We start from the raw sequence: 57,671 nt of genomic DNA, 5'->3' as shown, positions 1-57,671 counted from the left end.
AATTTCCATGTAGGCACTATCGAAGGTTATCCTACTTTCAAAACCATGCTCGCACAGCTAAAGGCCGCCAAAGCCAAACGGGTAACCCTCGTTCCCTTCATGTTCGTAGCCGGCGACCACGCTAAAAACGACATAGCCGGAGAATGGAAAGAAGCACTTGAGAAAGAAGGATATACCGTCAGTGCACATCTCGAAGGCTTGGGACAAGCTCCCGAAATACAAGAAATCTTCATCAACCACATTCGTTTCGGGCTGAAACACCGCATGCCGGACATCATGACCAAGAAAGCAGCCTATGCCGCCGGCAAAGATGCAGAATAAAAGAAGCAACAATGAATATCATTACCAAATCCATGTACTCCATCCATAGGATACTGGGCACTTTGCTCTGCATCCTATTTCTCATGTGGTTCCTCTCCGCATTCGTGATGATGTACCACCACTTTCCCCGTGTCAACGCAAATGAAAAGCTACAGAAGCAGGAAACACTCTCCACACCGGATGATTCGCTGCCGGACATTGCTTCCGTCATGGCCCGCCTTCCCCACAAGGAAAAAGTCAGGAATCTGACCCTCGGCCGCAACTTAGGACAAACGGTTTTCCATATCCGTACAAACAAAGGGGAATACGATCTTCCTCTGAATCCATCCGACTCAATGCCACAGGTGGACAATGAACGTATCCGCCGGACAGCCGCCCTGTGGTGTTCCGCCCCCATAGCCCGCATAGATACGATACACTCCTTAGACCAATGGATTCCATTCGGCAAGTTGAAAAAAGAAATGCCCATCTACAAGATACATTTCGCCGATGATGCCCAAACCCAACTCTACCTAAGCTCGCAAAAGGGCGAAGCCATACAATTCTCCAACCGGAACGAACGTTTTTGGGCATGGATGGGCGCCATTCCCCACTGGGTATATTTCACCCGGCTGAGACAAGACGCTGCACTATGGAACAAAACAGTCATCTGGCTGTCCGGCCTGGGATGTATCATGGTCATTGCAGGCATCTGGATAACCATAGATATATGGTGCAAGACACGCCGCAGCCGTCACCACCGCTTTTCGCCCTATCGCAAGAAATGGTATCACTGGCACTACATGACCGGAATAATCTTCGGGATCTTTGTACTGACCTTTACCTTCAGCGGCATGATGTCCTTGGCAGATATTCCCGAATGGATTCATAAGCCGGCCTTGAAGAACAACCCCGTACGCACACTACACGCCCATGCCCCCCAACCGGACCAATACACACTGGACTATCGCAGCGTCATAGCAGCCCATCCCCAAGCCCTACAGATAGAATGGAGCAACTTCCGTGAACATCCCTACTATACCGTAAAAGACGGGAAGACAGAATTCTACATAGACGCGGCCGACAGCCTGCCCCGCCCTTTACAGCTCTCCGAAGACGAAATCCGCAGAGGCATCGAAAGCATATACGCCTCCGACAGTGCGACAGCCCATCACCCCGTGCCGATTCGGATGTCACTGCTCAGCCACTTTGAAACATACTATCGTGACATGAGCAGCATGTATCGCGGGCGTCCCCAACTCCCCGTCTGGAAAGTAACGGTAGAAGATGCTGACCGGAGCGTCTATTACATCCATCCGGAAACGGGCAATATCCGCCATGTCGATACCTCCTCCCGATGGAAGTACTGGTCATACACCGCCTTGCACCGTATGCGCCTGCCCGGACTGAACTCCAACACCACCCTGCGCAAAACCGTCCTTTGGGCATTGCTGCTCGGCGGAACCGTTGTTTCCGTCACCGGCCTTGCGTTGAGCATCAGTTATCTGCGGAGGATATGCCGCAGGAAACGAAGATAAGAAACGCATAGCAGAAGATGAATGATTGCTGCTTGGCGGAACCGTTGTATCTGTCAGTAAACTTACGTTAAATCTGTCAGTAACCTTGCGTTAAGCATCAATTATCTGCGGAGGATATGCCGCAGGAAACGAAGATAAGAAACGTATAGCAGAAGATGAATGATTGCTGCTTGGCGGAACCGTTGTTTCTGTCAGTAAACTTGCGTTGTTTCCGTCACAGGCCTTGCGTTAAGCATCAGTTATCTGCGGAGGATATGCCGCAGGAAACGAAGATAAGAAAGGTATAGCAGAAGATGAATGATTGCTGCTTGGCGGAACCGTTGTTTCTGTCACAGGCCTTGCGTTAAGCATCAATTATCTGCGGAGGATATGCCGCAGGAAATGAAGATAAGAAAGGTATAGCAGAAGATGAATGATTGCTGCTTGGCGGAACCGTTGTTTCTGTCAGTAAACTTACGTTAAATCTGTTAGCAATTTTACGTTGTTTCCGTCACCTACCTTACGTTAAACCCGTCACAGGCCTTACGTTAAGCATCAATTATATGCGGAGGATATGCCGCAGGAAACGAAGATAAGAAAGGCATAGCAGAAGATGAATGATTGCTGCTCGGCGGAACCGTTGTTTCTGTCAGTAAACTTACGTTAAATCTGTCAGTAACCTTACGTTAAGCATCAATTATCTGCGGAGGATATGCCGCAGGAAACGAAGATAAGAAAGGTATAGCAGAAGATGAAAGTCCACCGCTTGCTCCGCCCCACCTGCGGAGCTTGCGATGGACTTTCTCGTTGATCATTCCCCTACGTAAGCGCTGTGGCACGAAGGGGAGATTTCCGAAAGGATTATCCCAAGGGATTGTCGTTCTCGTTGCCGGAACCACCGGTGGAGCCTCCGCCGGAAGTGATGCCCTTGGCCAACTTGTAGTCGGCAAGGGAAGCATAGCTGACGCCTGCTTCGAGCACACCGCCGTTCTGGAACTGGAGCTTCTTGACAACACCCTCGCGAAGCGTCTTCGAGGGGGTGAAGAGGATGCGTGGCTCTTTAATCATCTGCCCCGCATTGAAGGTGGTGATGTCCTCCACGCCTTCGCTTTTGAAGGTGATGCGCAGAGTGCCCAGGTCGCCCACTTTTACGATGTGTCCTTGCAGGAGCTGCTGCATGGCGTAGTTACCCAAGAGTTCCAGCGAGGCCTCCATTTCGATGGGGGCCGTAGTGGTGTTCTCGGTGGCGGCACGGGTCATGGCCTTGACGTCCTGCGCATCGTTGCCGATAGCGGTGGCGTACCATTTCTTCTTGGCCGTCTTGTCTTGGGGATTGATTTTCTGAACTAACTTATACTTGTACATAGCATTTTAAGTTTTAGTAGATTTGTTCAATGATATTACTTCATAATTCTGTCAAGTGTCGGTGTCTTTCGGCAACCGGCAGGAGGCATTCGTCAGAGTCCGCATAAGGCGGAAAAGGGCATCGGCAAGTCGGCGGTTTTGAGACACGTATATCATCGGTGGTGAGATACGTATCTCATGGGGTATGACATACGGTATGTCATGGGTGGAGAGATACGTATCTCATGAGTGGTGACATACGTATCTCATTACCGCCTCCCCGCCTACCCCCTCCACAGATACTTCTGGGCAAGGATGGCAGGCGGTTCTTGCACGCAAAAGGCTCCGGTGCAGACAGATGGGTTCTGCCTTGTACCGGAGCCTTTCATCTACTGTCCGTTGCGGTTTCGTCCATCCTACGGGTGGGTAGCGGACGGCTTTGCAACGTCAGGACAAATGTAATACTTTATTTCCGTCCGACAAAGGATATAGGGATGTTTCTGCAGGGAAAAGACGGAGATTATGAGTTGTTGAGTTCTCCACTCAGATACAATCCAAAGGATTACGTTTCATAATCAGCGGATAGCGTTCGGGGTGCTTGAGGCTCTCTATCTCCAAATCAACGCCCAAAGTTTCCCATTCAATAGCCGAACGTCCCGACATGCGCACATTCAGCACGTCGGAGATGCGAGCGTCTCTGAGCCAAGGCATACGATTGTACGAAATGAAAAAGTCATTTCCCTGCACCGAAAGCATGATGCCTTGGGCGTTAATCATCAATACGCTTACCGATGTGTTCTGTAAACCGGCGTTTAAATTCGTCTCCATATCGCTCTAAGATTTGAGTTATTTTCTTTAAGTCCTTATTAGTAAAGCCGTAATTCTCGGCAAGTTCCACGGACGGTTCCAACCAGAACTTCGCTTCACAGTCCGCTTTCACCACATGAATATGCCGCCGTTCTTCCTCATTTGAGAAGATTTTGAAGCAATAACCGTCTTTACGTCTAAATATCAGATTCATATTACTTTATATCGAGCCAAAGATATTTATTTTATACTGAATAACAATGTCCGGCAAGAGATTTTGTTCAGCATACGGAAGAGATTTCTTCGCTTACATCAAATTATGTCTTATCTTTGCATCTCTAATAGAAAATACGGATATGAAACAACCCCGAATAATTGTTGCCGGTATCGGACCGGGCAACGAACTAGACATTACTCCCGCCGTTATTTCCGCTTTACAAGAATCTGATGTAGTGGTGGGATATAAATATTACTTCCAGTTTGTCACTCCCCATCTTCGTCCCGAAACAGAATGCATAGACACCGGCATGAAGCGTGAACGCACTCGTGCCGAACAAGCTTTCGAACTGGCCGAACAAGGAAAAACAGTTTGCGTCATCAGCTCCGGAGATGCCGGTATTTACGGCATGACACCGCTTATTTATGAAATGAAGCGCGAACGGAACAGTTCTGTAGAGATCATCTCATTGCCCGGTATCAGCGCTTTCCAAAAAGCAGCTTCCCTGCTTGGTGCTCCTGTAGGACATGACTTCTGTGTGATTTCCCTTTCAGACTTGATGACTCCCTGGGAACGCATTGAGAAAAGAATCATTGCCGCCGCTTCCGCCGATTTTGTGACCGCTGTCTATAATCCCAAAAGCGAAGGCCGTTACTGGCAACTCCATCGCCTGAAGGAACTCTTTCTACAAGAAGGACGTTCACCGGAGACTCCCGTAGGTTATGTACGCCAGGCAGGGCGACCGGAACAAGAAGTACACATCACCACACTAGGCGATTTTAATCCCGAAGAGGTGGACATGTTCACCGTTGTCCTGATAGGCAATTCGCAATCTTACGAATGGAATGGCGCCTTTATAACACCCCGTGGTTATTATCGTGAAACGGATACTCAAGCGAAAAGCATCGGTCAAGACATCATGATCCGCAGTTTCCGTACCATCGAGAAGGAATTGAAGAACAGAGACATTCCCCTCGACCATAAATGGGCCCTGCTACACGCCATACATACCACAGCCGATTTCGAGATGGAAAACCTCTTGCTTACCGATGAAGGAGCAGTAGCATCACTCTATCAGAACATCGAAAATGGAAAGATCAAAACGATCATTACCGACGTGACCATGGCAGCCAGTGGCATCCGCAAAGGCGCCCTACAACGCCTCGGCGTAGAAGTGAAATGTTACCTCGGAGATGCCCGCACCGCAACAATGGCTACCGAAAAAGGAATCACCCGCACACAAGCCGGTATCCGTCTGGCAGTAGAAGAACATCCCGATGCCCTTTTTGTATTCGGCAATGCCCCTACCGCACTCATGGAACTTTGCGACCTGATACGTAAAGATAAAGCCAACCCCGCAGGCATCATTGCAGCCCCCGTAGGCTTTGTACATGTGCAAGAATCCAAGCACATGGTCAAACCTTTTACCCGCATCCCCAAGATCATAGTAGAAGGACGCAAAGGCGGTAGCAATCTGGCAGCAACATTGATGAATGCAGTATTATGCTTTAATGATGCTGAGCAACTGAGACCGGGAAGAGACGTGTAATAATGTGAGTTCGATGAATATGAAGAGTAACTTAATTCCCCTCCTCCCGGGAGGAGGGGAATTGAGTTACTCTATGAATTCGTCTAACTCACGTGTAAATAATAATTAGTGATTTGTTTGTAATGGAACGGAAGTTTATAATCATAGGAATGAATGATAACCGGGAACCTTTCTTCCCGCCGGAAGTGTTATCACATATACGGCAAGGGAAAGTATTCTCAGGTGGCATACGGCATAAGGATATAGTAAAAGACTTATTGCCTGAACAGGCGGAATGGATATCCATTACCGTACCATTAGATAACGTATTTGCCTGTTATGAGAAGGTCTTTACAGAAAAAGAAGAGACAATCATTGTTTTTGCTTCCGGTGACCCGCTGTTTTTCGGCTTTGCCAATACAGTAAAGCGGAAACTGCCTGATGCGAAAATTCGTCTTTATCCCACTTTCAATTCCTTGCAGACATTGGCACACCGACTCATGATGCCCTATGACGATATGCGCACCGTTTCACTGACCGGTCGCCCATGGCAGGAATTCGACCGTGCCCTCATAGAACGAGTACCCAAAATCGGCATTCTTACCGACCGCGAACATACTCCTGCCGCCATTGCCGAACGTATGCTGCAATACGGTTATACCTATTATGTAATGTATATAGGCGAACATCTCGGCAATCCCGAAAAAGAACGCATACGCCGCATGACTCCCGAAGAAGCGACACAAAGCACCTTCGAGCACCCCAATAACCTGATACTCCATACGGAATCGTTCTTCCACTTTACCGAAACGGATACAACAAGCGAGCGCCCCCGCCTCTCCCGTCCCTTCGGCATTCCCGACGAGCAATTTGCCCATCTGGACGGACGTGCCCGTATGATAACGAAATCCCCCATCCGTCTGCTTACCTTGCAGACCTTGGAACTGAACCGCCACCGAGTTTTTTGGGACATCGGTTTCTGTACCGGTTCAGTCTCCATCGAAGCGCGACTGCAATTTCCACATCTTACTATCGTTGCCTTTGAAATACGTCCCGAAGGCAAGGAACTGATGGATATAAACACCCGTCGTTTCGGAGCTCCGGGCATCACAGCAGTTATAGGCGATTTCCAGCAAACGGAAATCAGCTCCTATCCCCGCCCCGATGCCATCTTTATAGGCGGACATGGCGGACATCTGAAAGAGATATTGGCAAAAGCGAAAGAAGTACTGCAACCCGGTGGCTGTATTGTCTTCAACTCCGTTTCAGAAGAGAGCAAAGCCGCATTCAGCGAAGGCGTCGAAGATCTTGAAATGATGCTGCATCCTTCTCTCTGCATAGCCCTGAATGATTATAACCCAATTGAAATTATGAAAGCAACGCTTTCTTAAATATATATCTAAATGAAAACAGCTATTATCCTTATTTCCGAAGCCGGACTGGACGCCGCGAAACTACTACGTGGCGAACTCTCCGAATCAGAGATATTTACGACACTACAAGAGGAAGGATGCACCCATATAGAGTCAGCCGGCAGTTTTGTGGCAGAAAACTTCAACCGATACGATGCATTAATCTTTATCAGTGCTATGGGAATCTGCGTACGTGCCATTGCCCCTTGCATAAAAAATAAGTATACTGATCCTGCGGTGATTTGTGTGGATAGCACAGGCAAATATGCCGTTTCCGTACTTTCCGGACACATTGGCGGCGCCAATGAACTGACCAATCGGATAGCGAGTATTCTTGGAGCCGAACCGGTAGTCACTACCCAAAGCGATCGTACCGGTTTGTGGGCACTCGATACTTTCCCGAAACGGTTTGACTGGTTCCCAGTTATCAATGCCGATGCATCTGCTCTCCTGATGACCGTACTTGCTAAAACCCAGGAAGAGAAAATGAAAGCATGCATGAACGAACCTATCAGCATCTTTGTAGCCCGGAAACCTACCGCCTTGTTGATTACCGTACGCGATAAAGGTACTGAGTGGTTAGAAAGCAATCTTCCCTCTCACGTTGAAGTCTTTTATCGATTGCAAGACATCAAAGTGTCCCGCTTCAAGTTAATACTGTGTGTATCTCCACAAGTTCCTGATTCTCCGGAAATACCCATGATATGCTATATACCGCGCACCATACACATCGGCATAGGTCTTGCCCGTCAGGCAGGTCCCACCCGGAAGGTGCAAGAAGCCATTTGGAATACTTTAAAAGAACATGGCATCTTTCCTGCCGCTATTGCTTCCATCTCCACTATTGATGCCAAGAAGGGTGAACCGGTAGTAAAGGCACTTAAGAAGAAGTTTCCCATCCACTTCTATACAGTTGATGATTTAGGGAAAATAGAAGTTCCCCACCCCAGCAAAACGGTTATGAAACACATGGGCACTCCCAGTGTCAGTGAAGCAGCAGCATTGCTTTCTTCCGGAAATAACAAGTTGTTAGTAAGCAAAAAGAAAGGTGAAAACTATACCGTAGCCGCTGCGCTTGAAATCAATGCAGAACGCCGCGGACATATCGAAATAGTAGGCGCCGGTCCGGGCGACCCGGATTTGATTTCCGTACGTGGACGCCAAATGCTCGAAAAAGCGGATCTTATACTTTATGCCGGCAGCCTTGTTCCTAAAGAGTTAACCCTCTGTGCCAAGCCGGGAGCTACTGTACGCAGTTCTGCATCTATGGACCTGGAAGAACAGTTCACCTTAATGAAGGAATTCTATGATAGAGGCAAATTCGTTGTACGCCTCCATACCGGAGACCCTTGCATCTATGGAGCCATTCAGGAACAAATGAACTACTTCGACCAATATAATATGAGCTACCATATCACCCCCGGCATCTCCTCATTCCAAGCCGCTGCCGCCGCCCTGAAGTCGCAATTCACCATCCCTGAGAAAGTACAAAGCATCATCCTCACCCGAGGTGAAGGACGTACCCCGATGCCCGAACGTGAGCAACTGCACCTTATGGCACGCTCGCAAAGCACCATGTGCATCTTCCTCAGCGCAGGCATTGCCCAGCAAGTGCAAGAGGAGCTTTTACAGGAATATCCCGAGAACACCCCTGTTGCCGTATGCTACCACCTGACCTGGAAAGATGAACGTATCTTCCGTGGCGAATTGAAAGATCTCGCCAAAATCATCAAAGAGAACAAACTCACCTTAACCACCATGATTGTTGTAGGCGAAGCCATCGGCAACCGTGAAGGATTATCACGTCTCTATGCTCATGAATTTAAACATTTATTCAGAAAATAAATTATCTAATTATGATCCTGATATTAGGTGGAACTACCGAAGGACGCATAGCCGTCAAAACCCTTGAAGAAGCTGGAAAACCTTTCTACTACTCTACCAAAGGAGATGAGCAGGAAGTGCTTCTGCACAACGGTATCCGTCTGAATGGAACAATGGGAACAGAAAAGATAAAAGAATTCTGCGTCCGGCATAATATCAAACTCTTGATAGATGCTGCGCATCCATTTGCCGAACAACTCCATAAAACACTGGAACAGGTATCCCGTGAATCGGATATTCCCGTCATACGTTTCGAGCGCATTTTCCCCGAACGCGATGAAAAACATATCAATTGGTGTAAAGACTACGACGATGCCATCAGCCAAATAAAAACAAATAGAATCTCCACCCTCTTAGCACTTACTGGTGTGCAAAGTATCAGCAAACTAACATTACTTTGGAAGGGAAACACTCGCTGTTATTTCCGTATACTTGATCGTGATAGTTCGCGTGAATTGGCAAACAAACAGGGGTATCCCGAAGAGTATCTTCATTATTACCACTATGGAGAAGACGAACGCAAACTAATGCAACAGATTCATCCCGAAGCCATTCTCATCAAAGAAAGTGGAATATCCGGAGGATTCTGCGAAAAAGTGAAAGCTGCGCAAGAATTAGGCATACGTATTTTTGCGATTTGTCGCCCCAAAACATCTGACAACTTTCATTACGTCAATGGCGAACATGGACTGCGCCGCATGGTTGAGAAATCTTTACCTGATTTTTTCACACTTCACAGCGGTCTGACTACCGGTACTTGTGCAGCAGCTGCCGCCGTAGCTGCTACTTGGGATATTTTCAATACAGCACTCAAAAAAAGACCATCGGAATTTTCGATTGTTTTACCTAACGGTGAAACAATTCCCGTACCCGTTGAGCCGCAAAGAAATACTCTCCATTCCAACATATCTAAAAATGGTGACAGTATATTTGAAATAAGTGCCACTGTTATTAAAGATGCCGGTGATGATCCCGATATCACCAATGGCATGAAAGTGGTGGCCAATGTGGCTATCCCTTTCCACCCAAATGCTCCTCTTCCACCAAAACTACCTTCACAACAGCGATATGACATCACGGTTTGTGGCGGTGAAGGCATAGGTATCATTACCATGCCCGGCTTGGGACTCGACCTTGGAGCACCTGCCATCAATGCCACTCCTCGCAAAATGATTGAGGACAATGTAAAACGGTATCTGAAACAGATGGGCATCCCCCAACATCCCAATCCAATAGTTATAACCATATCCGTTCCTGGTGGGGAAGAAATCGCCAAACGCACCTTCAATCCACGCCTGGGAATAATAGGTGGAATTTCCATTATTGGTACATCAGGTATTGTAAAGCCTTTCTCTTCCGAAGCATTCGTCAGCTCTATACACAAATCCATGGAAGTGGCATGTGCCGCGAACAGTCCACATATAGTCATCAGTTCCGGTGCTAAGAGTGAAAAATATATCAAAGCATATTATCCCGATTTACCGGCACAAGCATTTGTACATTATGGTAACTTTATCGGTGAAACCCTAAATATTGCCAATGAATTAAAATTACCCCAGCTCACTCTCGGGTTGATGATAGGTAAAGCTGTAAAACTGGCAGAAGGAAGTCTGGATACCCACAGCAAAAAAGTGGTGATGAACAAGGATTTTATACAGGATATAGCCCGCCAAGCAGGATGTAATGAAATAACACTCACCCTCATCAGACAAATGAATATGGCTCGAGAACTTTGGGACATTATTCCACCCGATAAACTGAGCGCTTTCTCTAATTTACTGATAGAGCACTGTCAACGACATTGCACTCCGTTGCTACCTAAAGGCAAACTGACTATATTATTAATAACTGAAAACGGGAATATTTACACATGAAAATAATAATAATTTCTATATGTTTTGCAATGGGTGTATTGACAAGTGTAGCACAATGTCCCGTTTCTTTCCATGCAGAAGGAGGAATAGGCACTTCATATTTCTGGGGAAAGAATTCGAGTAGCGAAACCAAGATTGCATATAAAGCAGGTATCAGTGCAGGATTTGCACTCAGCAAGACTTGGGAAATGCAATCTGCTTTAGAGTTTGTGTCCATAGGTGGCAAAGACGAAATAGAATATGTAGGAAAAGCCAATATGAATGAACTATATTTACAGATACCTGTCATGATAGCCGCCCACCTCAAATTGAGCAAAAACTATCACATTTCATTAAGTGCAGGCCCCTATATCGCAATTGGCATCGGTGGAAAAACATCTGGTGAAAAATATGATTATACCAGCAGTAGTCTTTCTGGAAATTACCGTTTCAGACTGAATACCTTTGGAAAGATGCAAGAAAACAACATAGGAAACAACCGTTTTGATACAGGCATCACTATGAAACTTATATTTGAATATCACCGATTCATTATCGGAGCAGAAACACAAGTGGGATTGATAACCGTAAACAAACAATTAAACCAAATTATAAATTCTAACGAAAACAGTAGATATTTACCCAAAAACTTTGCTTCGTTTTTCACATTCGGTTATCGGTTTCGATAAAAGAGCTCCCCAAAAGGGGATGTGCCAAGAACTAAATAAGCCGGGATGAAACTTGTTGCACTTTCAACACATATTTCATAGAGCGTGTAGCCTACAAACGATTTTTCTCGCTCATGGAAGCAAGTTCCTCCACCTTAGTCAATTCTATATGAAGCCTCACCGATATGCGTGTTACGTAATCTTTGTCCGCCAAATAACAATGTATCGCATGACGATATCTCACACTTTATCTGTCACCGACATGATATCTGCTACCGTATTGCTGATGAGAAGCTATTGCTTGTCTTCTGTCATTAAACGGTAGAAGTTTCCCGACTGATAAAAATAATCATCCGTTTTATCTTCATAAGGACTGTAATGGTTCATCAACAGGAAGTGCCAGATCACGATATTCGGGCTGTTGCTCCCATTCACCAAAGCCATTGGGAGCGTAGCCTTAAGTAGCATCGTAATTGCCATCCACCCTCATAAATCCCTCACAATGATAACTGTATACCGGACATTGTGCCCGATTGACAAGATATGATCATAATTCACTCTCAAACGGTAATGTTGTGCGTCTCCATAAGTAAATGAATAAACAATGAAATAGGAGTTTAAAGATATTTAACCTGCTCCAGAAGCTCCTCAATAGTATTCACTTTTATATTTTGACCATCAGATAAATGCAGCAAGAAAGTACCGTCACCTTTCAGATCACCGGTTTCTATGTAAATATCCGATCTCACATTCCGGTTCGCCAAAATACTATTTCTTTGCAAAGCTTTACGGACCATTGCATATTTCTGCCCATGTCCCACTAAACGTATCTGAGAAGTGTATTCATTGTCAACGCGAAATAAGCCTGTTTCAAGATCGAATACAATACCTTTGCGAGCAAAGAAATTACTCAAATTACCATTTAAGGAGAGATCTTCAGGAGTACCAATGGTCACACCATTTGCTTTATCCATCAACCAGATTTTATCGGCTATCTGCAAAGCAAGTTCCAAATCGTGGGTGGAAAGGAAAATTGTTTTATCTGTCTGGCGACTCAGTTGATGTAAAAGCTGCATCGTTTCTACCTTACTGGGAAAATCAAGAAAAGCTGTAGGCTCATCCAGATAAATAACAGGGGTTTCTTGTGCAAGCGCCTTGGCAATCATCACTTTCTGACGCTCACCATCGCTCAAGGTATGTACCATGCGGTATGTCAGATGCGAGATACCAACCAAAGCGATGGAATTTTCTATCACTTTTTTGTCTTCTTTGGACAAAGTTCCCCAAAAACCTGTATAAGGGCTACGTCCAAGACCTATCAGTTCTGTTACGGTCATATTGCGGATATCACATCGCTCTGTCAATACCACACTGATGACACGTGAAAGTTGCTTATCCGTGTACTCCCCAATTTCTTTACCCAGAATACGTATCTCCCCTCCCAATTTGGGTTGAAAAGCAGATAATGTACGAAGTAAGGTTGATTTCCCTACTCCGTTGGCCCCCAACAAACAAGTTAGTTCACCACCATTGATATCAGCACAAATACCACTTACCACCACTTTCACTGTTTCCTTACTGGGATAGCCGATGGAAAGGTTGTCTATATGTATGGTTCCTTTATTCATTCAATTCTCCTTTTCTTTTTCTAAAAAGTACGGAAGCTACCACCGGTGCACCTACCAGTGCAGTCACTGAATTAACGGGCAAAGCTCCCTCGAAACCCGGCATACGGGCTATCAAATTACAAACTAATGCTAAAGCAGCACCTACCAGTAAAGTGGCGGGCATTAAAATGCGGTGATCGGAAGTCTGGAAAATAGCACGGCATAAATGAGGAACAGCTAAACCGATAAACATAATCGGACCGCAATACGCTGTTACAATGGCTACCAGCACACCGGAACAGGAAATAACAAGTAAGCGCGCCCGTTTGATATTCAACCCTAAATTGCGCGCATAACTATCTCCCAACAGCAATAGGTTCATTGTCTTTATCAATAGAAAAGAAAGAGGCAGCAACACTGCCATGATGCACACAAACAGTATCATCTGATCTCCGGAAACACGGGCAAAACTACCTAATCCCCAAATGACATACGCACGTATATCCTCTTCTACGCTGAAATATTTCAATACACCGATAATAGCACTTGCCACATAGCCTATCATTACCCCGATAATGAGCAAAGTCACGTTTCCTTTCACTTTCTGAGAAACATACACGATAAGTGCCATGACTGCCAATGCTCCGATAATAGCAGCGATGGATAAAGCGACTTCTCCCATATATCCCAAACGGCTTAACACTATCCCTCCCATTGCTCCAGACAATAACACCACACAAGCTACTCCCAAACTGGCCCCCGAACTGATACCAAGCACAGAAGGACCTGCCAAGGGATTACGAAAAACCGTCTGCATCTGTAACCCGCTTACCGAAAGTCCAGCTCCTGCCACCAAAGCTGTCAGAGCTTGTGGCACACGGGATTTCCAGATAATATTGCTCCAAATAACCTCCTGATTACTCATCATGTCAGGCTTGGTTATCGCACCTGTTCCCCATAAAAAATTCCACACTTTACTCAAAGGTATATGGACGGATCCCAACAACAAATTCAGCAGGAAGAACAGGGCAATAGACACCAACAATAAAAGCATCAACGGTAGCACAGGTCTTTTCATTATTTCAAACGCTCGTAATAAGTCGGTTTATAATCAGGTAACAAATCAGGATGAAAAGCGTGAATCAAATCTTCCAGAACAATTTCAGGTTCCATAGGCATGCTCTCATAAAAAGGTTTCTCACACATATTACAATAAACAACCCCTTTCTCACGAAATGCTCGAAAATCAGCATAACGGGGATCAAGCGATTTCAATGCATCGTATGAGAAAGATCCGTCATAGCTGTTTACAATACGCCAGAAATCCGCATTTTCCGCCTGGCTATATACTGTTTCAAAATCCAGTGTAACACCACCCGAACGAGGGTCATCTTTCAAAAAATAATCTGCACCGGCATCACGGAACAATTGAGCAAGGAAACTCTTGCCACCTACTGCATACCAATTGCCACCGCGTATCTCACCACTGAAAACCACCGGACGCTTCTTCACATTTGCAGCCAATTCCTTTAATTCATTATATCTCTTTTCAATAGTGGCAAACTTAGCATTTGCTTCTGCTTCTTTTCCTATAAACATGCCGATAAATTTAATCCATTCTGCTTGTCCCAAAGGCGTCATCTCTTTATATCCCAAATGAGGAACTAAAGGGATGCCTATTTCACGCATGGCATCATAACCTCCACGTTTGAAAGGAGAGATAAAGATAACATCCGGATTCATGCTCATTATCACTTCGTTATCAAAGTTACCTTCAATACCTATCTTCGCAGTCTCACCTGACTTCAAGCGTTCGTTCATTTCCCTGTTAAAGAGATGACGGATACTGGTAATACCCACTACATAATCACAAGCATTCAAACAGATAAAATTGGAAAGTTGCAGAGAAGTCATACACATGACCCGCCTTACCGGAGTTTCAACTACCGTATAATTATCGGGAATACCGAAGGGATTTGCTCCTTTCGACACCAAAGCATAATGAAATATATTACTACTCTCCTTTTGAGGATCACATATATCCACCAGACGTACATTTCCGGAAAAATATCTCACCGAATATCCTTTTGCATATACGGGTTTAAGAGTGATAGCCGTATCAACAACTAAAACTGTGTCAGAAGCTACAGAAGAAAATTCTACTGATGTCTGTTTTGACTTTGATCCACAAGCCGTTATGCATAAAGTACAAAAAAAGATCGTGGCAATAAACGGAGTTCGAGTCATGATTATCTGAGTTATATAAAATTAGAGCACAATATTCGGTAATTTTAAGGAGATACGCAAACTCTCTCCCTATAAATTACCATATATCATACTACAAATTTATAAGTTCATCAACTCATTCAGTGCCTCACTCATGCTTGGATGAGTAAAAATAAAGTCCCGCAGGAAAGTGTATTCTTGTCCCGTCTTCATAACCATGGCAACCAAATTAATGATTTCACTCGAATCCGGACCAAAAAGAGTACAACCCAAAATTTTATCTGTATTTGCATCCACAATGACTTTGAACAAACCATCAATATCACCCAAAGTTTTAGCACGTGGAATAGCAACTACCGGTAACGTATTTACCTTTATATCCAAACCTTTATTACGAGCCTCTTTCTCACTCATACCTATCCGGGAAAGAGGTGGATCAATGAATACCGAATAACTTACCGGTTCGCGATCTGTCATTTTGCGGTCACCTGCTCCAAATAAATCTTCACGTATAATCCTATAATCATCAAGAGAAATATATGTAAATTGCAAACCTCCTTTCACATCACCAATAGCACGAATATGCAAATTAGTAGTTTGCAGATGTTCGTTAACAATAATTGCACCCCTCTCATCCACTTCCACACCTGCTGCTTTCAGATTCAGTTCTTTCGTAGCAGGACATCTCCCCGTAGCAAACAATATTGCATCAGCCTCCAAATAATATTTTCCATCTGTTGCCGCATCTTGATAAACAACTACTGAATCATGTACAGACAATACACGTGCATTCAGACAGAAAACAATACCTTTTCGTCCTAAGACTTCCTGAACACTAGCTGCTATATCTCTGTCTTCTTTTGGAATCAATTCCGAATAACCTTCAAGTATCGTCACCTGTGAACCGAAAGAAGCATACATAGAAGCAAACTCCAGGCCTATATAGCCACCGCCCACAATAACAAGACGAGCTGGCAATTCCGTCATTTCCATAATGGTGGTGCTGGTATATACTTTCAGATTATCTCTTATTCCTTCTATAGGAGGAATAACTGTTTCTGCACCTGTATTAATATAAATTTGCGATGCTTGTAACAGGATAACATCCTCTGCCATGTGTACTTCCACAACATCCGACCCGACAAAAGAGCCTACACCTGTATATATTGTTATATAAGGATTATCTGCCAGATTATGGAAATTCTTTTGGCGTAGCAAAGAAGTTACTTCTTCCTTCTGCGTAATAGACTGGCGATAATATGCCTGCTTCGCGATCCAAGAAGCATTTTTATCTGCCAACTTCGCAGCATGTGCCAAAGTTTTTGTCGGGATACAACCAATATTGATGCAAGTGCCTCCATACATTTTATTCGAACGTTCTACTACAGCAACAGAGTAGTTACGCTTTGCCAACTCTAAAGCAAGCGTTTTACCACCTTTGCCGAACCCGATAATAATGGCATCATACTTTTTCATAACCTATTTCTTTAATTGATTCAATACTTTTTTCGCACTGTCCGACAGTATAACAATAGCTCCTGCAAGAATGGCTGTATCCTTTATCACCAAACGGCCTGCACCCGTCAATAATGGAAATCCATGTTCTCCACTTCCCAAATCAGGAACCCATACCTCAGGAGTAGTTACAAGAAAAGAAAGCGTACCAATAGTCATAATAACAGCTAATACGGCTCCTGCTAATCCGATCTTCGGAAAGAAAATCCCCATAAATGTAAGAATACCTATCATCATAATAAGAATGCCCAAACCATGGGAAAAGACATATGTATTATTCTCCACATGCCACCGATGTTTCACTTCATTGAACTCACCTTCCTTTAATTTATATTCCTTATATTCCGGTACATTCTTTGTATAAAAGAAACTCATAAAAGGACTGTTTGCCACAAAAGGAACAATCCCCTCCGCCTCATAATTCCAGAATTTCAAGCCACCAATCCACACAAAAATAACCAAAATGGCAACACGGATTAGATTAATACCAAGTTTTTGAACAGAAGCAGCAAGTGTCAACGCAGTCACGAACAGATTTTGCAATTTTGTTTTCATTTTCATTCTATTTTAATCAATTATTCAAAATAACTTTTTTGTTTTTGCAAAGTTCTCTGTTTTAGTACATATATGGAATAGCAATTATTCCTCAATTATTGGCAATTCTTCCCGTTGCACCCTTTTTCTATAATCCGAAACACCCTCTCCAGTCATCTTTTTGAAGAATCGGCTGAACGAAGCCAAATCTTCAAATCCTAGAATCAAGCCGATTTCCTTAGCACTTTTCCCTGTATATAATAACAGCCTTTTTGCCTCTGCCTCTATGCGTTCATGAATAACCTTCAATGGAGATGGAAGACTGCAAGCAGAAAACAAATTGGACAAGGTCTTAGGAGAACGGCAGAGAATATCGGCATAATCTTTTACTTGCTTTTTCTCTCTAAAATTCTGATCTACCAATACATAGAATTGACGAATAATATCAAAAGCTTTCTCGTCATCCTTTTTTACATCAAATTTCAGGCGAGCAATGCGCGTACAGGTTATGATGAAACGCTTCAGTACAATACGCAACATCTCTTCCTGAAGATTATCCTGTACGGAGGACTCCTGACGAAAAATACGAACGATATCATACAGGTTGAAGGACTGTTCGGTAGATAATGACAAACGCATAATCCTTGATGAACCATAGAAAAGAAAACCATTGCAAGATACTTCATTGTCATGCCCATAGATGCAATAAAAATTGCTATTGAACACAAAGGTCAGATATTCACCTTTTACTTCTTTCACCTCCAAATGATGCAATGGCGTCAAAGTAATAATCTCATTTTCAGACAGGCGCATTGGAATATGATCCACTTCTATTGACAATACCCCCTTCTGTACCCAAATAAACTTATATAATGTCTTGTCACATTTCAATGACATATTCTCATGAAAATGATATGTCATGGCTATATTGCCATTTAAACGTGTGTTAAACTGGTAATCCATAATAGATTCATTTAATAAATATAACAAAGATAGGGCATATCTTGTTTAGTACCGATTATTTCCTCAATTTTGTATCCTCATAATCTCAATTAAATAATCACATGCATCCAATCATCTTCGTATCTCTCGGTCCGGGTGAACCGGAATTAATTACCGTCAAAGGACTTAAAGCCTTACAAAAAGCCGACTGCATTTTTTGTCCTGAAACCCGTATGCAAGACGGACAGACTACCTCACGTGCGGCAAACATCATGCACCAACTGAATATTCCCGAAAATAGCATCCATCGTTTTCCACTTTCCATGAGCAAACAGCGAGAAAAAGCCATAAAAGCCTATGAGCATGTTTACATGGAAGCACTTTTATTGTATAAGAAAGATAAAAGAATCTGTATCGTAGCTGAAGGAGACGCAGGGTTCTACTCTTCCGTACATTATATTTTTGAGAAGATGCATGCCAATGGGATTTCGGTAATGCACATAGCCGGTATTCCCGCCTTCATTGCTGCCGGTGCATGGAGCGGGCTGCATGTTGCCAGCCAAGACGAACGCCTGACGGTCATACCCGGTATCGCTACCACAGAAGAAATAGAAAAACTGATCTGTGAAAAAACTGTAGTTATCATTATGAAACTATCCAAATGTACAGACGAAGTGCACCGATGCCTCCATTTGCATCCGGAATACCAATATCATTACTTTGAGAATATAGGAACTCCAAATGAAAAATATCTGAATGACATTCACCGGATAGAGACCCTTCGTTTTCCCTATTTTTCATTATTAATCATACGCCCAGATACCTTGTAAGAGGAATTTAATACAATTTTGCACATCATAAACCCTCTTTTAATGAGAATAGCTTACCTTTGCCCCTGTTATAATATAAAAAAGACAAGAACATGAAGAAAATTGCTTTCTATATGATGATGTTGGTCATGAGTATTGGATATGCTTATGCACAAGGAAAAGCAGACATTAAGTTTGAACAGACTACGCATGATTTCGGGACTTTCTCCGAAAATAGCCCAGTGGTATCTTATACATTCAAGTTCACCAATATAGGTGATGCTCCATTAGTTATCCATCAGGCTGTTGCATCCTGTGGCTGTACCATACCTGAATATACACAGGAGCCGATTCTGCCTGGCAAAACAGGTACTGTAAAAGTTACCTATAACGGAACAGGCAGATATCCTGGACATTTCAAGAAGTCCATCACTCTGCGTACCAATGCCAAAACAGAAATGATGAGATTGTTCATTGAAGGAGATATGACGGCAAAAGATGTCAAATAAGCGTTTTCACTGCAATAGAATTAGGAGAATTGAAAAATTCTCCTTTTTTTTTGCTTACTTTGAAGCCTATTTAAAGCCGCTTTTCAAAAGATGAAAAAATAGCTTTCTCTGAAAAGCCGCTTACATCCTCGAAAAGACTAATTATAATTTAAAATATATCGAACTATGAAACAAGAAGAAGAAAAGCCGATTACCGGACTGCCGGAAAGTGCTTTCCGTGAATTGAAACCGGGTGAAGTATATAATCCCTTGATGAGTCCGGACAAAAGATATTCTGAAGTAAACTTTTGGTCAATATCATGGGGAATTGCTATGGCAATCATCTTTTCGGCCGCTGCCGCCTATCTGGGTCTGAAGGTAGGACAAGTCTTTGAAGCTGCAATTCCCATTGCCATTATTGCCGTCGGCGTATCCGGTGCTGCAAAACGAAAAAATGCGTTAGGCGAGAATGTCATTATCCAATCCATCGGCGCCAGTTCCGGCGTTATCGTAGCAGGAGCTATCTTCACCTTGCCGGCCTTGTATATTCTTCAAGAAAGTTATCCCAAAGAAATTACCGTGACCTTCACACAAGTATTTATAAGTTCTTTATTAGGCGGCATATTGGGTATTCTTTTCCTTATTCCTTTCCGTAAATACTTTGTAAGCGATATGCATGGCAAATATCCTTTTCCCGAAGCTACGGCAACTACACAAGTGCTCGTCTCCGGTGAGAAAGGCGGCAATCAGGCCAAACCATTATTAATGGCGGGTATCATCGGCGGTATGTACGACTTCATCGTGGCTACCTTTGGCTGGTGGAATGAAAATTTTACTACCCGCATCTGCAGTTTCGGCGAAATGATGGCCGAAAAGGTAAAGTTAGTATTCAAAGTAAATACTGGTGCAGCCGTACTCGGTTTGGGCTATATCGTAGGATTGAAATACGCCTCCATCATCTGTGCTGGCTCACTGACCGTATGGTGGATTATCATTCCGTGCATGTCTCTTATTTGGGGAGACAGCATACTGAACCAATGGAATCCCGAAATTACAGACGCCATAGGAGTTATGGCTCCTGAAGAAATCTTCAAATATTATGCCAAGAGCATCGGAATCGGCGGCATTGCCATGGCAGGCATTATCGGTATCATCAAGTCATGGAGCATCATCAAAGGTGCGGTAGGGCTGGCAGCAAAAGAAATGGGTGGAAAATCCAATGCAGACATTCACGTAAAGCGTACGCAGCGCGACCTTCCCATGAAAATCATTGCCATCGGCTCTATTATTACGCTGGCATTGGTAGTATTGTTCTTTTACTTTGATGTAATGCAAGGAAATCTGATACACACTGTTGTAGCTATTTTACTCGTAGCCGGCATTGCTTTCCTGTTCACCACGGTAGCCGCCAACGCCATCGCTATTGTTGGTACAAATCCGGTTTCGGGCATGACACTGATGACATTGATTTTAGCGTCCGTAGTAATGGTGGCCGTCGGCCTGAAAGGTCCCGAAGGCATGGTTGCCGCACTCGTTATGGGCGGAGTCGTTTGTACTGCGTTGTCTATGGCAGGCGGATTCATTACCGACCTGAAGATTGGCTACTGGCTTGGCAGTACTCCTGCCAAACAGGAAGCGTGGAAGTTTCTTGGAACAATAGTCTCTGCTGCTACGGTGGGAGGGGTAATGATTATCCTCAACAAGACATACGGCTTCACCAGCGGACAACTTGCAGCACCGCAGGCCAACGCGATGGCTGCCGTAATCGAGCCATTGATGAACGGTGTCGGTGCTCCTTGGTTATTATATGGCATCGGGGCTATACTTGCCGTTATCCTGAATTTCTGTAAAATCCCCGCACTGGCATTTGCATTGGGCATGTTCATTCCGTTAGAGCTGAACGTGCCATTGGTAGTAGGCGGTGCAATGAACTGGTACGTGACCAGTCGCAGCAAGAATGCTTCCCTCAATACCGAACGTGGAGAAAAAGGGACCTTGCTTGCGTCCGGATTCATTGCCGGTGGCGCGTTAATGGGAGTAGTCAGTGCCGCCATGCGTTTTGGAGGCATCAATCTGATCAACGACGCATGGTTGCAGAACTCTTGGTCCGAAGTTCTGGCTCTCGGGGCTTATGCCGTCCTGATTCTTTATTTCATTAAAGCTTCGATGAAAATAAAATAAAAACAAGGCTACCATGAAGAAATTCCTAATTCTGTCTATATCGTTTATGACAACAATGTTATTTGCCCAAAATCCCATTGAGTTTCCCTTGTGGCCCGATGGCGCACCCAGCAGTAATGGACTGGATGGCGTGGAAGAAGACCTGGATGGCGGACGGATGGCTAATGTGGTCAATCCCTCTATCACGGTTTATCCTGCAGTCAAGCCTAACGGCATGGCAATTATCATGTGTCCGGGTGGTGGCTACGTCCGTCTCGCCATGAATCACGAAGGACACGATATGGCTTCCTGGTTCAATGCGCAAGGCATCACTTATATAGTCATGAAGTATCGCATGCCGAACGGGCATCATGAAGTGCCTCTTTCGGATGCGGAACAGGCCATGCTTCTTGTCCGCAAGCATGCGACGGAATGGGGTGTCAATCCGCAACGTGTCGGTATCATGGGAGCATCGGCGGGAGGGCACTTGGCTGCCTCGCTTGCCTCCCTTTACAGCAGTGAAAAGACACGACCCGATTTTCAAATCCTATTCTATCCGGTAATCTCCATGGTGAAAGGTGTAACCCATGAAGGTTCACGCAAAGGCCTCCTTGGAGAAAACCCTCCATTGGAGCTTGAACAGAAATATTCTCTTGAAAGACAGGTATCCTCACATTCTCCGCAAGCATTCATCATGCTTTCTTCGGACGATGGTGCAGTGCCTCCCATCAATGGCATCGGTTATTTCCTTGCCCTGCGCGACCAGAAAGTACCCGCCTGCCTGCACGTTTATCCCACCGGCGGACACGGATGGGGATTTCGCGATGGTTTTGCCTACAAACGCCAATGGACATGCGAGCTGGAAAAGTGGCTGCGCGAGGGGCTTGTGTTTCCGGTGGCCGAAAAATAAAAATAACGGTTACAAAAAAATTATCCTGTAATCTTGAATTTTAATCCCCCCGGATTAATCTTTTATGAAAAGGATGTAGTAAATTTGCTGCATCCTTTTTATTTTAAAGACAAATAGAATAATAATCAAAAAAGAAAACAATGAAAGTAATGACTAAACTTATGTTCAGTGCTCTTTGTGCTGCGGCAGTAATGGCTTCGGCGTCTGCACAAGATAAAAGCGTTATGCTGAGCAATGGGATAAAGTATGTAGATGTTCCGTACGTAGCTCATACGTTGGAAGTGGATGGCCCCGAAGAACTTATCATCAATTGCGATGAAGTGGATTGTACTACCCTTGTAGAGTATATTTTGGCTGAATCTCTCACTCCCAAACAAGCCAACGGTGATATTTCTGAAAGCGCTTTTGCGGACAATTTGCAAAAAATACGCTATCGTGACGGCAAGATTGACGGTTATACCTCGCGTCTGCACTACATTGCAGATTGGATTAACAATGGAGTACGCAACGGTTTCCTTAAAGATATGTCGGCAAGCTATTGTTCTGATACCGAAAAGCTGTCCATCTCTTACATGTCCTCCCATCCTGAGCAGTACAAGCAACTTACCAACTCTAAAGAGAATGTAGCAAAAATGAAAGAGATTGAGAAATCACTATCCGGACAAACCGTTCACTATCTTCCCAAAGCCGACCTGCCTGTCAAAGGAATGCCTTGGATAAAAGATGGAGATATTATTGCTATCGCCACTAATACTCCAGGATTGGATGTAGCCCACTTAGGCATCGCCTTCTATGTAAACGGTAAACTCACCCTATTGCACGCTTCTTCCACCCAGAAGAAAGTCGTTGTCTCAAAGGTTGCCCTGTCACAGATGCTGCAAGACAATAGCAAGTGGACAGGAATCCGGGTATTGAGAATGAAGAAATAAACACACCTTTTTATACATTTGTTTTATTTCCGCAATAAATATGTGCTACCAGACACATATTATTGCGGAAGTTTACATAATTACAACATCATCTAATCAAAAACTATTGTTCATTTCCTAAAAGAACAATTTCTTTCACAACATAACAAGAACTTTTATTTGCACAATTTTATTTTTTCTCCAAAAGTTTTATAGCTTGCTCCAATGTGCGATCAATGTGAGTTTTAGGCGAAATAATCATTTCATAAACTTCCTCCTCAGTTAGTGGCTCCAGTAAAACATCGGGTTTAATACCTACGCCTTCTATTACTGTGTGAGAGGCATCTTGCATTGCAAGCAAAGGCATATAAAATTCCAGATAACCGCCTACTTTTTCTCTCAATCCTCCATTGAACTGATCCGAATCTCCTAAACCAGCAGTTGCGCCAGCACTATAATGTCCTACAACGGTTACATGCTCTCCCTGGCTTTTTAACATCAAAGTACTAATTTCAGACATACTTGCACTCTCTTTATCTATAAGGATAACTATAGGGATTTCTTTTTTTATTCCAACATCTGTTGTTTTAGTCATACAAGGAATCCATGGAGTGTAACTGAAAGGATTATTATCTTCTTTAAATCTTTGATAACCAAAAACAGTATTTCGAGTGATAAATCGATCTATAAATGTTCTTGCATCAAGGACCATACCTCCACCATTTCCCCTAAAATCCAATATTATCTTTTTTATCTTACCTTCCCTGAGAGGAGTTAAAAAATTCTTGTAGAAATCTATCTTATATTGGCTATTGAGACCTTTATCTATATGTGAAAGAAAAATAGGATATTCACATGCAAACTGCAAATGCTTCATCAGGCGTTGTTTAAACCATTCTGTATAATCAGGATTTAAAACAAACTCTTGAATTTTATTTAATAGCAATAATTCGCTATTTATATCAGGGGCTTTTTCTTTTGCCTTAAATAAGGCCTCAATAAAATCCTCATCTATTCTTTCCGATCGATTAAAATCTCTCATTTTATTTATAGCTTTTCTTGCAACTTCAGACTTTATAAAAGAGTTGAATTTATTCACGCATTCCACGGATTTTTCAATCAGAATATTTCCTGCAGCAGAGTTATTCACTTTACTTGCAACAGTGTCTTTTATTTCTGTTTCAGCCAAATAGTACAGACTCTTATCATCTATTCCCAAATAATCATCATCAAACGAAAGTATATAATCACGACTTATTATAAATGATTCAAATCCGAAATAATAGATATCTGGATTATCCAACAAGAAACCACCCAGTATATCATTCTTTTCTCCAAAAATTCCCGTTATCGGTTGTACTCTGGATTTCATATATGCATACTTATATTTAAAAGGATAAGTATATATTGTTTCTTCATTTTTCATTCCACCTCGAAAATAGACACTCTTAAAGTAACTATGTGACACGGGAAATGATATTTTCACATAAAAATGTCGATCTATAATGGGATCAATGATGTCTTTAAAATATTGTATGGCTTTGTCACAATCCTCTGATATCTCCGCTCTACTGTATTGTTTATTCCTATTGAATGTCTTAAGCTCTTTAAATTTTGGAGAATATTCATTGTACACAACTTCCCAATCCTGCTTCTGCTCGTTAAAATAGTTGTATTTTTGATCCATGGTAGTCCAAAAAACATCGAAAAGATCGGAATATGACTTTATATCATCTTTCGTATATCGCCCTGGTTCCTTTACAGATTCAGGGGTATTTTCAACACAACTGATAAAAGAAAACAGTCCCAAAAATAAAACACAGAGTGCAGTCCATTTACTATTCTTTATTTCCATAATTCATAAAATTAAAATTTATAGGCAATGCCCAATGATATTATGCTTGAAATTCTATTTGATTTACGGTTTGAGGAAGTCTTTGCTTTATAAATATCACTAAATCCATACTGATATGTATATGAAGCAAAAACATCAATATTTCTAAAAGAGCAACCAATTTCTCCCTTACCTTCTATCCCAAATAAATTTCTTTTCAAGTTATTTTCATTTTTGCCAAAATCATACGTTTCACTTACTCTCATACTGATAAAAGAATTATCCTCCTGCAATTGTGCAAAAACAGGATAATCTCCTTGTCTATGCATTCTCGTAAAATATTCATAAAAAAGGCCAGCTTGAAGTTTTAGCCATATTCCCTTTTCTTTATAAGGATTATTGATAATATACAGCCCCACATTTAATGGTATATTTATAAAATTATTTTCATATAAAGTGTGCGTGCCTGTAATGTGATCTGTCTTTCTATATTCATAATTTCTCTGCATAAATCTCAGACCTGTTCCCACTACAAAATCTTGAAATAAATTATATTCAAAATTAACTCCCGTCGCAACTCCAGTCTTAGTTTCATAACATGTATTGGCAAGATTAGAAACATCACTATTCAAAACACTTTTGGACAAACCGATATCCAAACTTGCCCTAAATCTCTGCGCTTTCACTAATGAAGGAATCAGCATAATCCCTAATAGCATAAAAATTAATGTTGGTTTTCTCATAAAAAATAATTTTAAGTTATAAAAAAAACACTTTTTCATATATTTGTAGCAAAAGAATATGATATAAAATTATAGGAATAATATAAAAGATTGAGAGCATATAATTCAAACTAAAAGTCAAAACGTACAAAAATGAATAATGCTCAAATTATACAGAAGCAACATATTATTCAGTTATGTTACTTAATTTATTGATATATAATAAAAAGCCTCAACCAATATGTTAGAAAAAGCACATTTTTTTTTAAGTTTAATGATTTTCAATTTATGTTTTTGGGGTGGTTTAACTCTTTTACTTCACCCCAGAAGAAATAAAGCCAAACATATATTAGGATTAAGCATGCTATTTTGGGCACTTTTAATTGGGGTACATTTAACAATAAATCCATTTTCAGGTCAGCCTCAAACCATCTTACATCCAATTGTTCTAATTACAGGAAGTTTCGTAATAGCGACCACCACATGCTATGTAATAGAAATTTTGCGTCCTGGTTATCTTACTTGTAAACGCTTTCTTATTTTTATTTCACCGGCATTTGTTTGTACTCTCATATTCTGTATATATTGTCTCTTTAACGCAAAATATTCCAACCTTTTATTCGATAATACATTATTGACTTCTCCTGAAATTGACATCACTATCAAATATATATTGTTATTGGTTAACATCATGTATATGATTATTCCTATTTATCTGACAATCTGTTATAAAAAAGAGTACACTCGTTTTCTTATTGAAAATGTATCTAATCCGGAAGACTACGACTTAAATTGGTTAAACAGAACTATCATAGTTTTAACAGCAATGTACATGTTTTATTTCATATTATTATTAACTTATAACAAATTACTATACATCATCGACAAAAGTTGTATCCTAATTCTTTGGTACTATTTCTTTTATAAAGCCTTGTTTCTTAAAGAAATTCCCTGGCAGCATTCATTCATTTCTGGATGGGAAATTCCAATTCCTCAGGAAAAGAAAAGCCAAGCAAAAGACAACTACTGCAATCCTTCCAAAGCCACTTATATCCAAGAAATCAACCAATGGTTTGAAATGGAAAAACCTTATCTTTGTGGTACATTGAATCTTGCTGATGTGCAAAGAAAATTTCCGATTAGCCGTACTTACTTATCCCAACTATTTAATAAAGAATTAGGGACATCTTTCTCCGACTACGTCAATAACTTCCGTATAGAAGAAAGTAAATTTCTACTTGAGAATGAACCGAATACCGATATTACAGAAATAGCAATACGGTCTGGATTCAATGCAATCAGCACTTTCCGCAGAGCATTTACTAAACAAACCAATCTTTCTCCTTCTGAATATAAGCGAAAATGCAAAAAAGCACAAAATACAAAAAAGACTGAATAGTGCAAAAATCAAAACGGTAATGGTCCATCCGCACTCACTCCACCGAAAGGATTGTCTGTCTGCTGCGGAAAATCTGCTACAGAAGGAGGTGGCGGAGTAAAAGAACTACTTATAGGAGCATTCATGCGAGAACCAAATGTCGCTCCCCCTCCCTCTGTAGGAGGTGGAATCACCATATCATCTTCTGGATTCTGAAAACGTGTATATTGGCCGATAAACCGCAAACGCACATCTCCTACAGCACCGTTACGGTGCTTAGCTATAATAATTTCCGCCATACCTCTCAAATCACTTCCATCGGCAGACGTATATATTTTATAATATTCAGGACGGTGAATGAAGCACACCATATCGGCATCCTGTTCAATAGCTCCGGACTCACGAAGGTCACTCAACTGAGGACGCTTGCCTTCTTCGCCTTCACGGTTCTCCACACCACGGTTCAACTGTGACAAAGCTACAATGGGAATATTCAATTCCTTAGCCAATCCTTTCAGAGAGCGTGAAATGGTACTCACCTCTTCCTGACGGCTGCCAAATGCCATACCACTTGCATTCATCAACTGGAGGTAGTCAATAATAATAATTTTCACACCATGTTCACGTACCAGACGGCGGGCTTTGGTACGCAATTCGAATACGGACAAAGATGGTGTATCATCCACATACAACGGAGCATCCAACAAATCACGTAGTTTGTAGTCCAACTGCTGCCATTCATAATCAGCTAACTGTCCGCTTTTAATTTTTTCGCTTGGAATTTCGCATACATTAGAAATCAAACGATTCACCAATTGTACGTTACTCATTTCAAGAGAGAATAATGCAACCGGATTACGGAAATTTACAGCAATATTTTTTGCCATTGAAAGTACAAATGCCGTCTTACCCATCGCAGGACGGGCAGCAATAATGATAAGATCGGACCTTTGCCAGCCGGAGGTCATCTTATCCAACTTGGTAAAACCACTCTCCAATCCACTCAAACCATCAGTGCGAGCTGCTGCTTTCTGAATAAGATCATACGCTTCGGCTATAACAGGATTAATCTGTGTATAATCTTTTTTCATATTCTGCTGAGAAATTTCAAACAACTTTCCTTCAGCCTCCTGCATCAAGTCATCCACATCAAGAGTCACATCAAAAGCTTTGCTCTGGATATTACTAGTAAAGGTTATTAACTCACGAGCCAGTGCTTTTTGAGCAATGATACGGGCATGGTACTCTATATGTGCAGAAGAAGCTACTTTACTGCTCAGTTGGGTGATATAAAATGGGCCACCAACTTCCTCTAATTCACCGCGCTTAGAAAGCTGTTCTTTTACGGTAAGAATATCTACTGGCTTCTGATTTACGGCCAAGTCTGTAATTGCAGAATATATCAACTGATGTCGGTGTTCGTAAAATGACTCTGGACGGAGAATTTCACTTACCAATGAATAAGCATCTTTTTCAATCATTAAAGCACCTAATACGGCTTCTTCCAACTCCGGTGCTTGCGGCTGAATACGTCCATAATCAGTGATTGGTTGCGATGTCTTGCTCTTTGGAGCACGGGATGTTCTTCTTTGTTCTGCCACGAGAATTAAATATTAAGCGTGAAATAATATCTGTTTTTCTTTCTTTTCAGAGAAAGGAAGAGCAAAGATAACTCTTTTATTTAATCGCCCGATGATCAAATGGTGAGAAGTTGCTATTTATTTATTAACTTTGCGACATCCATATACAAACGATTAATATTTAGACAAATGCTTGTTTTTCCGAATGCCAAAATAAATCTGGGTCTCAACATAACAGAGAAACGCCCTGACGGCTATCATAATCTGGAAACCATCTTCTATCCGGTTTTTGTTGAAGATGCATTGGAAGTCAATGTAATGAACAGTGGAAGCGGAAAACACCACCTTCACCAATCGGGACTGGAAATAGCGGGTGAAACAGAACAAAACTTAGTGGTAAAAGCTTATAAAATATTAGATGAGAAATACAATCTTCCTCCGATAGACATCCATCTGTTCAAGCATATTCCCTCAGGAGCAGGATTAGGAGGCGGGTCGGCAGATGCGGCTTTTATGCTGAAACTGCTGAATGAGAAGTTCCATTTAGGACTAAAACCTCAAGAACTGGAAGAATATGCTGCCCGGTTGGGTGCTGATTGCGCATTCTTCATTAAGAACGAACCTGTGTATGCCGAAGGCATAGGAAACATCTTCTCTCCCGTATCGCTCTCCCTACGAGGTTTCCGCATCTGGCTGGTAAAACCGGATATCTTCGTCTCGACCAAAGACGCGTTTGCCCAGATAAAGCCACATCGCCCCGACGTATCTTTGAAGACAATCATACAGCATCCCATTGAAGAATGGAAAGAACTCATGGCCAATGATTTTGAAGAAAGCGTATTCCCGCAATTTCCAGCTATAAAAGAGGTAAAAGAAGAAATGTACAGACAAGGAGCCATATATGCCTCAATGAGTGGCTCGGGCTCATCCGTTTACGGAATATTTAAGGCTAATGCCTTGTTGCCGCAGACAGACTTCGGCAACAAGGCATTTGTGTATAAAGGGGAACTTCAATAAACCTCCACTTTGGCTGCGGCGACCTTTGCCTTGTTGCGCAGGGCATCAAGATCACCATCCAACGGTGCATAACACAAAACAACTCCCATCCGGCGGTTGACACGAGTGGTAGGTTTGCCAAAAATGCGAATATAGGTATCTTCCTCTTTTGTGACCTCTTCCATACCGCGATAGCCGGGACGTTCCTGGCTGGCAATTGGCGAAAGTATAACGGCACTTGCCCCGATACGCTCCTGCTTGATGCCCGGAATGGGCAGGCCAAGCACGGCGCGCAGATGAAGCTCAAATTCGTTGAGGTTCTGAGTACCCGCCAAAGTCACCATACCCGTATCGTGCGGACGTGGAGAAAGTTCGGAGAAATAGACTCCATTCTCGTGGCTAAGGAAAAACTCCACTCCCCAAAGTCCTGCCCCGGTCAGTGCGCGGGTCACCTTCTCTGCCATACCCTGCGCCTCTTTCAGATGGGCAGAGTCTATATGCGCAGGCTGGAAGCTTTCGCGATAGTCTCCTCCCTTCTGTACATGTCCGATAGGCGGACAAAACAAGGTAGGGCCATTCTTCTGAGTCACGGTGAGCAAAGTTATTTCGCTATCAAACTTAATAAATTCTTCGATGATAAGTTCTTTGATGTCACCACGGCTGCCATTGCAACCATATTCCCAGGCATGTTCCAGTTCGTCAGCGCTCTTGACAAGAGACTGCCCTTTGCCCGAAGAAGACATCAACGGCTTCACCACACAAGGAAAACCGATCTTTCCGGCGGCAGACTTCAACTCATCCAAAGACTTTGCATAAAAATATTTAGCGGTTTTCAAGCCCAGTTCCTTGGCGGCAAGGTCACGTATCTCCTTGCGGTTCATCGTGAAGTTTACGGCACGCGCACTCGGAACCACTTGGATACCCTCTTTCTCGAAATCGTATAAACGCTCCGTGCGTATGGCTTCAATTTCTGGCACTATGATATCCGGCCGATGCCTGCGTACCACACGATCCAAAGCGTCACCATCCAACATGCTGAACACTTCGCATTCATCCGCCACCTGCATGGCGGGCGCTCCGGCATACGAATCACACGCAATGATATACTGCCCTTTGCGCTGGGCCGAAATAACGAATTCCTTGCCCAACTCACCGGACCCTAACAATAAGATTTTTTTCATCTGTTCTATCATCTACAATAATTATATATTTTCAAGTTACTTATCCTGCTTTTAAAGTCACCGGCTTGCTGCAATGGGAAAAACAAGGTGCGGACATAGGCGGTAGTATCTTTGGGAGTCCAATACCGTTTCTCCACGTCCAGTTTTTCTATCAACTTTCCATTTACAATCAGCGATGTGGAAGCATTGTCTCCCACAATCGTCACGTTTGCTTTCTCTGAAGGATAAAACTGATAATTAAAGGTATTCAAATAACCGTCACGGGCAAATCCTATCTTTCCGCTTATGGGATCGGACAAATAGAACGTAGCATTGGGCGAACTGAACAAAACAGTATTACGCACTTCCGGAGCGGCCTCCACATCAAACGAAACAGTGTAATCATAGCCTATTTCAGTATAAGGCGATTTCGTGCCCGGAAGCACTTCATCCTTTTCCAGCACCAATGAATGCCTGTCACCCACCCTGCCCAGACGATTCACGCCCGGAGCCTCACTCATTGTCCGGCGCAACTCCTCAAATTCAGCATAAGCCACAGAAACCGATTTTCCGGTCCATGTCTTCGCCGAAAGTGTCTGCAAAGCCGGGAATAAGCGATGATGGATGTCCGCTACCGAAATGCCATTGCCTACATGGTCATTCCATACGGCAAACATTCCTCCGAGGATGGCGGGATCTTTCTCATCAAACGTCACCTTACCCACATGCGCCGGCGTCCAGTTGTCATACAGATATTTCGTATTCAGATAGTCGGCATAATATCCTGCCGCTGGAACGATATATACCAGTCCGTCAGGGATACTGATCAGCTTATACCCTTGTTCCACCATTGCTTTAGGATCGGCGTACCCATTGTACCATGCGCTCATTATCACATTTTCGGATTTCACGGGTGTCACCCCCCGGGCATGCGTAAGGGCTCCCCATACGCAAGCCTGCTTGCCATAGCTCTCCGCCAAGCGGATGTAGCGGTCGGTGAACGCACGGAATTTTTCTACAACATCCTGCTTCTTGTTAGAGTATTCATCCGTCCCTATATGCACTTTAGAGCCGCAGAATACGGGTGACTCACCCCCTAAATACTCCTTGAACAAAGCATCCATAAACATATATGTTTCCGGATTGAACAAGTCAAGATGATCCATACCATACTCTTTGCTGCCCAATTCGGGATTATAATGGCTGAAAGCCAATGTATGCGCCGGCGCGTCTATCTCCGGGATGATTTCGACAAAACGTCCGGCCGCCGTTTTCTGAAAGTTCACGAATTCTTTTTTCGTATAATAACCGTCGCGGGCTGTAAGCCCCGGAAACGTTTCGCACTCCAAGCGGAAAGCGGCATAAGTCTTGTTCCAGTCATTATTGAAAAACTGTTTGAACCCATTGTCATTGAGATGCACCTGAAGGACATTCATTTTATAGTATGACATCACGGACACCAGATCATCCAAATAATCCATCGGAATGAATTTCCGTCCGCAATCCATCATGAAGCCGCGCACCGCATAATCAGGATAATCGCGCAGGCTTCCTTTGGGCAAGCGACAGGATGCGTCTTGTTCACTCATCTGCAACAAGGTGCGGGTGGCCCAATATACCCCTATCGCTTCCGGAGCAGATACGGTCACCTTTCCGCCAATGCGGATGGAATAGCCTTCTTTTCCCAATTTCTTGTCTTTTCCCAAAGTGAGAAAGAAGTCACCGTCACGGGGAGAGCCCAAAGCTACATTCAGAGATACCCCGAACATCTTATGATAATCGGCGGCAAACTGCTCCGCCACTCCAAGCAACGCCTCACTGCCATAGACTATCCTGCTCTCTGTCGAGACAGAAAAAAAACCTTCAGCCCCTTTCCACTCCTTCAGTTCGGGAATTACAAACGGTTTCTCGTTTTTTCCGGCAAAAATATCCTCGCATACACACAAGACAACGCATAAAGTAAAAAATATCTTCTTCATAAGTGAATCAATTATTGATGTTGTGTTCTCAGCAAGTCGTTCACCGTCTTCACCGGATTGAATGTAGTCAAAGGAACTTCCACAAATACCGTGCTCCAGTCGCTCATGGCCCCATTCCACAGTCCCGGCAACTCAAGCGCCTTCAAGTCCTTCCCATTCTTGGACTTGTGTGAGATAAACCCCGTAGCCTTGTCCACATACTTCACCAAATCAAACTTATGCCCTTTGTAGTCTTTTACGGCACAAACCAAATCCACCGGATTAAAGTGCGTGCCTTTCTCAAACATATCCCTCTTTTCCGGATCATCCATATCAATCTGCGAACTTTCCAGGATTTGCAATGACACAGTACCGTCACTGTTATACGCAAGGAACGGTCCACCGCCTGGTTCACCGATATTTTTCACCATGCCACAGACACGCATAGGCCTGTTCAGCTTCCCTTTCAAGTAAATCACCAGTTCGGCATCTTCAAGGCTCTTGGTTTCGGGATTCTTGCAATAAAGCTTCTTTTGCACAAATTGAAGAATATCCAGAATCTGTTCACGGGTATATTTGCCACTATCCAGCAATTGCAAATAAGCAAAAACCTGCTGCTGCAAGGTCACCAGCACCCCCGCAATCAGCTTCTTGTACAACACGGTGTCACCTTTCAACTTATCAGGAACTACGTTATCAATGTTTTTGATAAAGATGATGTCCGCATCAAGGTCATTCAGGTTTTCAATCAATGCGCCATGTCCACCCGGACGGAACAGTAGCTTGCCATTGTCGCGGAACGGATTATTATCCATATCAGCGGCAATAGTGTCGGTGTTAGCCTTCTGTTCGGAGAAAGAGATGTTATAATCCACGCTATATTTCTTGGCATAAGCGGCTGCCTTCTCGTCCACCAGCGCTTCGAACAAAGTTCGATGTTCGGAAGACACAGTGAAATGCACATTCACCTTGCCGTTTTTGTTGGCGGCATAGAGTGCACCTTCTACCAGATGCTCTTCCAAGGGAGTGCGGCTGCCATCGCCATATTTATGAAACTTCAGCAATCCCTTAGGCAAAGCGCCATAGTTCAACCCGGCGGAAGCAAGCAGGCCGGCAACTACCGCCTTATACTCTCCAAGAGCCATCAGCCCCGGAATGTCTTTATCCGTTGACTCCTTGCAACAAGCATTCAAATCGTCATAAAAAGCGAACTTCCCTATGTTGTCAAAGAAAGTTTTTTCAAAGTCCGTCTGAGGGGCATCGTAGTCAACTTCAAGGAATTCAAACAGATTCTTGAACATGCGGCTGGCCGCCCCAGAAGCCGGCACAAACTTGACTACGGTTTTATCCGTTTGCGTATATGCTTCCCACTCATCCAAGTATTTTTTCTGCGCATCGGCATCGGGAGCCAATATGCCATTCTCCGCAGAAGCGGCGGAAAACAACTTCAAATAGGGAAAACCTTTTTCGAAACAAGCCAACTGACTGGCTATTTGTTCTTCAGAGATGCCTTTTTGGGTGAGCAGCTCTTTGTCTTGCGGTGTCATCATAATAAATTGTTTATTAATTCATGCCCAAAAGTACAAAAAATAAATCTACTCTATATAAGAAACAATAAAAGTTCTTTTTTTTCTTCTACAATATATGTTATTATATCTCACTAAGCTTACATAAATTACAAAATAGATTTCATATCAACATTGATTTAGTTTTATATCATCATTGGACTCCAATATATATATAATTATGAAATTATATTTGTAAAATAAAAATATATAAAAATCATTTTCTCCTTAAAACGTTTATGTCTAACATATATTACAAGTAATGAAAGTACAAACTTTATTAGAAAAATTATATCGTGACCCACTTGCATTATCCAGATTCAGCCAGTTCAGATATTTTTGTATTGATGAGGGAGAAATAGTCCAAGATTTAAATAAGAACCATGAATTTCAGGTCTGTTTTATACTGAAAGGATCATTATGCGTTTTCAGAGATCAGATGGAATCAATGCCGTTAATGGTTATGCCAAATGAATTATTTTTCATCAGCAGTCTAAATAAATGTAAAATAAGAGCAATGAATGACGTGCAACTTGTTATTCATGCTAGCAATATAGTTGCACCTTATCTTCATAGTAGGATAGTAGAATATTTACAAGATATAACTATTGAAGAAGCAAAGCCGATAGAAGTCCTTCCAATCCATCCATTACTGCATTCTTACCTGGAACTGTTAGTAGATTATATGAAAAATGGAACAGCAATTCCGGATTTACACCGAGCTAAAGAATATGAACTTTTCTCCTTATTTAGAATCTGCTATAACAAATATGAAATAGCTTCTATTTTTCGCGATACATTATCAAAGAATCTACAATTCTTTGTCTCTGTTATGACTCATTATAAAACTTGCAGAACAGCCAAAGAGTTAGCAAACTTATGCGGATATAATGAACCTGTTTTTACCCAGTTATTTAAAAAATATTTCCATGGACTAACTCCATATCAATGGTTACAAAAACAGACATCATACGAAATAGAGTTCAAATTAAGAGAGAATGTTTTGTCTATCAAACAAATAATGTTAGAATACCATTTTAAAACATTTTCTCATTTTACAACCTATTGCAAAAGGAATATTGGAGCAACTCCCAATGAAATACGTAAAAATGGAAGTACAGATAAAGTATGAAACTCTTTTTGTGATATACTTCAATAAATAAATAATTAAATAAAAAACCGTCAAATACTTAAATACAAATACCGTACATAATAGACAACCATTTCTTCATAAATATAAAAGCAATATATATTTATATGTACACGTATTTAGTTAATACATAACTGTCTTTTATGAGAAAACATTGAAATTTGCACCCAAACAAAACATATTAATCATTTTTAATTATTTAGAGTCATGCATACAAAAAAAGAACGCAAGAACTGGTGGGTAATATTACTCCTAAGTATTCTCTTTTCTTCGTGTAGTAATATTAACTTTGAATTACCTCAAGGGCCTCAGGGAGTCAATGGAAAATCCGCTTATGAGATATGGAAAGAAGAAGTTGAAGCAGGTCGTGTAAATTGGCCCTCCGACAAAACTAATCTGACGGACTTCCTTGTTTACATCAAAGGAGAAAAGGGAGATAAAGGTACAGATGGATTATCTGCATACGATCAATGGAAAGCTTTAATAGCCCAAGGAAATGTAGCTAATCCCCATGATCTTTCCCAAATTTGGCCTTCTTCAAAAAACACAGAAACTGATTTTTGGGATTTCCTCAGTGGCAGAGACGGACAAACACCTCACATTGGTGAAAACGGAAACTGGTATATCGGTAATAAAGATACCGGAATAAAAGCAATAGGTAAAGATGGGAAAGACGGAATTAATGGGAAAGACGGGCTTTCCGCCTATGATCTGTGGAAACATGCTGTAATCAATGGAAGTATAAACTGGCCAAAAAATCAAACAACAATGGAACATTTCTTTTTATACTTCAAAGGAAAAGACGGTGAGAATGGAATAACTCCACATGTCGGCGAAAATGGACACTGGTATATTGGAAACCACGATACAGGTATTTCTGCACAAGGAAAACAAGGAAATAACGGCAAAGACGGTACATCCCCCTATATTGGTCCTAATGGAAACTGGTGGGTTAATAATTCTGACACAAAAGTAAAAGCTCAAGGAGAAAAAGGTAGTGATGGGCTTACCCCTCTTATTAAAGACGGATATTGGTGGATAGGAAATTCCAACACAGGAATTGCAGCTCAAGGTCCCAAAGGAGAGCAAGGTGAAAAAGGGGCTGATGGACTTACTCCGGTTATAAAAGATGGAAACTGGTGGATAGGCAATACCGACACCGGAATAAAAGCACAGGGTACAAAAGGTGATAATGGTATATCTCCGCAAATAGGCACTAATGGAAATTGGTGGATAGGCAATAAAGATACTGGAATAAAAGCACGAGGCGAAAATGGTGTAAACGGAGCATCTGCTTATGAATTGTGGGTCAATGATGTCAAAAATGATAAAATCAAAGACAAGAACAATGCATCATGGCCAAAAGACAAAATCACAATGGCGGATTTTTACACTTACTTAAGCGGAACGAACGGCAGTAATGGAAAATCAGCCTATGAGTTATGGAAAGAAACTGTAATTGCAGGTAATGTGGATGACCCCAAGAATCCTGGACAAAAATGGCCCTCCGATAAAGTGGCAGAAAAGGATTTCTTCGACTATCTGGCAGGAAAAGACGGCATAAACGGAACGAACGGTCTATCAGCCTATGAATTATGGAAGAATGACTTAGCTAAACGTTGTGGTACATCAAATGCACTTACTGACCATAGAAATGGCGGTGTATGGAACTGTGACAAAAATACATTGGATGATTTTTACAACTATCTGCGTGGCAAAGACGGTAAAGATGGCGAAGACGGTAAAGATGGAAAACCGGGAGAACCGGGCAAACCGGGAACGGAAGTAACCATCATCAAAGGAGTACCCAATGTTATTGTACAATATTCCCAATCGGAATATGGTGAATATGTACGTACCTCTGACGGTGGGGTACTTTATAAAGTTTATGACGAAACCGGGCAGATTGCGCCCAAAGCCCAAGTGAAAGGCATGCCCGGTATCAGCGCAGAAAAGGTATATATTGCCGATGATAAAGGAGAATTTATCGTCCCTAAAGAAGACCTTCCTGAAATCCAGGATGTGAACCTGCGCTGGGGAACGGTAAAAGAAGTCACCATAGCAGGAAAAGCACCCCAGCAATCTGCCAAAAACACTTATGTTCCTAATAAAGTACGTATGAGAATGATCCTTCGAGACAACTCGAATTCATTATACGAATATCAATATCTATATTTTTACATACAACGAAAAGTAAATCCGGAAGATGAATGGCAGAATATCCCTTCCTATTTACCAAATAGTGGTTCAAGAAACTTAGATGCCTATAGAGTCTCCGATAAAAATATTCCAAACAGCATTTTGTCAGACAAAAAACTATATTCAAGTCAAAGCACCAGTTCAAGCAACGGAGGATATTATTACTATATTTATACTTATCGGTTTATTCAGGAGAATCCCGGAAAATTCAAGAACAATCAATCTGAATATTGGGACGGCACAGATGTTTACTACACGGTAAAAGCCAGAGAGCCTTATTATGGAGAAAACTTCCAATGGAACGGTGTATGTTTATTAGCTCCTCTCCAAATGGGTCCTACACTAAAAAAGCTGAAGCTTAAAACAATATCCAACAGTGAAGCACCTAACTTCTCGTCCGCTGAAGGTGAATTGGATTTTTCAAAGATAGATTTCACAAAAATCTATAAATCATCAACTACACGCACGGTAAAAGAAAATGGAATAGATCATGTCGAACCGATAGCTTATACTGAAGAAGAAGCCAAAAAACTTAAAATGGCTTACATTACATTCGAATTTACTTCAACAGCCGGTTCACAAAAAGCTTCAAGCTCCAACAATAGTTCTTCCGCCGAAGTTCCAACTTTTAAAGTATTTGCACCATTTTTAAATTCATCCATTTACATAAATAATAATAGTTCTTCGTATTTTTATAGATACTATCAAGGCTATCTTAAAAAAGGAAAGGATGACAAGACATTTATTATTGAGAACTATAACAACTCTTATGAATTACCAGAAGTAGAAGTTACCTATGAAGAATAAGAATATGAAAAAGATATACCTACATAAGATTTATACAATACTATTCTTTATTTCTGTTGTGTGCATCGGTTTGCCAGCCAATGCACAAAAGTCCTCAAGGAATAGTACAGATGGAGACAATACCCATGTTGGCATGAAACGTACTAAAAAAGCCTGGGAAATAGGTATAGGAGGTACAGGACTCCAAATGACACGCTTTAATGTGATTAATTTCCAAACAAACGATAAAGATGGCTATACTATAAATACAAGCAAAAGGGATCTCCTTTTTGGAGGACACCTGTATGTTGCCCGGGAGCTTAATTCTCATTTTTATCTGGACCTGCAGGGGATGTTGGATTATAGTTCAGACCCCGTACGCAATGGACACGAATCAAGGTGGGTAGGTATGGCAGGTTTGGGATTTCAATGGCGTCTGGGTGAGTACTTCCACTCCAGCTATATCGACCCTTTTCTGCGGGCAGGAGTGAACTATATGTATAAGAACTTCAACGTCAATTACAATGGAATAGAAGAATTCAACAGAAAGGAAATGGGATGGAATTTGTCAAACGACTACAATAAAGAGGGAGATGACAAACACAATCTGCTTCCCATTTCATTGGGAGCAGGAGTAAACATGTGGCTTAATGACAGAATCGGTATAGGGCTGCAGGGAGACTATCTTATAATGCCATACAAGCATATAGCTAACTCATGGCAAGGGACAGTACGGTTTATATGGCGTATCGGTGGCAAATCTAAAAAAGTAAAACCGGAAATCCGATATGTAGAAAAGGTTGTGGAGAAAATAATAGAGAAGCCTACTATTGTAGAAAAAGTAGTACAAGCCCCGCCCCATGCAAACGTATTGTGTGATTTATTTAACAATATATATTTTGAGTTTGACAAGGCAGACATAACGGAAAAATCGGTTAGCATTATTAATAAAATAGCCCAAATCATGATGACCGACACGAATAAGAGATATCTCATTACAGGATGTACCGATGCTAAAGGATCACTGCAATATAATATGGGATTGTCACAAAGACGTGCGAATGCCGTAATCAAGGCTCTCACTCAGCAAGGCGTTCCCAGTGAAATGTTAAAATCAAGAGGGGTAGGCAAAAAAATATCCTATGCTCCTCAAGATGCTTCCAATGAAATACGTGAAGGAGATCGCAAAATTATAGTCGAAATCATTACAAATATGGATTATTGGAATCATATACCATAAATAATCTTTCTATCTATTTAAAAACGGTGTATATCCCTTAATTGTACCGGGATATACACCGTTTATTTATTTTTTTCACTTACCTTTGAAGCACAAAATACGGACGATTATGGAAACTGATGAATTTTTCACTACCGTTGAGAAGGAATTGCTTTTCTCTCTCTACCGAAAATTATTGCAACTTTCCGGAGAAACACTCCTTAAAGGAGATTGCAAAAAACTCAAGACACACCTTATAAACACTATAAAAAACAACCGCATACAAAGAGACAGATTCGGTCTGAATCCGGTTATCGAGGACATGCAGACCGCTGTCATCGTAGCCGAAGAAATCGGTATGAAACGCGCTTCCATCCTGGGGCTCATGCTGCACGACTCTGTACGTTGCGGCACATGTACATCCGATGAAGTGGAGCAAAATTACGGAGAGGACGTAGCAGGCATTATCCGCGGTCTGATACGTGTAAACGATCTATATTCCAAAAGCCCTACCATCGAATCTGAAAACTTCCGCAACCTGCTGCTGTCTTTTGCAGAAGACATGCGTGTTATCCTCATAATGATTGCCAACCGCGTGAACGTGATGAGGCAAATAAAAAATTGTGATGACGAGGAAGCCCGAAAGCGGGTGGCCGACGAAGCAGCCTATCTCTATGCTCCCCTCGCCCACAAGTTAGGATTATATAAACTGAAATCCGAACTGGAAGATCTCTCGCTGAAATATACTGAAAAAGATGTTTACTATCATATCAAGGAAAAACTGAATGAAACAAAAGTTTCGCGAGACAAGTATATCGCAGCTTTCATCGCCCCCGTACAAAAGAAACTGGAAGAAGCCGGACTAAAATTTCACATCAAAGGACGCACCAAATCCATTCATTCCATCTACCAGAAAATGAAGAAGCAGAAATGTCCATTTGAGGGTGTGTACGATCTGTTTGCTATTCGGGTCATCTTGGATTCTTCGGTAGAAAAAGAGAAGTTGGAATGCTGGCAGGCATATTCCATTGTGACGGATATGTACCAGCCTAATCCCAAACGTTTGCGCGACTGGCTTTCCGTACCCAAAAGCAATGGTTACGAATCACTGCACATCACAGTAATGGGTCCTGAGGGAAAATGGGTAGAAGTACAAATACGTACTGAACGCATGGATGAAATAGCCGAACGTGGCCTTGCTGCTCACTGGCGCTACAAAGGCATAAAGGGTGAAACCGGGCTGGACGAATGGCTCACCTCCGTACGTGAAGCGTTGGAGAACTCAGACAGCAGTGGACTGGAGACAATGGACCAATTCAAACTGGATTTATACGAGGATGAGGTATTTGTCTTTACTCCGAAAGGCGATCTGTTCAAATTAGGAAAAGGTTCCACTGTACTCGACTTCGCATTTCATATTCATAGCAAACTGGGCTGCAAATGTATTGGCGCCAAAGTAAACGGCAAGAATGTACAGTTGAAGCAAATACTGCAAAGCGGTGATCAAGTGGAAATCATGACATCCAACACACAAACTCCCAAGCAAGATTGGCTGAATATTGTAACCACTTCCAAAGCACGCACCAAAATACGGCAAGCATTGAAAGAAATGGCCGCCCGACAACATGCCTTTGCCAAGGAAACCTTGGAGCGCAAGTTCAAAAACCGAAAGATTGAATATGATGAAGGTACGATGATGCGTCTGATCAAACGCCTCGGATTTAAGATAGTGACCGATTTCTATCAGGCCATTGCCGATGAAGAATTGGATGTGAATGACATCATTGACAAGTACCTCGAACAGCAGAAACGGGAAAGCGATACGCGTGATGAAACCAACTATCGTTCTGCCGAAGGCTACAATCTCCAGCAAAACCTGCCCGAAGAAGCGGCTGCCAAAGAAGACGTTCTTGTTATTGATCAGAATCTGAAAGGACTGGACTTCAAATTGGCCCGTTGCTGCAATCCGATATATGGAGATGATGTATTCGGCTTCGTCAGTGTCACGGGAGGTATAAAAATACATCGGTGTGACTGTCCCAATGCCAGCGATTTACACTCACGTTTCGGCTATCGCATTGTAAAAGCACGCTGGGCAGGAAAGTCGCAAGGCACTCAGTATCCTATTACATTACGCGTGGTAGGCCATGACGATATCGGCATAGTAACAAACATCACTTCCATCATTTCCAAAGAAACCGGCATTGCGCTAAGAAGTATCGGCATAGATTCACATGATGGTCTGTTCTCCGGAACACTGACTATTATGGTGGGAGATACAGGCAGGCTGGAAGCACTAATCAAGAAACTAAGGACAGTGAAAGGAGTAAAGCAAGTATCAAGAAACTAAACATTCCTCGTTTTCCTGAAGATAACAAGGACAGCAGAAGAATCATGAAATACGATTACAGAAAACAGGTTCGCAGTTTCGGTTATGCATGGAAAGGTATCCGGTGTTGCATAGGCAAGGAACAAAACCTCAGCTTTCATCTGATTGCCGCAGTCATGGTAGTCATTTCCGGATTTTTGTTGGGTATAACCCGAACAGAGTGGATAGTCATTACACTTTGTATCGGAATTGTGATAACTGCAGAATTATTCAACACTGCCATAGAGAAGTTGGTTGACATGATATCTCCCGACCGTCATCCTGTCGCCGGACAAGTAAAAGACATTGCCGCCGGAGCAGTGCTGATATGCGCTGCAACGGCGGCAATTATAGGTCTGATTATTTTCATTCCTTACCTTACCCGCTTTCTTTTATAATAAGGATATGTCAGCAGAACATAAAAAAAGACCGCAAGTATGGCTGCTGTCATGGCCACATGATGAATCGCAGGAACATTCATTATTCTGCAAGCCACCGCAAGGCCTGCCAGCAAACCTGCTTCCATAGACAAATGGCACATGGTGTTCGCAGTTCCGCGCTGACAATGATGAGATAGTTTTACGAACATCCGGGTAAACGGTATCGTAATGAATGCCAATATGAACAAAGCCAATAACGGCAAGTAATTACCTGCAAACATCAACGGTAACAAAACTCCCGGAATAAAGGCTATCAGCATCATATTAACAGCCGGCAACCATGCGCGCGGAAGCAAAAAACGATCTACATTGCAGAGTGACATCCCTATCGGAGCTCTAAACGCAACATATACTCTCGATGAAAAGAACATACTGAATACCCCTATCGCAACGGAACAATAAATCATCGTGCGGAATCCGTGAATATGATATAACCAAACACCCAATACCACACCCACTAACATACCCAGACGAGAAGCCCAAGCATATACCATATTTCCTGTACTGCGGCGCGCAGAAGCAGTAATGTCTATGGCTACGGTGATACCAGCCGTTGTAGCCAATCCGAAACAGCCGCCCTGTACAAAAGCAAGCAGCAACAACTTCATATAGCTATCAACAAAAGCGTATCCCAAAACTGCCGCCAACATGATAATTACAGAATACAAAAGCACATTCTTCCGCCTGTATTCGTCACCTAAATAAGCATGAAACGGTCCCACAGCAAACATGGCCACAGCAAAAACCAGGAACATGCTACCAGCCTGTGCAACAGAAATATCCAATTGCTGCCCCATCACAAAGGGCAACAGAGGAAAAAGCATATAAACAGATGTGAACAACAATGAGTTCGCTACGCACATCCGCCAAAAACTCAGTGTCATAAGTTTGTTAGTACTGCTCTTTTTCATTCGGGAAGTCTAAGTTCTTCACATCGGATACATAACGGCTGATAGCATCCGTCATCACCGTGTGCAGGTCGGCATAGCGACGCAGGAAACGGGGACGGAAGCCATTATTCATACCCAGCATATCCTGGATCACCAACACCTGGCCATCTACTTCACCACCAGCCCCGATACCGATAACAGGAATAGTCAGTTCGCCGGATACACGTGCTGCCAACGCAGCAGGAATCTTCTCCAGCACCAGTGCAAAACAACCGGCTTCTTCCAGCAAATGGGCGTCACGTATCAATTTTTCAGCCTCAGCATCATCTTTGGCGCGCACTGTATATGTTCCGTATTTGTTAATGGATTGCGGCATCAGGCCAAGATGCCCCATAATGGGAATGCCGGCACTGAGAATCCGTTTTACCGTACCAATAATTTCTTCGCCGCCTTCCAGCTTCAATGCGTCGGCATGACTTTCTTTCATGATACGAATGGCAGATGCCAAACCTTCCATCTCGTTACCCTGATAAGATCCGAACGGCATATCTACCACCACCATGGCGCGCTTTACCCCGCGCACAACGGACTTGCCATGATAAATCATCTGATCCAGCGTTATGGGAAGAGTAGTAACATTACCTGCCATAACATTGGAAGCTGAATCACCTACAAGAATCACATCTACACCTGCGCCATCCACAATCTGTGCCATGGTATAGTCGTATGATGTCAACATAGATATTTTTTCGCCTCTCTGCTTCATCTCTACGAGACGATGAGTAGTCACCTTGCGAGTGTCATCTGAAATATAACCCATGATATTTACAATTTTGGGCGCAAAGTTAATCCTTTTTCTGATTACTTGTACAAATGGGATAATTTATCGTAAGTAAAGTCCCGGAAATCATCTAATACATAATGACATAACGGAGCAATATTTTCATGCGGATTTGTGGTTGCCACACCGATTACAGTAGCTCCGGAAGCCATCCCGGCTTTTAATCCGTTATAGGAGTCCTCAAACACGTAAGTCGTTTCGGGAGTAGTGCCCAACACTTCCATACCAAGCAGAAAGCAATCAGGTGCAGGTTTAGAGGCAGTAAACATCTCGGCCGTGAGAATACGGTCAAAAAGTGTCTCTATTTCAGGATGAACGCGATATACAGCCGCCATCTTCGCCTTGTTGGAACTGGTAACGACTGCAGTCTTCACATTATGATGGTGAAGGTCTGCTATAAAATCAAGCACTCCGGGAATAAAGTCAAACGACATTTCTTGCTCAAAGCGGTTCAGACAATCCGTTATTTCAGTTTGTTCCTTCATCATACCCTGAAAGAATGTATCATAAATATAGGCCAAGGTCTGGCCTTTTACCCGGTTTTCTATATCGTCCACGTTCAGATATTCCTTCCCTATCTGATGCCAAAACCGGCTGTACTGCGTCTCTGTATCTATCACTACACCGTCAAAATCGAAGAGAACGGCCATTGATTCCATTGTATTCATAAACTTTCTTTCACCTAATTCTGTTAATACCATAACTACATTGGATACAAAGGTCTGAATAATCATCGAATGAAGCAAATATTTCATATCTTTGCCTGACTTATTTGATCAAAATCAATGGATAACCCTCATATTTTAGGAGCCGAACGCATAGGCAAACTGCTTTTACAATATTCCGTTCCTGCCATTATCGGTATGACGATTACTTCGTTGTATAATATCATTGACAGTATTTTCATCGGTCATGGCGTAGGCGCCATGGGTATTGCCGGACTTGCCATAACTTTCCCGTTAATGAATTTAGTGGTGGCCTTCTGTACAATGGTATCGGCAGGCGGTTCCACTATTTCGTCCATCCGGTTGGGACAGAAAGACCCGGACGGAGCTACGGTGGTATTGGGAAATACGCTGATGTTCTGCCTTGTCAATGCCTTTGTATTCGGAGGCATTTCATTTATCTTCCTAAATGACATACTGCGTTTCTTCGGAGCCAGCAACGATACGCTGCCCTATGCACGCGATTTTATGCAGGTGATTCTACTGGGTACTCCCGTTACCTACACTATGATCGGCCTGAATAACATCATGCGTGCCACGGGTTATCCCAGAAAGGCAATGCTTACGTCTATGGTGACAGTAGTCTGCAATATCATCCTCGCCCCTATTTTCATCTTTCAGTTTGAATGGGGAATCCGCGGCGCAGCAACAGCCACTGTTATTTCACAATTCATCGGCATGATATGGGTAGTGAGCCATTTTCTCCGGAAAACAAGCATTGTGCGGCTGCATCACGGTTTTTGGAAAATGAAAAAGCGCATCATCATCAGCATACTTTCCATCGGCATGTCACCGTTCCTTATGAATGTCACGGCATGCATCATTGTCATTATCGTAAACAACAGCCTGCAACAATATGGCGGTGACATGGCCATCGGAGCCTATGGCATCATTAACCGTCTGCTGGTACTCTATGTAATGATTGTATTGGGACTGACGATGGGGATGCAGCCGATTGTAGGCTATAACTTCGGCGCACAGAAACATGACCGTGTGAGAGCCACCCTGCGTCTGACGCTTATTGCCGGAGTATGCATCACCAGCACCGGCTTCCTCATTTGCGAATTGTTTCCTCACGCCATATCTGCCATCTTTACCGATGACAATGAGTTGATTGGTATTGCGTCCAGAGGAGTACGCATTGCCGTTGCCATTTTCCCGTTGGTGGGAGCTCAGATTGTAATCGGTAATTTCTTCCAAAGCATAGGAAAAGCCAAAATCAGCATCTTCTTATCACTGACACGCCAGTTACTATACTTGCTGCCGGGGCTATTGATTTTTCCGCACTACTTCGGTTTGGACGGCATCTGGATATGTATGCCGGTATCGGATTTTTTTGCATTTGTAACGGCTGTTATTGCGTTGTGGATATATGTAAAAACGAACCATCTGAAATGACACACTTCATTACTTGAAACCACGAAGGTTGCGGTTGACAAGATGCGCCATTTCAGTCAGTTCCGTTTTTTATTCACTCCTGATACTCTTCACCGGATTCTCACAAGCTATTTTGCGGGTACGCCACACGATGCAGGCCGCTATAATCACCAACAATAATGCTACCACCGCCACAAATGCGGCTGCACTTGTCTGAGCCCGCTGCGCAAAGCTATCCAGCCACCGACGACCGAAAACAGAAGCAAACACTGCTCCCAATGTCAACGCAGGCAAGGCTATCCACACAATGTCACGCGTCAGCAGGCGGATAATACTTGCAGCCTCTGCCCCATTCACCTTGCGGATGGCAATTTCCTTGCTACGCCTACGGACTTCATCATTCACATACCCCAACAATCCCATCAGTGCAATGAGGAAGATGGAAGCGCTGGACAGCAACACTGCATTGCGGAAACGGCGGACATCCGTGTATTGCCCGTCCAGAGTCTTCTGCAAAGAGGTGAACTCCACAAGATCCGAAGGAAACATATCCTGCATCTTGCGGTTGAGCGCAAGCAGATTCTTCTCGAAAGGCTCTTTCAGGCGTATGTAATGGGTACTCCCCCAATCCTCTTTGAACAGAAGCACCACCGGGGCCTGTTCCTCATACGCACTGTGCACCGGATAATCTTTCATCACCCCCACTATGGTGAAACTTTCGCCATACCACTTCACCGTACGTCCCACGGCACTGCCTGCAAAACCTGCATTGCGGATGAATGTTTCGTTCACTATCATCTCATTGCTGTCCGTCATCGAGGTTGGAGTCCGGTTGGCAGGATTGAAGTTGCGTCCCTCTGCCAGTTCAATCTTCATCATCGGAATAAAGTTACGCGTCACCCAGTCCAGCCGCACATTCACCGCACGCCCTTCATCAGTGTCAAACGTATCGCCGCTATATCCCCCGCATATCAACTGGCTGGCACAGGTGTAATCTTCCACCATGGGCAGACTGCCGAAAAGGCTCATCCGATTCTCATAACTGCCTCCCACATTTGCCCAGCATATCACTACCCGCAACGGGTCGTAACCCAGTGGACGGTTCATCACCGACCGATACTGATGGAACACCACCAGCAGAAAGCAACAAATAAAGGAGACACCCATGAACTGGACAAAGAGCAAAGGACGCTTCCACGACGCATTGCGTTCGATATAACGGCGGAAAACCTGCGTCACGGGTACGGAAGAGAACATCCCCGCCGGCAGTACGCCCGCCAGCAGAAAGACGAACAAGATGACCAGTGCCGGTCCCCACAACATCTGTACCGAGAAAAGTGAAGTGAGCCGGGCAGCAACCATATCCTCCACAAAGTCGCGGAAGAGATACATCAGCAGACCGGACAAAGCCACAGAAAGCAACACTATGACCGCTGTCTCCGCCAGGAACATGCCGAATATCGTGCTATTGGCAGCACCGTTACACTTGTGCACTCCCACTTCCTTGGCACGACGCGCCAAGGAAGATACGGAAATCAATATATAGTTGAAAGCGGCAATCAGCAAGATGGCAATGGCAAGCACAGACATTACCAATATCATGGTACGTATAGTGGGATTTTGTGTATGCACGTCTGTCAACGGATGGAAAGCGAAAGCCCAGTAGTTATTCTCTTTTTCATTAAAATTCGGTATGTACTTTTTCATCAACTCCGGCAGCCGCGCCTCCGCCACAGCCACATCTTGGGCAAAATTACGGAAACGGGCTATGACGTTATAACTAACATCAAATCCCCACCCTGCTCTTTTATTGTTCCACAACTCGGTCATGGAAACTACGATATCAAAGGGAATGTCCGTATTCTCCGGCTGGTCGGAAAACACTCCCCGTATGATGTAGGTTGTCTTCCGGTCAAGAAGCAATTGCCTGCCCACTACCGTACTCAAGTCCTCATTTCCTCTCAACTTGTCGGCATACGAACGGGAGACGAAGACGGCATCTGCAGCCTGCATATCTTCCACCTTGCCTGCCAGCACCCGAATGCCCAAAGTAGAAAACAGATGCGTATCCGCATAAATCACATGACCAGGCAAACGGACATTTCCGTTATAAAAATTCCAATCGTCCATGTCGCGTAGCACTGTGGCATCCTCCACTTGCTTCGGAAAGTTCTCTCTCAACGCCTCTGCAAAGGGACCGTAAACGTAGGGGAATTCCTCACTCGGCACTCCGTTCTGTACATTCCTTACATAAGTCAGATAGAGCTGTTCCGGATGATGGAAATAGCTGTTATAGCTTAACTGAAATGCCACACAAGCGAACAGCAAAATACCGATAAACAAGCCCAGTGTCAAGGAAACAGTCTTGGTCACATTGTTGCCTCGTCTGCGAAGCAACATCAATATACCATAATAAAGTTGTCTCATAATAATGCTTTTTATTCGTTATATATTATTCATTCCCCATGCACCCACTCCATAGCCCCAATCCACCGCCGCTATGGAAAGCAGGATGCCGTGTGGCAGGATGGTGTTTCTCGGCACATCCCGATAGATGCCCCGGATGGTGACATTGAACATTTTCTCTACGGAAAGTCCCTTGCCGATTGGATCTTCATCTCCAAAAACACGACGTGCCATGCTTTGCGAGATAAAAGCATTCTGCATCACGGAGAGGTCGTGCGGGTCACCCTTCAACACCTGCACACCGGTAGTACGGAAATAGAGCGTATCAACGCAGAGTATCGGCATCGCTTCCAGCTTCTTGTCCTCTTTATAAAATGAAGGCTGTAAAATACTTGATGTCAAACTGGCGCATTCCACCTGTTCGGAAAGCGCCTCCCACAAATCGGCCGCCGCAGGGCGATAAGTGCCATAATTGTGGTCTTTGTCAGGAATTCCATCCTTGGCATTACGCATCCGGAGCATTACTAACTGTTCCGGGTCTTTATAGAAATTCTCGTAGCTCAGTTCATAGGCTATCTGCGAGAAGAGTAGAATGCCCACCAACAGTCCCAACACCAGAGAAGTCAGCTTCACGAGGTTTCCCCCACACCCGCGAAGCAATGTCTGAATAATATAATATAAATGCCTCATCAATTCAAATTTAATAAAAGACAGTCGCCCCTCGTTCCTGTTCCTTTTCAGATACCCTGCATGGCAGCCACATTTGCCACTATACTACCATCAAACAAATGTATCGTCCGATGTGCAAACGAAGCGTCATGCTGCGAGTGCGTCACCATGATAATCGTAGTTCCTTCCTTATTCAGCTCGGTCAGGAGGCTCATCACTTCGGCTCCGTTCTTGGAATCAAGATTACCGGTAGGTTCATCGGCAAGTATCAGTTTCGGATTTGTCACCACCGCACGTGCTATCGCCACACGCTGTTGCTGACCACCTGAGAGCTGCTGCGGAAAATGCTTGGCACGGTGGCCTATGTTCATTCGTTTCAGTATATCCTCCACCATACGTTTACGTTCACTTGCCTTCACGCCAAGATAGGTCAATGGAAGCTCCACGTTTTCATAGACATTCAGTTCGTCTATCAGGTTAAAGCTCTGGAAGACGAAGCCTAACTTTCCTTTGCGCACCCGTGTACGATCCTTTTCCTTCAAATCGGCCACTTCCTGGCCAAGCAGCCTATAGCTGCCTTCCGTGGGATTGTCCAGCAGTCCGAGAATATTCAACAGGGTGGACTTTCCGCAACCGGAGGGTCCCATTATGGCTACAAATTCGCCCTCTTTCACTTCAAGGCTTACGTGATTCAATGCCACGGTTTCTACTTCCGAGGTACGAAATACTTTGCTGATGTTATTAATTTCAATCATGATGTTTTTGTTTATATAGTTACTAATTTCATTACTCGCTCTTAATACTGTTTACCGGATTCTCATTGGCTATCCGCCAAGACTTCCAAAGTACACAACCTACAATAACCGCCAAGTTGGCCATCAGTACCAGTGCATACGCCACCCATCCCATCGGGATGCGTTCCGTGAACTGCTCCATCCAGATGCCGTTGACGTACCACGCAGCGGCAGTGCCGATGAATACTGCCGGAGCTGCCACATAGAGCACATCACGCGACAGCAATTCCAGTATCATACTTGCCTCCGCCCCGTTCACCTTGCGGATGGCAATCTCTTTGCTGCGGCGGCGTACCTCGTCCGTAGTATAGCCAATCAAGCCCATCAGCATGACGAAGAACATGGTCACAGCCGACAATAGCGTAGCGTTGCGGAACACGCGGACAGAGTTGTATGTATCATATATCAGTTTGTCATACCCCTCGAAGTCGATAGTCTGGTCGTGGAAGGCTTCCGCTACCGCCTTATTCAATTTCTGAAGATTCTCAGCAAAAGGCTCCTTCAGGCGGAGGTGGATACTTCCGTAAAAAGCTTTGTTACCACGAGCCAGAAAAGGCTTTTTCCCCGCAGTGAAGCCTCCTATCTGAAAGTCCTTCAACTGCCCCACTATCTTGAGCGACACACCATCTGTACTCACCATGCGTCCCACTACGTTGTCTCCCCAGTGCATCATCTCAGCAAAGGTTTCGTTCACCACAGCCTCATCCCGTTCACGCGCCATGCATCCCGCTTTGACGGTAATGCCCATCAGTGCCGGATAGTCCTCACGCATAAAGTAACTGGCACGGGTGGAGAAAAGTGCCTGTCCCGCCTCTCCCTCAATCATTGAACCACTATATTCCCGTATTGGAGTACCATTGGCGCTGGACACCGCTTCCACGTAGGGCAGTCCTTTAAAGAACTGGTAAGCGGCCTCACGTGTCTCCTCCTCCTGCCAATAAGCCGATCCCACAGCAAGACGTTGCGGATTGAAGCCCATATCCTTGTTCATCACATAATGGTATTGCGCCATCACCACGCACATCAGTCCGCAGATGAAAGCCACTCCGGCAAACTGGATGAACAGCAGCGGACGCTTCCAACCCTTCTTTCCTTCGGTGTAGCGGCGAAATACTTGCGACACGGGGATGCGGGCAAACAGCCGTCCGGGCAGCATGCCACCCACTACGAAGAGCACAGCCACCACTGTGACCGACACCCAAATGCGTTCCGGGGCCAGCAGCGATGACAGCTTTGCACAGGCCGTATCTTCAAAGAAGTCGCGGAAGTTCAGCAATATCAGTGCCATCAGCAGCAATGACACAAAGATAATGACTCCCGTTTCTATGAGAAACATTCCGAAGACAGTACCTCCGCCGGCGCCACAGCATTTATGTACACCCACTGCCTTGGCACGGTGGCTCAGTGAGGAGATGGAAATCAGCACATAGTTCAGCGTAGCGATAAAGAGGATGGCAAGACCGAGAATGCTCATAATGTTTGTCATGCGTTTTACGCTGTCGTAGCCACGATATGTATCACGGATGGGCTGCACATGCGCACTATAACCATAGCCTGCTTTGTCCTCCTCCGGACGGTACTTGTCTATCATGGCATCAATGCGTGCGTTCACCACAGCACGGTCGGCTCCAGGACGAAAGCGGATATACTCTTTCCAACTGTCACCTCCACTCCACGAATAGTGGGCGGAACTACGGCTCCAAGCCGTAGGCATGGAAATCACTCCTTCGGGACGCATCGTAGCATTCTCCGGCAAAGCGGCATAAATGCCTTTCACTGTCAGGTCGCACTGATGGTCATAACTCAGCACCTTGCCTATCGGATTTTCACCGCCGAATATCTTATTGGCAAGACGGTCGCTCAAGAAGATGACATCCTTCTGCATCAAGTCCTTTTCCGGGTTTCCACTCAATACCTCGATGCCCATTGTGCGGAAAAATAGCGAGTCGGCGGCTATCTTGTTATCATCAAAGCGCACCGCACCATTATAAACAGGCGCACTTACCACCCATATCCCGACACTGGTGGCCGCCTCCACTTCCTTGGAGAAGTTCTCAAGAATAGCGCCTGCCACAGGACCGCAATTTGCTTCCTGCGCCGGATACTTCTCGCCATTCACGGTGAACACCGACCACACCTGATAGAGGTTGTCCGTATCTCTAAAGCAGGTGTCAAAACTCTGCTCGTATGCCACGCGGGAGAAGAGCAGGATACTCATCGTCAGTCCCAGTCCGAGAGAGAGGATTTTGATGACATTCGATCCCCGTCCTCGCAGCAAAGTCCGAATCACGTAATAAAGTAGTTTCATTTTATCTATCGTTTATTTAGATATATTATTCTGTTTATAATAGTGCAGAAAGCGTGCCAAAGCAGTTATCATACTGAATATCAAAAGAAATAATTAACAGAGATATAAAATGAAGTGTCTAATTTTCATACATATCTGTCCAAGAATTAGACAAAAGTCCGTTTGCTTTTATATCGTTCAACCTCACCTTTACGTTGCTAAACCTGACCTTTACGTTGCCAAACCTGACCTTTAATCACAGTAAATCCCAGCTATGGAACATAAAAACGGAAAATTAGAAAACAGTGCTCTCATCAGTATTCTCTATATTTGCCGCAAACATTTAATACTGCATGTATATGAAAATATTCCGATACACCATCATCTCCTTCCTCTGCCTGGCAATGGGAGGTTGTGACCTGATAGAATATCATCCCTATGACGTACGCATCAGCGGTGAAACAGATGTCAATGCACATAATATTGAACGGATAGAGAAAAACTGCAAGGGTAAGACTACCATCCGGTTTGTTACAATGGGCGACTCGCAACGCTGGTATGACGAAACTATCGATTTTGTAAATCACCTCAATGAACGGGATGATATAGATTTTGTCATTCATGGAGGAGATATGAGCGACTTCGGCGTGACAAAAGAGTTCCTTTGGCAACGGGATATAATGAGCAAGCTTAAAATGCCTTATGTGACGCTTATCGGCAACCACGATTGCCTCGGTACAGGAGAAGAAACTTATCGTGTGGTCTTTGGCGAGCCTAATTTCGCATTCATCGCCGGACGAACAAAGTTCGTCTGCCTGAACACCAATGCCATCGAATATGATTATTCCCGTCCTATTCCCGACTTTGAATTTCTCACATCTCAAATACATGACCGTGCAACCGAATTCAACAAGACAGTAATATCCATGCATATCCGCCCGTTTTGCGATGAGTTCAATAATAATGTGGCTCATGTGTTCCAACGTTATGTCAACGAATTTCCCGGCATACAATTTTGCACCGCCGCCCACGAACATCACCTGTTCGAAGAAGATCTTTTCGGCGACGGAGTCATGTACTACATGAGTGACTGCATGAAAAGACGATGCTATTATATATTCACTATAACCCCTGACGGCTATGAACATGAAGCGGTTTATTATTAATCGGCTACTATGCGCCGTAGCCATCATTTGCCTGCTGCCCCTCCCACTTTCAGCACAAGAATCTCCCAATCGCTACGATCGCCGTGTACATCGGTATCGCAAACATTGGGAAGCCCTTATTCCCACACACACCAAAATACAGTTTGCAGGTAATATGGGACTTATTTCTTTGGGTACAGGATGGGACTATGGCAAGCATAACCAATGGGAAACAGATCTTTTCTTCGGAGTCTTGCCTAAATACGAATCCCAACGCACAAAATTCACCTTTACTTTAAAACAAAATTACATGCCCTGGAGTCTTGACATGTGGAAACGTTTTTCAGTAGAGCCTTTGTCATGCGGCATGTATCTGAATACTGTATTCGGCGAAGAATTTTGGGTGCGCGAACCAGACCGTTATCCCAAAGGCTACTACGGCTTCTCGTCCAAAGTACGCACTCATGTCTTTCTGGGTCAGCGCATCACCTATGACATAGATCCCAAAAGGCGTTTCACAGCCAAAGCCATTACATTCTTCTACGAGCTGAGCACATGTGATTTATACCTTATCAGCGCTTTCACCAATAAATATCTGAAGCCTAAGGATTATCTGAGCCTGTCGTTCGGCATTAAATTGCAGTTATTATAAGAAACTCCTCCAAGAAAATCACTACCTTTGCCTGCAAGAAATCCAATCAACTCATGGCAAAAAAATCAGGAAATATCCTTATCGTCGATGATAACCGGGGCGTACTGGCCGCTTTGCAACTTCTGCTGAAACCTCATTTTGACAGGATAAGCACACTATCTTCACCTGCAACTCTCCCCAGCGTACTGCGCGAAGAAGACTGGCAGGTAGTTCTTCTTGATATGAATTTCACTTCAGGTATCAATACAGGAAATGAAGGTCTGTATTGGCTGCACGAAATAAAAAAACAGCATTCCTCCCTGCCCGTCGTACTTTTTACCGCATACGCCGACATCGACCTTGCTGTACGGGGCATCAAAGAGGGCGCATCAGATTTTATCGTAAAGCCTTGGGATAATCAAAGACTGGTAGAAACCTTGCTGAATGCAGCATCAACAGCAAATCCCAAAGTTCTTGCCGAGGCAAACAAAAGAGCTGGAAGCAGTCATTCTCCTTCAGAATCACATGCCATGTATTGGGGAGAGAGTCCTGCCATGCAACGGCTTCGACTTCTGGTAGAGAAAGTCGCTGCCACCGATGCCAATATCCTCATCACCGGCGAAAATGGCACAGGAAAAGAAATGCTGGCACGTGAAATACATGCACTGTCATCACGCAACCGGCAAGAAATAGTAAGTGTAGATATGGGGGCAATCACCGAAAGTCTGTTTGAGAGCGAACTGTTCGGCCACGTGAAAGGCTCCTTTACCGATGCGCATGCCGACCGTGCAGGTAAATTCGAAGCAGCCGACCATAGCTCGCTTTTTCTCGATGAAATAGGAAATCTCCCATACCACCTGCAAGCCAAACTACTGACCGCCATCCAAAGACGGAGCATCGTGCGCGTAGGAAGCAACACTCTCATTCCCGTAAATATCCGTCTCATCTGCGCTACCAACCGTAACCTTACGGAAATGGTGGAAAAAGGAGACTTTCGCGAAGATTTATTATACCGAATCAATACCATACATCTTGAAATACCTTCGTTGCGTGAGCGTCCTGAAGATATAATTCCTCTGGCAGAACGTTTTATCACCCGTTTTTGCAAACAATATGATAAGCCCTTGGTCAAACTGACCGACGGGGCCCGTGAGAGATTGACGCTTCATCCGTGGTATGGCAACATCCGTGAATTGGAACATGCCATTGAAAAAGCCATTATCATCTGTGAGAATACGTTCCTGCCTGCAGAATTGTTCCAACTGCCCCGCCGCACAGCGACTGTCGAAGCCACAGCCTCCACTCTCGAAGAAATGGAAATGCGGATGATCCGGAATACATTAGATAAATGCAACGGAAACCTCTCGGCAGTCGCTTCCCAACTGGGCATCACAAGACAGACATTATACAATAAGATGAAAAAATATGGAATTTAAGTATTATGCTCAAAAAGTTAGGTAACTATTATCTTTTCCGTGTCACAATCAGCCTGCTGGTGACCCTTGTCTCAGGGCTGATGTGGGCTTTGGCTTTCACAGAACATGTTTATACAAATGGATTGGGCAATCCGCTATTCTGGGCTGTATTCTGTACCCTTTCTCTCCCTCTTGTCCTGTGCTGGCAACAAAAACTTTACCGCCATCATATCCGGAAAGTGCTATTCATGCTCGATGCCATGGAGAACGATGATAATGCCATCCATTTTTCCGAATCCGAGCCCGACATAGATTCACGTCTGGTAAATCAGGCACTGAACAGGGTGACCCGTATTTTATACAATGTGAAAAGTGAAACAGCCCAACAAGAGAAATACTATGAGCTTATCCTTGACTGCGTCAACACCGGTGTACTCGTGCTGAACGATAATGGCGCCGTCTATCAAAAAAACAGCGAGGCTTTGCGTTTGCTCGGACTGAATGTATTTACCCATATCAACCAATTAACCCGTATAGATCCCCGTCTTACGAATATCCTTGCCAATTGCCGTCCGGGTGACAAATTTCAAATTCCATTCAGCAACGAACGAGGTACTGTAAATCTGTCTGTCCGTGTCAGTAATATCACCGTGCGGAAAGAGCATCTGCGCATTCTCGCTCTGAATGACATCAACAGTGAACTGGATGAAAAAGAAATTGATTCATGGATTCGTCTCACACGTGTACTGACTCACGAAATAATGAATGCCGTCACTCCGATAACTTCATTAAGTGACACTTTACTGAACCTCACTGCCTCCCCCTCCTCTCAAGATGAAATACGCAGCGGGCTGCAGACCATCAGCAGCACAGGAAAAGGATTGCTTGCATTTATTGAATCTTACCGCAAATTCACACGTATCCCTACCCCTGAACCTTCGTTATTTTATGTAAAAAGTTTCATTGAGCGTATGGTGGAACTGGCACGTCACCAACATCCCGATGTACATGTCACTTTCCATACACACATTACACCGAATGATCTGATTCTGTATGCAGACGAAAATCTAATTTCACAAGTCCTTATCAATCTTCTCAAAAATGCCATACAGGCCATCGAGGCAGATAAAATGCCGGATAAAGAAGGCAACATCCACATCCGAGCTTACTGCAACGAAACCGAGGCCATCTTGATCGAAATTTCCAACAATGGTCTTGCAATTCCTCAGGAGATTGCCGAACATATATTTATCCCCTTCTTTACCACTAAAGAGGGAGGAAGTGGCATAGGATTAAGCATTTCACGCCAAATTATGCGCCTTTCCGGAGGGAACATTTCTTTATTGCCAGGTAAAGAAACTACATTTATATTGAAATTTAATTGAACAAATTGAAGTTTCCATTTGTTTATTATCATATTTATCTTTGTCTATTAAGACAGCATAATCATCATTTCAATAACCTTATAACGCTAATTATATGTTATTTACAGCAGAAAACATTCTAC

General features: G+C 43.5%; 49 protein-coding genes (2 of these 49 cut by a window edge). 26 read left to right on the top strand and 23 right to left on the bottom strand.

What is annotated here, in order from left to right:
- Positions 1 to 321: the final stretch of a sirohydrochlorin cobaltochelatase gene (locus BACHE_RS11000; RefSeq protein WP_013547781.1), read on the top strand. 624 nt of this gene lie to the left of the window's left edge; only the last 321 of its 945 coding nucleotides appear in the window; the start codon falls outside the window, past its left edge; it ends in the stop codon at positions 319 to 321.
- 11 nt (positions 322 to 332) lie between these two features.
- Positions 333 to 1,838 (top strand): PepSY-associated TM helix domain-containing protein, encoded by a 1,506-nt coding sequence (locus BACHE_RS10995; RefSeq protein ID WP_013547780.1) that lies wholly within the window; start codon positions 333 to 335, stop codon positions 1,836 to 1,838.
- Between the two features lie 840 nt (positions 1,839 to 2,678).
- Here the strand turns inward: BACHE_RS10995 and BACHE_RS10990 are convergent.
- Positions 2,679 to 3,182: an HU family DNA-binding protein gene (locus tag BACHE_RS10990; RefSeq protein ID WP_013547779.1), complete on the bottom strand. Its 504-nt coding sequence runs from the start codon at positions 3,180 to 3,182 to the stop codon at positions 2,679 to 2,681.
- A gap of 231 nt (positions 3,183 to 3,413) precedes the next feature.
- On the opposite strand from BACHE_RS10990, the gene BACHE_RS17355 reads away from it, so the two are divergent.
- Positions 3,414 to 3,623, top strand: coding sequence for a hypothetical protein (locus BACHE_RS17355; RefSeq protein WP_148229839.1), 210 nt, complete (start codon positions 3,414 to 3,416; stop codon positions 3,621 to 3,623).
- Between the two features lie 81 nt (positions 3,624 to 3,704).
- Here the strand turns inward: BACHE_RS17355 and BACHE_RS10985 are convergent, their stop codons facing one another.
- Positions 3,705 to 3,938 (bottom strand): DUF2442 domain-containing protein, encoded by a 234-nt coding sequence (locus BACHE_RS10985; RefSeq protein WP_013547778.1) that lies wholly within the window; start codon positions 3,936 to 3,938, stop codon positions 3,705 to 3,707.
- Positions 3,931 to 4,182, bottom strand: a complete 252-nt coding sequence (locus tag BACHE_RS10980; RefSeq protein WP_013547777.1) for a DUF4160 domain-containing protein — start codon at positions 4,180 to 4,182, stop codon at positions 3,931 to 3,933. Before BACHE_RS10980 ends, BACHE_RS10985 begins: the two co-directional genes overlap by 8 nt.
- A gap of 142 nt (positions 4,183 to 4,324) precedes the next feature.
- Here BACHE_RS10980 and cobJ point away from each other — a divergent pair, with 142 nt between their 5' ends.
- The 5 genes from cobJ (at position 4,325) to BACHE_RS10955 (ending at position 11,551) form a co-directional block, all read left to right on the top strand.
- Positions 4,325 to 5,734 carry a precorrin-3B C(17)-methyltransferase gene (gene cobJ / locus BACHE_RS10975; RefSeq protein WP_013547776.1) on the top strand — a complete coding sequence of 470 codons (1,410 nt, stop codon included), beginning with the start codon at positions 4,325 to 4,327 and terminating at the stop codon, positions 5,732 to 5,734.
- A 122-nt stretch (positions 5,735 to 5,856) separates the two neighbouring features.
- Positions 5,857 to 7,104 carry a bifunctional cobalt-precorrin-7 (C(5))-methyltransferase/cobalt-precorrin-6B (C(15))-methyltransferase gene (locus BACHE_RS10970; RefSeq protein WP_041579360.1) on the top strand — a complete coding sequence of 416 codons (1,248 nt, stop codon included), beginning with the start codon at positions 5,857 to 5,859 and terminating at the stop codon, positions 7,102 to 7,104.
- A 12-nt stretch (positions 7,105 to 7,116) separates the two neighbouring features.
- Positions 7,117 to 8,970 carry a precorrin-4 C(11)-methyltransferase gene (gene cobM / locus BACHE_RS10965; protein WP_013547774.1) on the top strand — a complete coding sequence of 618 codons (1,854 nt, stop codon included), beginning with the start codon at positions 7,117 to 7,119 and terminating at the stop codon, positions 8,968 to 8,970.
- 11 nt (positions 8,971 to 8,981) lie between these two features.
- Positions 8,982 to 10,883 carry a cobalt-precorrin-5B (C(1))-methyltransferase CbiD gene (cbiD, locus tag BACHE_RS10960; RefSeq protein ID WP_013547773.1) on the top strand — a complete coding sequence of 634 codons (1,902 nt, stop codon included), beginning with the start codon at positions 8,982 to 8,984 and terminating at the stop codon, positions 10,881 to 10,883.
- Positions 10,880 to 11,551: an outer membrane beta-barrel protein gene (locus tag BACHE_RS10955; RefSeq protein WP_013547772.1), complete on the top strand. Its 672-nt coding sequence runs from the start codon at positions 10,880 to 10,882 to the stop codon at positions 11,549 to 11,551. Before cbiD ends, BACHE_RS10955 begins: the two co-directional genes overlap by 4 nt.
- Positions 11,552 to 11,824: 273 nt before the next feature.
- On the opposite strand, the gene BACHE_RS17350 is transcribed toward BACHE_RS10955, so the two are convergent.
- From BACHE_RS17350 to BACHE_RS10925, 7 genes are all read right to left on the bottom strand, one after another.
- Positions 11,825 to 12,010 carry a hypothetical protein gene (locus BACHE_RS17350; RefSeq protein WP_148229838.1) on the bottom strand — a complete coding sequence of 62 codons (186 nt, stop codon included), beginning with the start codon at positions 12,008 to 12,010 and terminating at the stop codon, positions 11,825 to 11,827.
- A gap of 137 nt (positions 12,011 to 12,147) precedes the next feature.
- Positions 12,148 to 13,158 carry an ABC transporter ATP-binding protein gene (locus BACHE_RS10950; RefSeq protein ID WP_013547770.1) on the bottom strand — a complete coding sequence of 337 codons (1,011 nt, stop codon included), beginning with the start codon at positions 13,156 to 13,158 and terminating at the stop codon, positions 12,148 to 12,150.
- Positions 13,151 to 14,215 (bottom strand): iron ABC transporter permease, encoded by a 1,065-nt coding sequence (locus BACHE_RS10945; RefSeq protein WP_013547769.1) that lies wholly within the window; start codon positions 14,213 to 14,215, stop codon positions 13,151 to 13,153. The genes BACHE_RS10950 and BACHE_RS10945 overlap by 8 nt, the downstream gene beginning before the upstream one ends.
- Entirely contained in the window at positions 14,215 to 15,384 is a 1,170-nt protein-coding gene (locus BACHE_RS10940) for an ABC transporter substrate-binding protein (protein ID WP_013547768.1), read from the bottom strand. The genes BACHE_RS10945 and BACHE_RS10940 overlap by 1 nt, the downstream gene beginning before the upstream one ends.
- Before the next feature lie 99 nt (positions 15,385 to 15,483).
- Entirely contained in the window at positions 15,484 to 16,839 is a 1,356-nt protein-coding gene (locus BACHE_RS10935; RefSeq protein ID WP_013547767.1) for an FAD-dependent oxidoreductase, read from the bottom strand.
- 3 nt (positions 16,840 to 16,842) lie between these two features.
- Positions 16,843 to 17,433, bottom strand: a complete 591-nt coding sequence (locus BACHE_RS10930; protein WP_013547766.1) for a DUF417 family protein — start codon at positions 17,431 to 17,433, stop codon at positions 16,843 to 16,845.
- Between the two features lie 84 nt (positions 17,434 to 17,517).
- Positions 17,518 to 18,375: an AraC family transcriptional regulator gene (locus BACHE_RS10925; protein WP_013547765.1), complete on the bottom strand. Its 858-nt coding sequence runs from the start codon at positions 18,373 to 18,375 to the stop codon at positions 17,518 to 17,520.
- Positions 18,376 to 18,476: 101 nt separating this feature from the next.
- On the opposite strand from BACHE_RS10925, the gene BACHE_RS10920 reads away from it, so the two are divergent.
- From BACHE_RS10920 to BACHE_RS10900, 5 genes are all read left to right on the top strand, one after another.
- Positions 18,477 to 19,184, top strand: a complete 708-nt coding sequence (locus BACHE_RS10920; protein WP_013547764.1) for a precorrin-2 C(20)-methyltransferase — start codon at positions 18,477 to 18,479, stop codon at positions 19,182 to 19,184.
- A gap of 92 nt (positions 19,185 to 19,276) precedes the next feature.
- Positions 19,277 to 19,672 carry a DUF1573 domain-containing protein gene (locus tag BACHE_RS10915; protein WP_013547763.1) on the top strand — a complete coding sequence of 132 codons (396 nt, stop codon included), beginning with the start codon at positions 19,277 to 19,279 and terminating at the stop codon, positions 19,670 to 19,672.
- Between the two features lie 165 nt (positions 19,673 to 19,837).
- Positions 19,838 to 21,832: an OPT family oligopeptide transporter gene (locus BACHE_RS10910; RefSeq protein WP_013547762.1), complete on the top strand. Its 1,995-nt coding sequence runs from the start codon at positions 19,838 to 19,840 to the stop codon at positions 21,830 to 21,832.
- 13 nt (positions 21,833 to 21,845) lie between these two features.
- Positions 21,846 to 22,721 (top strand): alpha/beta hydrolase, encoded by an 876-nt coding sequence (locus BACHE_RS10905; RefSeq protein WP_013547761.1) that lies wholly within the window; start codon positions 21,846 to 21,848, stop codon positions 22,719 to 22,721.
- Positions 22,722 to 22,861: 140 nt separating this feature from the next.
- Positions 22,862 to 23,650, top strand: a complete 789-nt coding sequence (locus tag BACHE_RS10900) for an N-acetylmuramoyl-L-alanine amidase-like domain-containing protein (protein WP_013547760.1) — start codon at positions 22,862 to 22,864, stop codon at positions 23,648 to 23,650.
- Between the two features lie 169 nt (positions 23,651 to 23,819).
- Here BACHE_RS10900 and BACHE_RS10895 read toward each other — a convergent pair whose 3' ends face one another.
- Together BACHE_RS10895 and BACHE_RS10890 are read right to left on the bottom strand one after the other, a co-directional pair.
- Positions 23,820 to 25,484: a S41 family peptidase gene (locus tag BACHE_RS10895; protein ID WP_013547759.1), complete on the bottom strand. Its 1,665-nt coding sequence runs from the start codon at positions 25,482 to 25,484 to the stop codon at positions 23,820 to 23,822.
- A gap of 11 nt (positions 25,485 to 25,495) precedes the next feature.
- A complete protein-coding gene (locus tag BACHE_RS10890) occupies positions 25,496 to 26,206 on the bottom strand; it encodes an outer membrane beta-barrel protein (RefSeq protein WP_013547758.1) in 711 nt (236 codons plus the stop codon).
- Between the two features lie 220 nt (positions 26,207 to 26,426).
- Here BACHE_RS10890 and BACHE_RS10885 point away from each other — a divergent pair, with 220 nt between their 5' ends.
- Positions 26,427 to 27,584, top strand: a complete 1,158-nt coding sequence (locus tag BACHE_RS10885) for an AraC family transcriptional regulator (RefSeq protein ID WP_013547757.1) — start codon at positions 26,427 to 26,429, stop codon at positions 27,582 to 27,584.
- Between the two features lie 8 nt (positions 27,585 to 27,592).
- On the opposite strand, the gene dnaB is transcribed toward BACHE_RS10885, so the two are convergent.
- Positions 27,593 to 29,164, bottom strand: coding sequence for a replicative DNA helicase (dnaB, locus tag BACHE_RS10880; RefSeq protein WP_013547756.1), 1,572 nt, complete (start codon positions 29,162 to 29,164; stop codon positions 27,593 to 27,595).
- A 168-nt stretch (positions 29,165 to 29,332) separates the two neighbouring features.
- Here dnaB and ispE point away from each other — a divergent pair, with 168 nt between their 5' ends.
- Positions 29,333 to 30,160 (top strand): 4-(cytidine 5'-diphospho)-2-C-methyl-D-erythritol kinase, encoded by an 828-nt coding sequence (ispE, locus tag BACHE_RS10875; RefSeq protein ID WP_013547755.1) that lies wholly within the window; start codon positions 29,333 to 29,335, stop codon positions 30,158 to 30,160.
- Here ispE and purT read toward each other — a convergent pair.
- The 3 genes from purT to BACHE_RS10860 are packed head-to-tail and all read right to left on the bottom strand — an operon-like array spanning position 30,154 to position 34,807.
- Positions 30,154 to 31,320, bottom strand: coding sequence for a formate-dependent phosphoribosylglycinamide formyltransferase (purT, locus tag BACHE_RS10870; protein WP_013547754.1), 1,167 nt, complete (start codon positions 31,318 to 31,320; stop codon positions 30,154 to 30,156). The genes ispE and purT overlap by 7 nt on opposite strands.
- Before the next feature lie 8 nt (positions 31,321 to 31,328).
- Positions 31,329 to 33,278 carry a family 20 glycosylhydrolase gene (locus tag BACHE_RS10865; RefSeq protein WP_013547753.1) on the bottom strand — a complete coding sequence of 650 codons (1,950 nt, stop codon included), beginning with the start codon at positions 33,276 to 33,278 and terminating at the stop codon, positions 31,329 to 31,331.
- 11 nt (positions 33,279 to 33,289) lie between these two features.
- Positions 33,290 to 34,807, bottom strand: coding sequence for a DUF4301 family protein (locus tag BACHE_RS10860; protein WP_041579356.1), 1,518 nt, complete (start codon positions 34,805 to 34,807; stop codon positions 33,290 to 33,292).
- A 277-nt stretch (positions 34,808 to 35,084) separates the two neighbouring features.
- On the opposite strand from BACHE_RS10860, the gene BACHE_RS10855 reads away from it, so the two are divergent.
- The 5 genes from BACHE_RS10855 (at position 35,085) to BACHE_RS10835 (ending at position 42,942) form a co-directional block, all read left to right on the top strand.
- The gene (locus BACHE_RS10855) at positions 35,085 to 35,954 is read left to right on the top strand and encodes a helix-turn-helix domain-containing protein (RefSeq protein WP_013547751.1); all 870 of its coding nucleotides are present in this window, start codon (positions 35,085 to 35,087) and stop codon (positions 35,952 to 35,954) included.
- A gap of 225 nt (positions 35,955 to 36,179) precedes the next feature.
- Positions 36,180 to 38,978 carry a collagen-like domain-containing protein gene (locus tag BACHE_RS10850; RefSeq protein WP_013547750.1) on the top strand — a complete coding sequence of 933 codons (2,799 nt, stop codon included), beginning with the start codon at positions 36,180 to 36,182 and terminating at the stop codon, positions 38,976 to 38,978.
- A 4-nt stretch (positions 38,979 to 38,982) separates the two neighbouring features.
- A complete protein-coding gene (locus tag BACHE_RS10845; protein ID WP_013547749.1) occupies positions 38,983 to 40,197 on the top strand; it encodes an OmpA family protein in 1,215 nt (404 codons plus the stop codon).
- Between the two features lie 109 nt (positions 40,198 to 40,306).
- A complete protein-coding gene (locus tag BACHE_RS10840; protein WP_013547748.1) occupies positions 40,307 to 42,526 on the top strand; it encodes a RelA/SpoT family protein in 2,220 nt (739 codons plus the stop codon).
- A 44-nt stretch (positions 42,527 to 42,570) separates the two neighbouring features.
- Positions 42,571 to 42,942, top strand: a complete 372-nt coding sequence (locus BACHE_RS10835; protein ID WP_013547747.1) for a diacylglycerol kinase family protein — start codon at positions 42,571 to 42,573, stop codon at positions 42,940 to 42,942.
- On the opposite strand, the gene BACHE_RS10830 is transcribed toward BACHE_RS10835, so the two are convergent.
- From BACHE_RS10830 to BACHE_RS10820, 3 genes are read right to left on the bottom strand one after another with little or no spacing between them, the layout of a single operon-like run.
- Positions 42,918 to 43,895, bottom strand: coding sequence for an MFS transporter (locus tag BACHE_RS10830; RefSeq protein ID WP_041579354.1), 978 nt, complete (start codon positions 43,893 to 43,895; stop codon positions 42,918 to 42,920). The genes BACHE_RS10835 and BACHE_RS10830 overlap by 25 nt on opposite strands.
- Positions 43,876 to 44,697, bottom strand: coding sequence for a 3-methyl-2-oxobutanoate hydroxymethyltransferase (gene panB, locus BACHE_RS10825; protein WP_041579352.1), 822 nt, complete (start codon positions 44,695 to 44,697; stop codon positions 43,876 to 43,878). Before panB ends, BACHE_RS10830 begins: the two co-directional genes overlap by 20 nt.
- Before the next feature lie 38 nt (positions 44,698 to 44,735).
- Positions 44,736 to 45,383, bottom strand: a complete 648-nt coding sequence (locus tag BACHE_RS10820; RefSeq protein WP_013547744.1) for an HAD family hydrolase — start codon at positions 45,381 to 45,383, stop codon at positions 44,736 to 44,738.
- A gap of 117 nt (positions 45,384 to 45,500) precedes the next feature.
- On the opposite strand from BACHE_RS10820, the gene BACHE_RS10815 reads away from it, so the two are divergent.
- Positions 45,501 to 46,838: an MATE family efflux transporter gene (locus BACHE_RS10815; protein ID WP_013547743.1), complete on the top strand. Its 1,338-nt coding sequence runs from the start codon at positions 45,501 to 45,503 to the stop codon at positions 46,836 to 46,838.
- Positions 46,839 to 46,907: 69 nt separating this feature from the next.
- On the opposite strand, the gene BACHE_RS10810 is transcribed toward BACHE_RS10815, so the two are convergent.
- Genes BACHE_RS10810 through BACHE_RS10795 form a run of 4 tightly spaced genes read right to left on the bottom strand, consistent with a single transcriptional unit; the run spans position 46,908 to position 52,994 of the window.
- Entirely contained in the window at positions 46,908 to 49,244 is a 2,337-nt protein-coding gene (locus tag BACHE_RS10810) for an ABC transporter permease (protein ID WP_013547742.1), read from the bottom strand.
- Positions 49,245 to 49,262: 18 nt separating this feature from the next.
- Positions 49,263 to 49,913, bottom strand: coding sequence for an ABC transporter permease (locus BACHE_RS10805; RefSeq protein ID WP_013547741.1), 651 nt, complete (start codon positions 49,911 to 49,913; stop codon positions 49,263 to 49,265).
- A gap of 47 nt (positions 49,914 to 49,960) precedes the next feature.
- Positions 49,961 to 50,647, bottom strand: coding sequence for an ABC transporter ATP-binding protein (locus tag BACHE_RS10800; RefSeq protein ID WP_013547740.1), 687 nt, complete (start codon positions 50,645 to 50,647; stop codon positions 49,961 to 49,963).
- Positions 50,648 to 50,678: 31 nt separating this feature from the next.
- Complete coding sequence (locus BACHE_RS10795) at positions 50,679 to 52,994, bottom strand: ABC transporter permease (protein WP_013547739.1); 2,316 nt, start codon at positions 52,992 to 52,994, stop codon at positions 50,679 to 50,681.
- A gap of 338 nt (positions 52,995 to 53,332) precedes the next feature.
- Between BACHE_RS10795 and BACHE_RS10790 the strand changes: the two genes are divergently transcribed.
- The 5 genes from BACHE_RS10790 to BACHE_RS10770 form a co-directional block, all read left to right on the top strand.
- Positions 53,333 to 54,139, top strand: a complete 807-nt coding sequence (locus BACHE_RS10790; RefSeq protein ID WP_013547738.1) for a metallophosphoesterase family protein — start codon at positions 53,333 to 53,335, stop codon at positions 54,137 to 54,139.
- Entirely contained in the window at positions 54,114 to 54,770 is a 657-nt protein-coding gene (locus BACHE_RS10785; protein ID WP_013547737.1) for a hypothetical protein, read from the top strand. Before BACHE_RS10790 ends, BACHE_RS10785 begins: the two co-directional genes overlap by 26 nt.
- A 53-nt stretch (positions 54,771 to 54,823) precedes the next feature.
- A complete protein-coding gene (locus tag BACHE_RS10780; RefSeq protein WP_013547736.1) occupies positions 54,824 to 56,185 on the top strand; it encodes a sigma-54-dependent transcriptional regulator in 1,362 nt (453 codons plus the stop codon).
- 5 nt (positions 56,186 to 56,190) lie between these two features.
- Positions 56,191 to 57,549, top strand: coding sequence for a sensor histidine kinase (locus BACHE_RS10775; RefSeq protein WP_013547735.1), 1,359 nt, complete (start codon positions 56,191 to 56,193; stop codon positions 57,547 to 57,549).
- Between the two features lie 94 nt (positions 57,550 to 57,643).
- Positions 57,644 to 57,671 carry the 5' end (the start) of a potassium/proton antiporter gene (locus BACHE_RS10770; RefSeq protein ID WP_013547734.1) on the top strand. Its footprint extends 1,424 nt past the window's final position, so only the first 28 of its 1,452 coding nucleotides appear in the window; the start codon lies at positions 57,644 to 57,646; the stop codon falls past the right edge of the window.

The organism is Bacteroides helcogenes P 36-108, from assembly GCF_000186225.1.
In the GTDB taxonomy this organism is placed as follows: Bacteria; Bacteroidota; Bacteroidia; order Bacteroidales; family Bacteroidaceae; genus Bacteroides; species Bacteroides helcogenes.
The sequence above is the reverse complement of the archived record's forward strand: the minus strand, read 5'-3'. Positions and strand labels throughout refer to the sequence as shown.

Coding starts and splice junctions, on each gene's coding strand:
- BACHE_RS10925 (WP_013547765.1), bottom strand. CDS start 18,375: ATGGATTACCAGTTTAACACACGTTTAAATGGCAATATAGCCATGACA.
- cobJ (WP_013547776.1), top strand. CDS start 4,325: ATGAAACAACCCCGAATAATTGTTGCCGGTATCGGACCGGGCAACGAA.
- BACHE_RS10800 (WP_013547740.1), bottom strand. CDS start 50,647: ATGATTGAAATTAATAACATCAGCAAAGTATTTCGTACCTCGGAAGTA.
- BACHE_RS10845 (WP_013547749.1), top strand. CDS start 38,983: ATGAAAAAGATATACCTACATAAGATTTATACAATACTATTCTTTATT.
- BACHE_RS10820 (WP_013547744.1), bottom strand. CDS start 45,383: ATGAATACAATGGAATCAATGGCCGTTCTCTTCGATTTTGACGGTGTA.
- BACHE_RS10905 (WP_013547761.1), top strand. CDS start 21,846: ATGAAGAAATTCCTAATTCTGTCTATATCGTTTATGACAACAATGTTA.
- BACHE_RS10955 (WP_013547772.1), top strand. CDS start 10,880: ATGAAAATAATAATAATTTCTATATGTTTTGCAATGGGTGTATTGACA.
- BACHE_RS10990 (WP_013547779.1), bottom strand. CDS start 3,182: ATGTACAAGTATAAGTTAGTTCAGAAAATCAATCCCCAAGACAAGACG.
- ispE (WP_013547755.1), top strand. CDS start 29,333: ATGCTTGTTTTTCCGAATGCCAAAATAAATCTGGGTCTCAACATAACA.
- BACHE_RS10790 (WP_013547738.1), top strand. CDS start 53,333: ATGAAAATATTCCGATACACCATCATCTCCTTCCTCTGCCTGGCAATG.
- BACHE_RS10815 (WP_013547743.1), top strand. CDS start 45,501: ATGGATAACCCTCATATTTTAGGAGCCGAACGCATAGGCAAACTGCTT.
- BACHE_RS10995 (WP_013547780.1), top strand. CDS start 333: ATGAATATCATTACCAAATCCATGTACTCCATCCATAGGATACTGGGC.
- cbiD (WP_013547773.1), top strand. CDS start 8,982: ATGATCCTGATATTAGGTGGAACTACCGAAGGACGCATAGCCGTCAAA.
- BACHE_RS10780 (WP_013547736.1), top strand. CDS start 54,824: ATGGCAAAAAAATCAGGAAATATCCTTATCGTCGATGATAACCGGGGC.
- BACHE_RS10890 (WP_013547758.1), bottom strand. CDS start 26,206: ATGAGAAAACCAACATTAATTTTTATGCTATTAGGGATTATGCTGATT.
- BACHE_RS10920 (WP_013547764.1), top strand. CDS start 18,477: ATGCATCCAATCATCTTCGTATCTCTCGGTCCGGGTGAACCGGAATTA.
- BACHE_RS10860 (WP_041579356.1), bottom strand. CDS start 34,807: ATGATGACACCGCAAGACAAAGAGCTGCTCACCCAAAAAGGCATCTCT.
- BACHE_RS10985 (WP_013547778.1), bottom strand. CDS start 3,938: ATGATTAACGCCCAAGGCATCATGCTTTCGGTGCAGGGAAATGACTTT.
- BACHE_RS10980 (WP_013547777.1), bottom strand. CDS start 4,182: ATGAATCTGATATTTAGACGTAAAGACGGTTATTGCTTCAAAATCTTC.
- cobM (WP_013547774.1), top strand. CDS start 7,117: ATGAAAACAGCTATTATCCTTATTTCCGAAGCCGGACTGGACGCCGCG.
- BACHE_RS17350 (WP_148229838.1), bottom strand. CDS start 12,010: ATGGCAATTACGATGCTACTTAAGGCTACGCTCCCAATGGCTTTGGTG.
- BACHE_RS10930 (WP_013547766.1), bottom strand. CDS start 17,433: ATGAAAACAAAATTGCAAAATCTGTTCGTGACTGCGTTGACACTTGCT.
- BACHE_RS10810 (WP_013547742.1), bottom strand. CDS start 49,244: ATGAGACAACTTTATTATGGTATATTGATGTTGCTTCGCAGACGAGGC.
- BACHE_RS10915 (WP_013547763.1), top strand. CDS start 19,277: ATGAAGAAAATTGCTTTCTATATGATGATGTTGGTCATGAGTATTGGA.
- BACHE_RS10865 (WP_013547753.1), bottom strand. CDS start 33,278: ATGAAGAAGATATTTTTTACTTTATGCGTTGTCTTGTGTGTATGCGAG.
- BACHE_RS10795 (WP_013547739.1), bottom strand. CDS start 52,994: ATGAAACTACTTTATTACGTGATTCGGACTTTGCTGCGAGGACGGGGA.
- BACHE_RS10830 (WP_041579354.1), bottom strand. CDS start 43,895: ATGAAAAAGAGCAGTACTAACAAACTTATGACACTGAGTTTTTGGCGG.
- BACHE_RS10840 (WP_013547748.1), top strand. CDS start 40,307: ATGGAAACTGATGAATTTTTCACTACCGTTGAGAAGGAATTGCTTTTC.
- BACHE_RS10805 (WP_013547741.1), bottom strand. CDS start 49,913: ATGAGGCATTTATATTATATTATTCAGACATTGCTTCGCGGGTGTGGG.
- BACHE_RS10935 (WP_013547767.1), bottom strand. CDS start 16,839: ATGAAAAAGTATGATGCCATTATTATCGGGTTCGGCAAAGGTGGTAAA.
- BACHE_RS10775 (WP_013547735.1), top strand. CDS start 56,191: ATGCTCAAAAAGTTAGGTAACTATTATCTTTTCCGTGTCACAATCAGC.
- BACHE_RS10970 (WP_041579360.1), top strand. CDS start 5,857: ATGGAACGGAAGTTTATAATCATAGGAATGAATGATAACCGGGAACCT.
- BACHE_RS10910 (WP_013547762.1), top strand. CDS start 19,838: ATGAAACAAGAAGAAGAAAAGCCGATTACCGGACTGCCGGAAAGTGCT.
- BACHE_RS10835 (WP_013547747.1), top strand. CDS start 42,571: ATGAAATACGATTACAGAAAACAGGTTCGCAGTTTCGGTTATGCATGG.
- BACHE_RS10885 (WP_013547757.1), top strand. CDS start 26,427: ATGTTAGAAAAAGCACATTTTTTTTTAAGTTTAATGATTTTCAATTTA.
- BACHE_RS10850 (WP_013547750.1), top strand. CDS start 36,180: ATGCATACAAAAAAAGAACGCAAGAACTGGTGGGTAATATTACTCCTA.
- BACHE_RS10945 (WP_013547769.1), bottom strand. CDS start 14,215: ATGAAAAGACCTGTGCTACCGTTGATGCTTTTATTGTTGGTGTCTATT.
- BACHE_RS10900 (WP_013547760.1), top strand. CDS start 22,862: ATGAAAGTAATGACTAAACTTATGTTCAGTGCTCTTTGTGCTGCGGCA.
- purT (WP_013547754.1), bottom strand. CDS start 31,320: ATGAAAAAAATCTTATTGTTAGGGTCCGGTGAGTTGGGCAAGGAATTC.
- BACHE_RS10895 (WP_013547759.1), bottom strand. CDS start 25,484: ATGGAAATAAAGAATAGTAAATGGACTGCACTCTGTGTTTTATTTTTG.
- BACHE_RS10940 (WP_013547768.1), bottom strand. CDS start 15,384: ATGACTCGAACTCCGTTTATTGCCACGATCTTTTTTTGTACTTTATGC.
- BACHE_RS10855 (WP_013547751.1), top strand. CDS start 35,085: ATGAAAGTACAAACTTTATTAGAAAAATTATATCGTGACCCACTTGCA.
- BACHE_RS10785 (WP_013547737.1), top strand. CDS start 54,114: ATGAACATGAAGCGGTTTATTATTAATCGGCTACTATGCGCCGTAGCC.
- BACHE_RS10950 (WP_013547770.1), bottom strand. CDS start 13,158: ATGAATAAAGGAACCATACATATAGACAACCTTTCCATCGGCTATCCC.